Source organism: Thalassobellus sediminis, from assembly GCF_044386045.1.
GTDB classification, from domain to species: domain Bacteria; phylum Bacteroidota; class Bacteroidia; order Flavobacteriales; family Flavobacteriaceae; genus Thalassobellus; species Thalassobellus sediminis.
In genome coordinates this window covers 173015-230685 of sequence record NZ_JBISCD010000040.1, presented here as the reverse complement: position 1 = coordinate 230685, position 57671 = coordinate 173015, and the positions used below count along the sequence as shown (strand labels likewise).

At 30.7% G+C, this 57671-nt stretch carries 42 protein-coding genes and 1 tRNA gene (2 of these 43 running past the window's edge); 15 read left to right on the top strand and 28 right to left on the bottom strand.

Features of this window, described 5'->3' with window-relative positions; genetic code table 11:
* The 3 genes from ACH5TW_RS07820 to ACH5TW_RS07810 form a co-directional block, all read right to left on the bottom strand.
* Positions 1-857, bottom strand: the 5' end (the start) of a protein-coding gene (locus ACH5TW_RS07820) for a glycosyl hydrolase 115 family protein (protein WP_439335949.1). It extends 2050 nt beyond the left edge of the window; 857 of the gene's 2907 nt are visible here — the first part of the coding sequence; its start codon is at positions 855-857; its stop codon lies off the left edge, out of view.
* Positions 858-1025: 168 nt separating this feature from the next.
* Positions 1026-2702 carry a RagB/SusD family nutrient uptake outer membrane protein gene (locus ACH5TW_RS07815; RefSeq protein WP_439335948.1) on the bottom strand — a complete coding sequence of 559 codons (1677 nt, stop codon included), beginning with the start codon at positions 2700-2702 and terminating at the stop codon, positions 1026-1028.
* 7 nt (positions 2703-2709) lie between these two features.
* On the bottom strand, positions 2710-5754 hold the full coding sequence (locus ACH5TW_RS07810; protein WP_439335947.1) for a SusC/RagA family TonB-linked outer membrane protein: 3045 nt from the start codon (positions 5752-5754) through the stop codon (positions 2710-2712).
* A 386-nt stretch (positions 5755-6140) separates the two neighbouring features.
* Here ACH5TW_RS07810 and ACH5TW_RS07805 point away from each other — a divergent pair, with 386 nt between their 5' ends.
* Positions 6141-10286 carry a two-component regulator propeller domain-containing protein gene (locus ACH5TW_RS07805; protein ID WP_439335946.1) on the top strand — a complete coding sequence of 1382 codons (4146 nt, stop codon included), beginning with the start codon at positions 6141-6143 and terminating at the stop codon, positions 10284-10286.
* Positions 10287-10304: 18 nt separating this feature from the next.
* Here the strand turns inward: ACH5TW_RS07805 and ACH5TW_RS07800 are convergent, their stop codons facing one another.
* From ACH5TW_RS07800 to ACH5TW_RS07790, 3 genes are all read right to left on the bottom strand, one after another.
* Entirely contained in the window at positions 10305-11174 is an 870-nt protein-coding gene (locus ACH5TW_RS07800; protein ID WP_439335945.1) for an SMP-30/gluconolactonase/LRE family protein, read from the bottom strand.
* Between the two features lie 178 nt (positions 11175-11352).
* Positions 11353-11724, bottom strand: a complete 372-nt coding sequence (locus tag ACH5TW_RS07795) for a hypothetical protein (protein ID WP_439335944.1) — start codon at positions 11722-11724, stop codon at positions 11353-11355.
* Between the two features lie 103 nt (positions 11725-11827).
* Positions 11828-13057 (bottom strand): 3-deoxy-D-manno-octulosonic acid transferase, encoded by a 1230-nt coding sequence (locus ACH5TW_RS07790; RefSeq protein ID WP_439335943.1) that lies wholly within the window; start codon positions 13055-13057, stop codon positions 11828-11830.
* 189 nt (positions 13058-13246) lie between these two features.
* Between ACH5TW_RS07790 and ACH5TW_RS07785 the strand changes: the two genes are divergently transcribed.
* Together ACH5TW_RS07785 and galE are read left to right on the top strand one after the other, a co-directional pair.
* On the top strand, positions 13247-14401 hold the full coding sequence (locus tag ACH5TW_RS07785) for a DegT/DnrJ/EryC1/StrS family aminotransferase (RefSeq protein WP_439335942.1): 1155 nt from the start codon (positions 13247-13249) through the stop codon (positions 14399-14401).
* The gene (gene galE, locus ACH5TW_RS07780) at positions 14394-15416 is read left to right on the top strand and encodes a UDP-glucose 4-epimerase GalE (protein ID WP_439335941.1); all 1023 of its coding nucleotides are present in this window, start codon (positions 14394-14396) and stop codon (positions 15414-15416) included. The genes ACH5TW_RS07785 and galE overlap by 8 nt, the downstream gene beginning before the upstream one ends.
* Before the next feature lie 72 nt (positions 15417-15488).
* Here the strand turns inward: galE and lspA are convergent, their stop codons facing one another.
* The 5 genes from lspA to ACH5TW_RS07755 form a co-directional block, all read right to left on the bottom strand.
* On the bottom strand, positions 15489-15983 hold the full coding sequence (gene lspA, locus ACH5TW_RS07775) for a signal peptidase II (RefSeq protein ID WP_439335940.1): 495 nt from the start codon (positions 15981-15983) through the stop codon (positions 15489-15491).
* A gap of 1 nt (position 15984) precedes the next feature.
* Positions 15985-16872, bottom strand: coding sequence for an ACP S-malonyltransferase (fabD, locus tag ACH5TW_RS07770; protein ID WP_439335939.1), 888 nt, complete (start codon positions 16870-16872; stop codon positions 15985-15987).
* Between the two features lie 275 nt (positions 16873-17147).
* Positions 17148-18704, bottom strand: a complete 1557-nt coding sequence (locus ACH5TW_RS07765) for an NAD(P)/FAD-dependent oxidoreductase (protein ID WP_439335938.1) — start codon at positions 18702-18704, stop codon at positions 17148-17150.
* A 48-nt stretch (positions 18705-18752) separates the two neighbouring features.
* Positions 18753-20132 (bottom strand): alpha/beta hydrolase family protein, encoded by a 1380-nt coding sequence (locus tag ACH5TW_RS07760; protein WP_439335937.1) that lies wholly within the window; start codon positions 20130-20132, stop codon positions 18753-18755.
* 28 nt (positions 20133-20160) lie between these two features.
* Positions 20161-21078: a dihydrofolate reductase gene (locus ACH5TW_RS07755; RefSeq protein WP_439335936.1), complete on the bottom strand. Its 918-nt coding sequence runs from the start codon at positions 21076-21078 to the stop codon at positions 20161-20163.
* 302 nt (positions 21079-21380) lie between these two features.
* Here ACH5TW_RS07755 and ACH5TW_RS07750 point away from each other — a divergent pair, with 302 nt between their 5' ends.
* The gene (locus tag ACH5TW_RS07750; protein ID WP_439335935.1) at positions 21381-21677 is read left to right on the top strand and encodes an isoamylase early set domain-containing protein; all 297 of its coding nucleotides are present in this window, start codon (positions 21381-21383) and stop codon (positions 21675-21677) included.
* A gap of 53 nt (positions 21678-21730) precedes the next feature.
* Here the strand turns inward: ACH5TW_RS07750 and ACH5TW_RS07745 are convergent, their stop codons facing one another.
* The 7 genes from ACH5TW_RS07745 to ACH5TW_RS07715 all read right to left on the bottom strand — a co-directional run bounded on the left by ACH5TW_RS07745 (position 21731) and on the right by ACH5TW_RS07715 (position 28613).
* A complete protein-coding gene (locus ACH5TW_RS07745; RefSeq protein WP_439335934.1) occupies positions 21731-22219 on the bottom strand; it encodes an energy transducer TonB in 489 nt (162 codons plus the stop codon).
* A gap of 7 nt (positions 22220-22226) precedes the next feature.
* Positions 22227-23051 (bottom strand): thymidylate synthase, encoded by an 825-nt coding sequence (locus ACH5TW_RS07740; RefSeq protein ID WP_439335933.1) that lies wholly within the window; start codon positions 23049-23051, stop codon positions 22227-22229.
* A 231-nt stretch (positions 23052-23282) separates the two neighbouring features.
* The gene (locus tag ACH5TW_RS07735) at positions 23283-24299 is read right to left on the bottom strand and encodes a T9SS type A sorting domain-containing protein (protein WP_439335932.1); all 1017 of its coding nucleotides are present in this window, start codon (positions 24297-24299) and stop codon (positions 23283-23285) included.
* A gap of 215 nt (positions 24300-24514) precedes the next feature.
* A complete protein-coding gene (locus ACH5TW_RS07730; RefSeq protein ID WP_439335931.1) occupies positions 24515-26044 on the bottom strand; it encodes a NupC/NupG family nucleoside CNT transporter in 1530 nt (509 codons plus the stop codon).
* A gap of 12 nt (positions 26045-26056) precedes the next feature.
* On the bottom strand, positions 26057-26680 hold the full coding sequence (locus ACH5TW_RS07725) for a bifunctional nuclease family protein (RefSeq protein ID WP_439335930.1): 624 nt from the start codon (positions 26678-26680) through the stop codon (positions 26057-26059).
* 124 nt (positions 26681-26804) lie between these two features.
* Positions 26805-27764: an electron transfer flavoprotein subunit alpha/FixB family protein gene (locus tag ACH5TW_RS07720; RefSeq protein WP_439335929.1), complete on the bottom strand. Its 960-nt coding sequence runs from the start codon at positions 27762-27764 to the stop codon at positions 26805-26807.
* Positions 27765-27866: 102 nt separating this feature from the next.
* Entirely contained in the window at positions 27867-28613 is a 747-nt protein-coding gene (locus ACH5TW_RS07715; RefSeq protein WP_439335928.1) for an electron transfer flavoprotein subunit beta/FixA family protein, read from the bottom strand.
* Between the two features lie 335 nt (positions 28614-28948).
* Between ACH5TW_RS07715 and ACH5TW_RS07710 the strand changes: the two genes are divergently transcribed.
* The 8 genes from ACH5TW_RS07710 to ACH5TW_RS07675 all read left to right on the top strand — a co-directional run bounded on the left by ACH5TW_RS07710 (position 28949) and on the right by ACH5TW_RS07675 (position 42635).
* Positions 28949-29926 (top strand): pyruvate dehydrogenase complex E1 component subunit beta, encoded by a 978-nt coding sequence (locus ACH5TW_RS07710; RefSeq protein ID WP_439335927.1) that lies wholly within the window; start codon positions 28949-28951, stop codon positions 29924-29926.
* Positions 29927-30078: 152 nt separating this feature from the next.
* Positions 30079-32583 carry a DUF5686 and carboxypeptidase-like regulatory domain-containing protein gene (locus tag ACH5TW_RS07705; RefSeq protein ID WP_439335926.1) on the top strand — a complete coding sequence of 835 codons (2505 nt, stop codon included), beginning with the start codon at positions 30079-30081 and terminating at the stop codon, positions 32581-32583.
* 273 nt (positions 32584-32856) lie between these two features.
* Positions 32857-33384, top strand: coding sequence for an inorganic diphosphatase (locus ACH5TW_RS07700; RefSeq protein ID WP_439335925.1), 528 nt, complete (start codon positions 32857-32859; stop codon positions 33382-33384).
* Positions 33385-33514: 130 nt separating this feature from the next.
* Positions 33515-35905: a sodium-translocating pyrophosphatase gene (locus tag ACH5TW_RS07695; protein ID WP_439335924.1), complete on the top strand. Its 2391-nt coding sequence runs from the start codon at positions 33515-33517 to the stop codon at positions 35903-35905.
* Between the two features lie 269 nt (positions 35906-36174).
* Positions 36175-36927: a hypothetical protein gene (locus ACH5TW_RS07690; RefSeq protein WP_439335923.1), complete on the top strand. Its 753-nt coding sequence runs from the start codon at positions 36175-36177 to the stop codon at positions 36925-36927.
* Position 36928: 1 nt separating this feature from the next.
* Positions 36929-39697 carry a TonB-dependent receptor gene (locus ACH5TW_RS07685; RefSeq protein ID WP_439335922.1) on the top strand — a complete coding sequence of 923 codons (2769 nt, stop codon included), beginning with the start codon at positions 36929-36931 and terminating at the stop codon, positions 39695-39697.
* Entirely contained in the window at positions 39697-40920 is a 1224-nt protein-coding gene (locus ACH5TW_RS07680; protein WP_439335921.1) for a DUF4249 domain-containing protein, read from the top strand. Before ACH5TW_RS07685 ends, ACH5TW_RS07680 begins: the two co-directional genes overlap by 1 nt.
* A gap of 32 nt (positions 40921-40952) precedes the next feature.
* Entirely contained in the window at positions 40953-42635 is a 1683-nt protein-coding gene (locus tag ACH5TW_RS07675; RefSeq protein WP_439335920.1) for a hypothetical protein, read from the top strand.
* Between the two features lie 2 nt (positions 42636-42637).
* Here the strand turns inward: ACH5TW_RS07675 and ACH5TW_RS07670 are convergent, their stop codons facing one another.
* On the bottom strand, positions 42638-43252 hold the full coding sequence (locus ACH5TW_RS07670; protein WP_439335919.1) for a deoxynucleoside kinase: 615 nt from the start codon (positions 43250-43252) through the stop codon (positions 42638-42640).
* Between the two features lie 4 nt (positions 43253-43256).
* Positions 43257-44036 (bottom strand): hypothetical protein, encoded by a 780-nt coding sequence (locus tag ACH5TW_RS07665; protein ID WP_439335918.1) that lies wholly within the window; start codon positions 44034-44036, stop codon positions 43257-43259.
* 156 nt (positions 44037-44192) lie between these two features.
* Here ACH5TW_RS07665 and ACH5TW_RS07660 point away from each other — a divergent pair, with 156 nt between their 5' ends.
* From ACH5TW_RS07660 to ACH5TW_RS07650, 3 genes are all read left to right on the top strand, one after another.
* Positions 44193-45059, top strand: coding sequence for a GLPGLI family protein (locus tag ACH5TW_RS07660; RefSeq protein ID WP_439335917.1), 867 nt, complete (start codon positions 44193-44195; stop codon positions 45057-45059).
* Positions 45060-45086: 27 nt separating this feature from the next.
* The gene (locus ACH5TW_RS07655) at positions 45087-47798 is read left to right on the top strand and encodes a carboxypeptidase regulatory-like domain-containing protein (protein ID WP_439335916.1); all 2712 of its coding nucleotides are present in this window, start codon (positions 45087-45089) and stop codon (positions 47796-47798) included.
* Between the two features lie 59 nt (positions 47799-47857).
* Positions 47858-47939, top strand: a tRNA-Tyr gene (locus ACH5TW_RS07650).
* Positions 47940-48125: 186 nt separating this feature from the next.
* Here the strand turns inward: ACH5TW_RS07650 and ACH5TW_RS07645 are convergent.
* From ACH5TW_RS07645 to mreC, 8 genes are all read right to left on the bottom strand, one after another.
* Entirely contained in the window at positions 48126-49073 is a 948-nt protein-coding gene (locus ACH5TW_RS07645) for a S41 family peptidase (RefSeq protein ID WP_439335915.1), read from the bottom strand.
* A 208-nt stretch (positions 49074-49281) separates the two neighbouring features.
* Positions 49282-51483, bottom strand: a complete 2202-nt coding sequence (locus tag ACH5TW_RS07640; RefSeq protein WP_439335914.1) for a S41 family peptidase — start codon at positions 51481-51483, stop codon at positions 49282-49284.
* Between the two features lie 150 nt (positions 51484-51633).
* Entirely contained in the window at positions 51634-52590 is a 957-nt protein-coding gene (locus ACH5TW_RS07635; RefSeq protein WP_439335913.1) for a family 43 glycosylhydrolase, read from the bottom strand.
* A 28-nt stretch (positions 52591-52618) separates the two neighbouring features.
* Positions 52619-53254, bottom strand: coding sequence for a peptide deformylase (gene def / locus ACH5TW_RS07630; protein ID WP_439335912.1), 636 nt, complete (start codon positions 53252-53254; stop codon positions 52619-52621).
* A 31-nt stretch (positions 53255-53285) separates the two neighbouring features.
* Positions 53286-54563 (bottom strand): rod shape-determining protein RodA, encoded by a 1278-nt coding sequence (gene rodA / locus ACH5TW_RS07625; protein ID WP_439335911.1) that lies wholly within the window; start codon positions 54561-54563, stop codon positions 53286-53288.
* Positions 54563-56500, bottom strand: a complete 1938-nt coding sequence (gene mrdA, locus ACH5TW_RS07620) for a penicillin-binding protein 2 (RefSeq protein ID WP_439335910.1) — start codon at positions 56498-56500, stop codon at positions 54563-54565. Before mrdA ends, rodA begins: the two co-directional genes overlap by 1 nt.
* A complete protein-coding gene (locus tag ACH5TW_RS07615; RefSeq protein ID WP_439335909.1) occupies positions 56497-57003 on the bottom strand; it encodes a rod shape-determining protein MreD in 507 nt (168 codons plus the stop codon). Before ACH5TW_RS07615 ends, mrdA begins: the two co-directional genes overlap by 4 nt.
* Positions 57004-57671, bottom strand: the 3' portion of a protein-coding gene (gene mreC, locus ACH5TW_RS07610; RefSeq protein ID WP_439335908.1) for a rod shape-determining protein MreC. The gene runs 148 nt beyond the window's last position; only the last 668 of its 816 coding nucleotides appear in the window; the start codon falls outside the window, past its right edge; the stop codon is at positions 57004-57006.

The following is a 57671-nucleotide window of genomic DNA, read 5'->3' as shown; positions in this document are numbered from 1 at the left end:
TCTGTAGTGTTGTTGTATAGCAATGGTTCTGCATGACTACTTGTCATCATGATAGCAAATTTATCTGCTACTACTTTGTTTTCTGGGTATTTAAAAAAGGCACCAGTTACCTCGTGCATCGCAGGAGCAAGCATGTTTGCTTTTAAGCGTAAAAGTAATTCGCAAACTTTTTGGTAAGTATTTGGACCAATATCATTTATTTGTGGGTCCATTAGTTTTGAAGCCCAAGGTTTTAAACCCCAATCTTCATCATTTAAAAACACACCTCTATATTTAACTGAGGGTGTTTTAGATATAAAATCTATATCTGCAATATGAAGTGTTTTTCTTTTTATTGTTGGTACATCTGCCCACCAATACCATGGCGAAACACCTATGGTTTTAGAAAAATCAAAAACACCATAAGCAGTACCTCGTCTATCACTTCCTAATATAATTAAGGCTTCATCAACGTTAGGAAATGGGTTTTTAATAGTTTTATATATATAACTTTCCCAACTACCTTCTAATTTATCAACATCTATCTTGCCTTTTTTTATTAATTTATCTATTAATTTATTTGAGCCTAATGTTCCTATTATAATTGCTTTTTTTGCTTTAGGCTTATCTGTTGATACTTTAGGCTTTTTGCTAGTTACTCTTTCAATATCTTCAGCTAATAAATTTGAGACAATACTAACAACTTCAAAATCTGATTCATCAAAATAAATTACAGACGTATTGTTTTTATCGACAATTGTAAAATAATTTGAAGTGCTTTTAGTGTCTTCAATTAAAGTTAACTGAGCATATAAATTATTCTGGTTTAACAGAACAAAGAATAAAAAAATTAAAATTTTAAAAGGTATGTTTTTCATAAATATTTTTTTCAACTAAAATTTTAAAAAGTTTGTTTTTATAGTAATTTCGGTTATGAAAAATCTTACTTTATTATTTGTAAGTGTAATTTAGACAATTATTTTTTAAAAAATAAAAGTCCACTATATAATTTAAATAAAATTTAACTATATAGTGGACTTAAAATATTACTCAGCTCCTGGATATCCAGGGTTTTGTGTTAGCACAGTGCCACGATTACCTTCAATCTCATCTGCAGGTATTGGCCATAAATTAAAATGTGGTTTCATACCTTGTTCTACATAGAAAGGGTTATATCTCATAACTCGATCATATATCACATCAAGACGCATTAATGTAAGTCGTCTCTTTTCCTCAACTCCTAGCTCTCTTGCACGTTCATCTAAGATGTAATCAATATCGATTTCTGATGCTGTTGCTAAAGATGCATTAGATCTGCTACGTACCGTATTAATATCAATAACAGCTAAATCAGGTTGATTATTTGCTAAGTAAGCCTCAGCTCTTAATAAATAAGTTTCTGCTAATCTTAACATATACTGATCGGTATATGTCATTCCTGCGTTTGAAGTTAAAGCAAAAGGAATACTACTTGTTCTATAATTCCCTTCTGGGTGATTATAAGGCGTAGTTACTTTAGAAGGGTATGCATAAAACTCACGTCTTCTTGGTCGCTCTTCTGTAGAAAATTCTACAGTAATATTTCTTGCTTTTAAAGCCTCAGAGTTTGATTGATTATAAACTCTTACGAAGTTATGATTTGCATTTCGTATATCGTTATTCCAATCTGGATTACTAGCATCGTCACCCCATATAGTATTAGAGTAATAAGTTGTTGTAATACCCCAACCAATACCTCTACCACCAGTATAATCTCCTACAGGCCAAGAATTGAATGGGCTGAACCTTAGTAATGGTGCTATATGTCTTTCTAAGGCGTAACCGCCACCTCTCCGGCCAGTCTCTAAACCTCCACCTGGAACATCTATTTCAAACTGGATTACCCATAGAGCTTCAGTGTTATTTTGATGATTTTGATTTCCTTTTCTAAATAAATCCCAAAAAACATCTCCTGGTGTATCATTACTTCGGGTTCCAAAACGGGATGTCATTAAAGCTGTTTTAGGATCCTCAATTACTTTAGAAGTAGCAGCAATAGCATCTCCATTTCTACCTTGCATTAAATAAGCTTCTGCTAAATAGTGGTAAGCTATTAAATTAGTTACATGACCTTTTTCATTTTCCTCAATATCAGCAATACCAGGTAAATTTTCGCTAGCAAAACCTAAATCTTCAACTATTTGTTCAAGTACAGCTTCTTTTGTAGCACGTTGAAAATCTACTTTTGGTTCTCCAACTTCATTAAGAACTAATGGTACACCACCATAAAGTGTTACTAAAGTTTTGTAGCTAATCCCTCTAAAAAATCGAGCTTGAGAAACAATATCTTTTGTTTCTTCTTCAGTCATTTCTGAGTTTGCAGCACGGTCAATAATAGTATTAGCTTCTGCAATGGTTTTATATAATAAATTCCAATGAACTGTAGGAATAGACGAAGCTGGTCTATATGCTTGCTCCATGTTTCCATGTCTATTAGATCCTCCTGGTTCTCCATCAAAAATAAGATCGGTACCATATATAAAATCAAATGGTCGGTTCTCATCTCTACTAAAATGTTGTCTTCTAAATAAGAAATATAAATTGTTTACTGATGATCTGAAATCTATATACGTTGTATATGCGTTTGCAGACGTAAAAATGTCTGGTGTCTTCTCGTCTAAAAAGTCTTCATTACAAGAAAATAATAATGAGACTAAGGCTATAAATATAAATGTTTTTTTCATGTTTTTTTTAAAAGGTTAAGTTAATACCTAGTGAAAGTGCTTGTAAAACTGGTCTTCCGCCAGTAGACATACCTGATCCTGTTTCCGGATCCCAACCTCTCCATTTTGTCCATGTAGCAAGGTTTTTACCACTCACAAAAATGCTTAACTCATCTATAGATAAAGTTTCTAGAACAGATTGGTTAAAGTTGTAGCGTAAGTTTACATCTTGCAAACGTACAAAGCTTCTGTTTTCGTATCGTGTACCGCGAACTCCAGGACTATTACCTGAAACAGCATTTAAACCATCTGGGTTTTGTGGAGACCAATAATCAATACCTGAAATTTTATTTTGGTATAATGTATTTGCATTTCTGTAAACAGCATTGTTATTTGGTGCAATATAACTATCGTCGCCACCTTGTATAGAATTTAAAAAGACACTAAGAGATAAGTTTTTATATTTAAATGTATTTAATAATGAAGCTCTAAAATCTGGGTCTCTTGTACCCAAAAACACACGGTCATCTGCTTGAGTAATATCTCCAGAATCATCTTGGTCTATTACTCTATAGTTACCAGCTACATATCCAGGAAGTATATTTTCTTCTCCTATTTGGTATATGCCATCTACTTCATAATCTAAAATGGCATTAATAGATTTACCAATGAATAAATTACTTTGTGGCAAATCATCTTCTACGCCATCTCCATCTAAATCTTCTCCCGTAAGTTCAAGTATTTCGTTTACATTTCTTGAAAAATTAGCTATTGCTGTCCATGTAAAATCGTCTGTTCTTACAATGTCTCCTGTTAAAGAAACCTCTACCCCCGTGTTTTTAATTTTACCAACATTTGTTTGAATCTGATTAAAACCAGTTAAATAAGGAACTCGAACACGAAATAATAAATCATTAGTAATGTTTTCATACACATCTATCGATCCACTTAATCTACTACCAAACAATGAAAAATCGGCACCAACATTTAAACCAGCTGTTTTTTCCCAACGTAAATTCGGGTTTGGTAAGGTGTTCAATTCTTGCCCAAATGCAGTTGTAGAACCATCACCAAACACATAAGCAGCTCTAGTACCAATTTGAGCTAGAGATCTTCGGCTAGGGGTTTGGTTCCCACTTAAACCGTAGGTTACTCTAAGTTTAAAGTTATTTACCCAGTCGGCATTTTCCATGAATGATTCATTAGAAACAATCCAACCCAATGCACCTGAAGGGAAATAGGCTGTTTTTTCATTTTCAGCAAAACCAGAAAAACCATCTCTTCTTATGGTTCCTGTTAAAAGATATCGATTATCGAACTTATAGTTAACTCTTGCCATTTGGTAGTTTAAAGTTTCTATATAGGCAGAAGAACTAACTTCTGGTAAACTACCAGTGCCTAAATCATTATAACCTAACGATAATCTATCAAAACCACTGGCATAAGCATTTGTGGCTTCTCCTTGTCTTTTTAAAGCACCATAAAGTAATGTAGCACTAACATCATGCTTACCAAATACTTTAGCGTATTTTAAAATATTATCAAGTGTGTAATCTTTATAGAAACTTACATATTTTCCTGCATCACCAGTTTCACCAGCTCCATATATACTTGCTCCATAAGCTTTATCTATTCTGTAATTATTACCAAAGTTTAAACGGTATGATAACCCATCTAAAGGTAATTGTATTTCAGAATAAAGATTAGCAAAAAAGAAATCATGTCTTTCGTAATCTTGAGTGTTAGAACCTAAAAATGGATTAAGTTCTACGGTTCCAGATGGTGTTGGTATTAAGTCGCCATTTTCATCATAAGGCACTAAAAGGGGGGAAGAAATTCCAAGTCGGTTTAAACTAGGCTCATCACCATCTTGTTTCGTGAAAGAACCAAAAGATTGGATTCCAATTTTCCACCAATCAGTGACATCGGCATCTAAGTTTACACGTAAACTTTTACGAGAAAAGTTATCATTATTAATAATACCTTCTTGCTCTGTAAGACCTAAAGATACTAAGTAGCTTATTTTATCTGAAGCCCCAGCAGCACTAATTAAATTTTCTTGAATAAAGCTATTTTGTGTGCCTTCTTCCCACCAATCATAATCATTATCATTATAGTTTAAAGGATCATCTGGTGATGCTAAATTTGGGTTGAAATTTATGCCTGGGTTATTACCAAAATAACCTTCATAGGTAGGGTTAGGCGTTAGGTAACCTGATTCCTCTGTATATGCAAATTCATATAATTGCCTTTCTAAGTAATCAATGTATTCATCTCTTTTCATAGGTCTTAAATCAACAGTTGGTTGAAGTGTTGTATAAGATGAACTTACCGTAATTTTTGCTTTTTGATTCTTTTTACCGCCTTTTGTTGTTATTAATATAACCCCGTTTGCAGCTTGTGCACCATATACAGCAGTAGAACTAACATCTTTAAGTATATCAATAGATGCTATATCATTAGGGTTTATTGATGATAGTGAGCCATTGTACTGTATACCATCTAATATAATAAGCACACTCTGGCTACCACCTAATGAAACTTGTCCACGAATACTAATTGAGGGTGTAGCACCTGCGCTTGTAACTTGCCCAATATTTAAACCAGGAACGGTACCTTGTAAGCTTTGTACAATATTTGCATTAGGAGCTTCTTTAAAAGCTTCTAAATTTGCACTAGCTACAGCACCTGTTACATCACCTCTTTTTTGAGTACCATAACCTACAACAACAACCTCATTTAATACAGATACGTCTTCCTGTAATTGTGCATTAATTGTTTTTTGATTGTTAGCTTTAATTTCTAGTGTTTTGAAACCTATGTATGAAAATACGAGTACATCAGAACTAGATGCTGAAATAGTATATGCACCATCAAAATCTGTTGCAGCTCCATTTGTTGTACCTTTAACTATAACACTTGCTCCTGGAATTGGTTGACCGCTTTCGTCTTTTACTGTACCAGAAATTGTAATGTTTTGACCAAATACGGTAAAAACACTTAGTCCAAACAAAAGCATAAATAAGCTCCTTTTTTTGTTGGACATAGAAAAACATTGGAATAATTTTTTCATAAATTTTAATTTAATTTAATTAGTTTGATAGTTTTTGTAATTATAATGAGTTATTAAGAGCACAAGTGAAGATGTCTATATGAAACTTGTGGTGAAATGACTGGCTTCAATAACTTGAATAATTACAAATGTAAAAGTAAATGGTAGACAAGCTGCTTACAGTGTAATTTTTGACTAAAAAAAGGGTGTAAAATGACTCTTTTTATGAAAATTTTAAGAATTATTCGATTTTGAAGCGTAATTTATACGTTTATTAAAAATTATATGTTTAATTTTATGGAAAATATAATAAATATAAAGTCTAGGTTTTAGCTAAATAAAGTTTTGCTTTTATCAAGTTTTAAAAAAAACAAACGTTTGTTTTGATCTTAAAATTGTATATTGATATGATGAAAAATAGTGTTTTCAGTTTTCTTTTTTCTTTTTTATTCGTGGGTAGTTTGTTTTCACAAGATTTAAACTCCCAATTTAAACATGTTGAAGATGTTCTTACTTTTCATTTATTGGATGTAGAATCTGGCTTATCTCACAATGTTGTTAATAGTATTGAGCAAGATTCTCTTGGGTATATATGGATTGCCACTATTGAAGGGTTAAATCGTTATGATGGTACAAGTTTTAAAAAGTTTCAAAAGGATGATGAAAACCCAGGTTCAAGCCTTATTAATAATCATGTTACAAATATAAAAGTTGACTCCAAGGGCAATATAGTAATAGGTACTGATGAAGGCATAAATATTTACGACACTAAGCATGAGGTGTTCGAAGTGATTAAACACAATGGCGTACAAATAAATGAAGCAATTAGTGGTCTTGCTATTGGGCTAAATGACGAAATAATTTTTGGAACCACAACCAATAAATGGGGTTTATCATTTACTAATAAAGATAGACGTGTAAAAATACTTGAACATAAGGTTAATTCATCGGCATCTTTATCATCAAACTATATTTCAACTTTAAGCGTTCAAAGAGATTCTCTTTTATGGATTGGGACAAATGATGCTGGATTAAATAAGTATAACTTTAAAACAGAACAGGTTTCTAGAATATCGTTAGATGATGAAACAGAAAATATTTCATCTACAATTAAGGTTTTATATCCAGATTCTAACAACAATTTATGGATTGGCACATCTAGAGGGTTATTTGTGATAACTAAAAGTGGCGATACTTTAAATTTAAAAAAATCTTTATTACCAAATATTGGATTAAGCGATAATGACATCCTTTCGATGGAAGAAGATGATCAAAATCAAATGTGGATAGGCACAAGAAATGGAGGGCTTAATATACTTGATATTCCTTCTTTTCTATCAAATAAAAAACCAAGCATAAAGTGGTTTTTGCCAAAAAGTGATGGGTCTAGCGTTTATAATAGAACTATTTCAGCTATTAAAAAAGATAAAGAAGGGAATATGTGGCTGGGTACCAGCACTGGAATTAATTTTGTTAACCCAAAAGGTGAACCTATTAAACTTTTTCAAAAAAATATAGATAACCCAAATGGTTTAGCACATGATAGAATTGGATCTTTTTCTCAAACAAAAAATGGAAAAATTTGGATTGGAACTGATGGGGCAGGGTTAAATTTATTTAATCCAAAAACAGGAGAGTTTGAGTTATTATATCAACATAAACCTAATAATCCAAGTAGTTTAAGTAATAATTATATTATTTCATTGCATGAAGATAGAATGGGGCGTGTTTGGGCAGGAACTTATAAAGGAGGGTTAAATATGATTAACCCAAAATCGGGTGTATGTAAATATTATCTACAAGGAAGAATAGATAATGGCAGTGATGTCAGAAAAATTTATGAAGATAACACAGGGCAGTTATGGGTTGGTACTAACAGAGGAGGATTGTATAAGTATATTGAGAAGAACGATACATTCGAGTATGTAAAAAGTTTAAAAAAGATTGATATAAGAGATATTACTAAAGATGAATACGGGTATTTGTGGATAGCTACATATAAAGATGGGATTATTCAATATAATCCAGAAAATGATACAGCTATATTTTATAATACAGACAATACGGAAGGAATGACCAGTAATATTATTTTTTCTATTCTTACTCTCAAAGGTGGCGATATTCTTGCAGGAACTTTGTATGGAGGATTACTAAGGTTAAATACAAAAACGAAAACCGTTGTAAATTTTACTGAAAAAGATGGATTAAGTAATAATACCATAAGCAGTATTGTAAAAGAAAATGATTTATATATATGGCTAGGAACTTTTAATGGAATTAGTCAGTACAATACAAATACTAACGAAATTCAAAACTTAAATACACTTAATAATATTCAACGAAGTGAATTTAATGTAGGAGCTGTTCTAAAAGGTAGCGATGGATATCTTTATTTTGGAGGAAACAAAGGGTTTAATATGTTTCACCCTGAAAATTTGTTTAATAAAGAAGAAAAATCTGTAAAAATAGTTTTTGAGGATATTCAAATATCGAATAAAAAAGTTGCAGTTACTCCTAATAACAAGAATGCTATTTTAAATGAATCTATTTCCTATCAAAATCATATTGCATTAAATTATGAACAAACATCATTTTCTGTAGATTTTTCAGTATTAAAATTTCCAATTGCAAATAATATTAATTATTCATATTTGTTAGAAGGATATCATAAAGATTGGATTGATTCTAAAACTATTGGTAAAGCCAATTTAAGCAATATTCCTTATGGCAAATACATATTGAAAGTAAAAGCAAGGTTAGGCTCTGGAAAAGAAGTTTTTAATGAATTATTAGTTGCAGTATCTCCTCCGTTTTGGAAAACAGTGCCTGCTTATATATTATATTTAGTATTAATAATAGTATCTGTCTTTTTTGGTTTTAAATATTATTCTAATCATTTAAAATTAAAAAACTCTTTAATATTTGAAAAAAAGCAACGTCAATTAGAGTATGACTTTAATGAAGAAAGAATTCGATTTTTCACAAGTTTTTCGCATGAGTTAAGAACGCCTTTAACTTTAATCTTGGGGCCAGTTGAAGATATGATACCTGAGTTAAGTAATAAAGAGCATAAAGCGAGTATGCAATTAATTAAAAAGAATGCAAATTATTTATTTCAATCCATTAATAAACTTTTAGAATTTAGAAAATCAGAAATAGGTTTAAGCGATCTGGTATTAGGTAAATACAATGTGTCATTTATATTAAGCCAATTAGTAGATAATTATTCTTTAATGGCTAATAAAAAAGGAATTAATTTAACCCTTTCATTACCTGATGAAAATATAATAGCTTGGTTTGATTTAGAAAAAATTCAAATAATTATAAATAATCTACTTTCAAATGCTGTTAAGCACAGTGAAGAAAAAGGAAGTATAAAAATAGATTTAACCAAAGACGAAGTATATTTTAATATAAAAGTTAAAGATACTGGAGCTGGTATTAGTCCAAAAGATTTTGACCATATTTTTGAATGGTATTACCAATCTAAATCATTAAATAGAAAAAAAGGTTCAGGAATAGGACTTGCATTGTCTAAAAACTTTGCTGAATTACATAAAGGAAAAATTACTGTGGAGAGTAAAGTGGATGAAGGTACCGCATTTACGCTTAGTATTCCTATGGATGAATCGTTATTTTCAAAAGTACCAGTTGATGAAGCTTCAATTAAACCTTCAAATGTTGTTGATATATCACCTTCAAATGCTTGGGGACCATTATCAATAAAAGATTCAGAAGAAAAACTAAAAACAAAGGTTAGTCCATTTGAGGATAGGTTAGTGTTATTGTTAATTGATGACAACCCTGATATTCTTAAATATCTAGAAGGTTTACTAAAAAAGGATTATGATATAATTTTTGCCGAGAATGGAGAAGATGGTATAGCAAAAGCGATAGAGTATGTGCCAGATTTAATTATTTCAGATATAATGATGCCTGTAAAAAGTGGTATTGATTTGTGTTCTGTATTAAAAAAGGAAGTTACAACAACACACATCCCTATTATATTATTAACAGCTAAAAGCAATAATGAAAGTATTAAAGAAGGATATGAAACAGGAGCCGATGACTATATTGTTAAGCCCTTTAGTAGTGATGTCCTTTATGTAAGGATTAAAAACTTAATTGAAAGTAGAAATTTATTAAGAAAATATTATTTAGAAAAAGAAGAACAAATCGAGGTTTTCTCAACTGAAAAATTAAAAGCATTAGATAAAGAAAAGATGTTTTTAAGAAAATTAGAAGGTGTTATTTTAACCCATATGCAAAAAGGGAAAACTAATGTAAATGATATAGCTCATTCTATGGGAATGAGTAGAACGCCTCTATTTAGAAAAATAAAGGCTATAACCGGTAAAAATATTAATGAATATATAACAATGGTGAAATTAAAAAAAGCCGCAACTCTTATAAAAGACGAAGGATTTTCTATTTCTCAGGCAGCTTTTGAAGTAGGATACAATAGTCCAAAATATTTCAGACAATTATTTAAAAAACAATTTGGAGTTGTGCCTTCAGGTTATAAAAAACCAACTGTTAAAAAAAAGGTATAATATTATTTGTTTAAGCTTTTATTCATTTACTTTATAAGCAACCAATTTATTATTAAAAAAAGTTGGTATAAGCACTATGTTTTCTTCTTTTATGATGCCTATATCTGCTGTTTCAATATTCTTTTCTTTTGTTGAAAGTAATAATGTTAATGTTCCGTTTTTAACTAAAAATAATTCTCCTTTCCAGTTAGAAACTAAATAACTTCCAGAGTTCATTATTTCAATACCATCACCTCTAGATATACCATTACAAATAACCTTTGCTTCTTTTGAGGTTTTGTCGTATTCAGTAAACTTACTATCAGCCGAAGCAATTAAGATACGGTTTTCTTCAACAAATATACCGTTAGGTTTAACGATATTTGATTTCCATAAAGAAATAGTTTGATCCTTTAAAGTTAAAATTTCACCTGTATCCATATCTGTAATAAAAACAGTTCCGTCTCTATCAATAGAAATATCATTTAGCATACCAGCATCAGTAAAGGGGTATCTTTTAATAATAGAGTTAGTCTCTACGTTAATTGAAATAACTTCGTCAACATCGGTAACATATAAAGTATTGCCATAAAGCCCAAGACCTTTTGGAGAACTCATATCTTTAATCCACTCTAGTTCAATAATATTTCCATTTTTGTCTAGTTTGGAAATGAAACCATTTCCGTCTTTTTTTCTAGGATTTAAATTGACATTAGATACATAAATAACATTTCGCGCATTATCAAATAAAGCAGATTCAGGTGTTTTAAAAACGGAATCTGTTTCCCAAAGAAATTCTAAGTTAGGTGTTTTTTCGTTTTTAATTTCAACTAAAGGTTGGTTGATTTTTTTTTCTTCTTTATTTTTTTTACAAGAATAAAATAAAATAATACTTGATAAAATAGTCATTAAAAATTTCATTTTGTGTTTCATGTAAACTAAATTTAAAGATTGATTTTACATAAAAATATTAAAAATTAATTTTAATTTCTTAAAAAAAGGTGTTTTTATACAAAAGGTTAAATAAAAGATATAAAAAAAGAGAAGTTAAAAACTTCTCTTTTTAATTTGATTTAAACGAAATTATTTAGTGTTTAACTTCGTCAATTTTATTTTTTACAGCGTCTGAAGCTTTGTCGATAGCATTAGCAGCATCATCTGCTGCATTATTAACTGCATCGCCAGCAGCATCAACAGCACTGTCAACTGCGTCACCTGCAGCATCAACTGCATCACCAGCAGCGTCAACAGTTTTGTCAATAGCATTTCCAGCTGCGTCTACAGCATTTTCAACAGCATCCCCTGTAGCTTCTGCAGCATTTTCAATAGCGTCATTAGTCGCTTCTGCGCTGTTTTCAATAGCGTCTTCTATAGATTCAGCTTTTTTTGTATCTCTACATGATGTAAAAGAAATACTTAATACTAATAATAAAGCGGTACTTAATAATAATTTTTTCATTGGTTTTTGTTTAAGTGTTTTTATTGATTACTAATTTAATAACTATTGTTTGATTATTTAACAATTTATATGTTTATTATTAACAAATGTTAAGATAACTAGACTATATGCGTAAATAATTGAGTATTTGATTAACGGCTCCTATGTTATCTTTAATATAATCTGAATTGTTAGACCCACTTTCTAAACGAAAGTCACTGTTATTTATTAATTTGTTCATAATAGAGTTAAAATCTGCTTGATTAGAAATAGAAAACAAGCCATGATTCTCAATTAAAGCTTTAGCCTCAGGGAATTTAAAATGGTTATTTCCTATAATAATAGGAATTCCAAAAACAGCAGGTTCTAAGGTGTTATGTAAACCAGTTTTTCCCAAAGCGCCACCAACATAGGCGATATCTGCATAATTGTATATTTTAGTCAGAATGCCAATAGTATTTATTATAAATATGTTGGCATCAGCAACATTAGCAGTTTCTTTTTCTGAAAACAATATCGTTTTTACATTCAGCTTATTTTTTAAATTATTTATTTGAGAGCTTTTAATATTATGAGGAGCAATAATAAATTTTATATTATTATTTGTGTTTGAATTTATATAATTAATAAATAATTCTTCGCCTTCTGGCCAAGTACTACCTGCCACAACACAAAGTTTATCTTGCTTGAATTCTGAAATAAAATCTAGTGTATTGTCTTGTTCTAACTGGCTATAAACACGATCAAAACGAGTGTCTCCAGAAACGGTAACGTCTTTATAGTTTATAGATTCTAGTAGCTGCTTAGATACTTCATTTTGAGTAAAAATATGATTGAATGCAAAAAGAGCGTCTCTTAATTGTTTACCATAAAATTTAAAAAACGATTGATTCTTTCTAAAAGCTGCAGAAATTAATATAGCAGGTAATTTTCTTTCTTTTAATTCATTTAAAAAATTTGGCCAAATATCATATTTAATAAAAACAGTAAGTTCTGGGTTAACAATGTCTAAAAATTGTTTAGCATTTTTTTTAGTATCTAAAGGAAGGTAAACAACAACATCTGCAATAGGCGTGTTTTTTCTTATTTCATAACCAGAAGGCGAAAAAAAGCTAAGTATAATTTTATGGTTTGTATAGTGTTTTCTTAGTTCTTTAAAAACAGGAAGTCCTTGTTCATATTCTCCTAAAGAGGCACAATGAAACCAAAGAGTTTTATCGTTTTTATTTAAGTTGTTTTTTAGTATTTCAAAGGTGTTTGAGCGCCCAATTGCACCTTTTTTTATTTTCGCATTAAAGGGTGATACACATTTTAAACCAAAATGTGTTAAGTGTATGCCTATGTTGTATAACAAGCTCAATTTTTTTATTTGTTGCTAAAATACATTTCTTTAAAATAAATTCTTAGTTAAATTAATATTATTCATAAATGTTTCATTGCTTAACGTCATTGAATTTTGTAATTTCGTAAGCTACAAAACACCCATAAAGGGTTTTCATTAAAAGAGTCTTAATTACAAAATTTAGACTATAATTTTTTTTAGATGAAGAAAATTCAAATGGTTGATCTTAAAGGTCAATATGAAGGAATTAAAGACGTGGTAAACACATCTATTCAAGAAGTTTTAGAAACAACATCATATATAAACGGTCCTAAAGTTCATCAATTTCAAAAGAATTTAGAGCAATATTTAGGCGTAAAACATGTTATTCCATGTGCTAATGGTACAGATGCTTTACAAATAGCTATGATGGGATTAGGTTTAAAGCCAGGTGATGAGGTTATAACAGCTGATTTTACTTTTGCTGCTACTGTTGAGGTTATTGCTTTGCTTAATTTAACACCGGTTTTAGTTGATGTAAATGAAGATGATTTTAATATAAGTATTGAAGCCATTAAAAAAGCCATTACACCAAAAACTAAGGCGATAGTACCTGTGCATTTATTTGGACAATGTGCTAACATGGAAGCTATTATGGAAATAGCAAAAGCGCATAATTTATATGTAATAGAAGATAATGCACAAGCTATTGGAGCTAATTATACTTATAAAAATGGTTCTAAGGCTAAAGCAGGAACTATTGGACACGTAGCTTCTACGTCGTTTTTTCCATCAAAAAACTTAGGTTGTTATGGCGATGGTGGTGCTATATTTACAAATGATGACGATTTAGCTCATGTTATTAGAGGTATTGTAAATCATGGTATGTACGAGCGTTATCATCATGATGTTGTTGGTGTTAACTCTAGGTTAGATAGTATTCAAGCAGGTGTTTTAGACGCTAAACTACCACATTTAGATACTTATAATATAGCAAGACAAAATGCTGCTAGAAAATATAACAAAGCTTTTAAAAGTATTGAATCTATTGTAACGCCAAAAGTGTCAAATGGATGTGCAGGCATTTGTGATACTTGTGATTGCCATGTTTTTCATCAATATACATTAAAAATTAAAGGGATAGATAGAGATGCTTTAGTAAAGCATTTAAATGAAAAAGAGATTCCTTGTGGCGTTTATTACCCAATTCCGCTTCATAACCAAAAAGCGTATGCAGATGCACGTTATAATGAAGCCGATTTTACGGTAACCAATCAGTTAGTTAAAGAAGTTATTTCATTACCAATGCATACCGAATTGGATGATGAACAGATTGAATATATTATTTCAACAATTATAAGCTTTATAAATGGATAAAATATTAGTTACTGGCGGATTAGGTTTTATAGGATCGCATACCGTTGTAGAATTACAGAATGAAGGCTACGAAGTTGTTATTATTGACGACTTATCAAATTCTTCAGAAAAAGTATTAGATGGTATTATAGCCATTACTGGAAAAACACCCATTTTTGAAAAATTAGATCTTAAAGAAAAAAATAAGGTTGAAGCATTTTTCAAAAAGCACAATGATATTAAAGGTGTTATACATTTTGCAGCAAGTAAAGCTGTTGGTGAAAGCGTAAAAGAACCATTATTATATTATGAAAATAATATAAGCACGTTAGTTTATATTCTTAAAGAATTACAAAAGTTACCATCGGCAGGCTTTATATTTAGTTCGTCTTGTACGGTTTATGGGCAAGCAGATAAATTGCCAATAACAGAAAATGCGCCTGTAAAACAAGCCGAATCTCCTTATGGAAACACAAAACAAATAGGGGAAGAGATTATTAGCGATACTTGTAAAGTAACCCCATCATTAAAAGCGATTGCTTTAAGGTATTTTAATCCGGTAGGGGCTCATGAATCTGTTGAGATTGGAGAGTTGCCAATTGGAGTTCCTCAAAATTTAGTGCCGTTTATTACGCAAACAGGTATTGGATTACGCGAGCAATTATCTGTTTTTGGTGATGATTATCCAACACCAGATGGTACGTGTATTCGTGATTATATTCATGTTGTCGATTTAGCAAAAGCACATGTTATTGCATTAAAACGATTATTAGAAAACAAAAATAAAGCTAATTACGAAACTTTTAATTTAGGAACAGGAACAGGAAGTTCTGTTTTAGAAGTTGTTCAAGCTTTTGAAAAGGTTTCTGGTAAAAAACTGAATTATAAAATTGTAGATAGGAGAGAAGGCGATATTATTTCTGCTTATGCCGATACTACAAAGGCCAATGACGAATTAGGTTGGAAAACCGAATTGTCTTTAGATCAAGCTATGGATTCTGCCTGGAAATGGGAACAGAAAGTTAGAAGTAAGTAATTGATATTTATAAAATTAAAAAAGGCGCTCTAAAATATTTTAGAGCGCCTTTTTTAGTATAAAATTTTTGTTTTATGATTGTTCTTTCTTCTTCCTAAAACTTGCAATCACTAAAATTATCATACCAGTCGTTACCGATAAATCAGCCATATTAAAAATGCCAGTTCTTAAAAGATCTGTTATTCTTATATAAAAGAAATCTGTAACCGATCCAAAAACAACTCTATCAAAAACATTCGCAATACCTCCTCCAATAATACTAGCAAAAGCAAATACCGACCATTTATCTAAGGTTTTATCTTTTAATATATATCGTAAAATATAACCTAAAACTACAATAGGTAGAATAAGTAAAAGTATAATTCTTAACGTAGGATTTAAATCGCTTCCCATACCAAGAAATGCACCTTCATTTTCTACATTATGAAGAGAAAAGTAGTTGCTAATAAGGTGTATAACTTCTTTTGAACCAATATAAGTTCTAACTAATATTTTAGAAAATTGATCTACAACAATTGTTAAAACAATAACAGTAATGATGTAGATAGTACGCTTCGTTAATTTCATATTACTTTTCAAAAGTTGCAGAAGCTGTTTCAGAGGCTCTGTTAATTTTCTTTACTAAACCTTGTAATACTTTACCAGGGCCAACTTCAGTAAATAGTGTGGCACCATCTTCAATCATTTGTTGTACAGATTGTGTCCAACGTACAGGCGCTGTTAATTGAGAAATTAAATTTGCTTTAATAGCTGTTTCATCAGTTACGGCACTTGCAGTTACATTCTGATAAATAGGGCAGTTAGGTTTGCTAAACGTAGTGTTTTCAATAGCAGTTGCTAACTCTTCGCGAGCAGGTTCCATTAAAGGCGAATGAAAAGCACCACCAACAGGTAAAACTAAAGCACGACGTGCACCAGCTTCTTTCATACTTTCACAAGCTCTGTTAATAGCATCAACTTCACCAGAAATTACTAATTGACCAGGGCAGTTATAATTGGCAGCAACTACAATACCTTCGGTTTCTTTACAAATATTTTCAACAACAGCATCTTCTAAAGCTAAAACAGCAGCCATAGTACTTGGTTGTAATTCACAAGCTTTTTGCATAGCTAAAGCACGTTGCGAGACTAATTTTAAGCCGTCTTCAAAATTTAAAGCACCATTGGTAACTAAAGCCGAAAATTCGCCTAAAGAATGTCCAGCCACCATATCTGGCTTAAAGCTATCTCCTAAAGTTTTAGCTAGAATAACAGAATGTAAAAATATAGCAGGTTGCGTAACTTTCGTTTCTTTTAAAGCTTCTGCAGTACCTTCAAACATGATGTCTGTAATGTGGAAACCAAGAATTTCATTGGCTTTTTCAAATAATTCTTGTGCTAAAGGAGCGTTTTCATAAAGGTCTAAACCCATTCCTGAGAATTGTGCGCCTTGACCTGGAAATATATATGCATTCATAGTTGGTTTGTTTTTAGAGCTGCAAAAATAAGAATAAATCTTTTATTAAACTATGTATTTGGGCGTTACCCAAGGGTCGGGCTTTACGTTGCAATCTTTTGTTTTTTTGTCATTCTTACTAGGCAGGAAACTACAATTAGTGTATGCGTAAATTCTAAACGTTCTAGGATACTTTAAGAAAAACAAAAGGATTTACACTTCAATCCCTAACGCAAAACTAAGGTAGTAATCATCTTTTTTCTAAAAGGCAACTTTACAACTCAAACATGCAGAAATTACAAACCAATAATCGCCGCTTCGGCACATCGTTCTCCATCCATAGCTGCCGATACAATACCACCAGCATAACCACCACCTTCACCACAAGGGAATAAGCCTTCTATTTGTGGGTGTGCTAATTGTTCGTTTCTTGGAATACAAACGGGCGATGAGGTTCTCGATTCTACACCAATAATATTAGCTTCTTCGGTATAATAACCCTTCATTTTTTGTCCAAATGCAGCAAAGCCTTTTCGTAATCTGCTGCCTATTAGTTTTGGTAAAAGCGAATGTAATGGTGCCGAATTTAAACCAGGCTGATAAGAGGTCGGGTTTAAATCTGCCGATAATCTACCTTCAACAAAATCAGTTAATCGTTGTGCTGGAGCAACCTGACTTCTGCCACCTGCGGTAAATGCCATACGTTCTAAATTTTTCTGATATTCTAAACCTTTTAAAGGTCCAAATTGTTCGTATTTAGGCAAATCTCTATTCACATCTATTTCTACTACAATCCCAGAATTTGCAAATAAATTATTTCGTTTAGAAGGCGACATACCATTTACAACCACTTCGCCATTGGCAGTAGCTGCAGGTACAATAAATCCACCAGGGCACATACAAAAGGAGTACACACCACGTTCGTTTACTTGTTGTACCAAACTGTACGAAGCCGCTGGTAATAATTCATGACGATCGCCACTGCAATGGTATTGAATAGAATCAATAATATGTTGAGGATGCTCTACACGAACACCCATAGCAAACGATTTTGCTTTTAGAGCAATTTCTTTTTTATGAAGTAAATAAAAGATGTCTCTCGCCGAATGTCCGGTTGCTAAAATAACACGGTTGGCAATCATTTCTTCACCGTTCAAAAATTGAATAGCTTGTATTTTACCATTTTTTACGGTAAAATCTGTAACACGTGTTTCAAAATGAACTTCACCACCATATTTTAAAATGGTTTCACGAATATTTGTGACTACTTTAGGTAGTTTATTTGTTCCAATATGGGGATGTGCATCTACCAAAATCTGGTCGGTAGCACCATGATAAACTAAGTTTTCAAATATGCGTCTAACATCACCACGTTTTAAACTTCGGGTGTATAATTTACCATCGCTATAAGTTCCTGCACCACCTTCTCCAAAGCAATAATTAGAATCTTCGTTTACAAAATGATCTTGATTTATGGCTTTTAAATCACGACGACGGCCCTGAACATTTTTACCACGTTCTAAAACAATAGGTTTAAAACCAAGTTCTATACAACGCAAAGCAGCATACATGCCTGCAGGTCCAAAACCAATAATATGAATGGGTTTTGCTTTCGATACATCTTTATAATCAAATTTATATTCTGAAGTTTTCGGCAATACTTCTCTAATATAAACAGCGACTTTATAATTAAGAATGATTTTTGGTTTTCTAGCATCAATAGATTTTCGAAGCACTTTTACGCCTGTAATATCTTCTTTATCAATATCTAAAGTGCGTGCCGATTTTATTACTAAAATATCACTGCGTTCTTCTTCTTTAAGTGTAATACGAAGTTGAAGTTCTTTTACCATAATGCGAAATTAGTGAAAATACACATGGGTTTTTAAAAGAATAATTGACTAGTCAATTTTTAATATAGTAGGATTTAGATATTTTTTAAAAAAACTATAAAGTGTATTTAAATCTTTTGATGTTTGAGGCACTGAATGTCCCGTTCCGTAATTAATAAGTGTTGAGGTGGGTACTTTTAGCGAATCTAATTTTGCTTTTAAATGTATAAATTGATCTTGATAATAAGGCGCATCATTGGTATTATGAAAAAATAGAGTAGGAGCTGTAGCTGATGATTCAACTAAATAAGAAGCTCCCATAGTGTTCCATAGTTCAAAATTATCTTCAAGACTACCCCAAGCCCATTCGCATCGAGTTTCTAAGTTAGAATCGCCATCATCTGAAGCATTGTAAATTTGAGTATAATCAAAAACACCAGGGCCTAATGCAGCTGCTTGTATGTCATCAGAAACTCCAGTATTAAAACCAGCATTTTCAAATTCAGGAACAGATTTGTTTCCAATAGCTAAAGATCCAGCAGTAGAACCTCGAGAAAATCCGTAAACACCAATGTTTCCAGATAATCCTAATTCATTACTCATATTTCGCAAGGAGCGAATAGCAGATTTTACTTTTTGGACTGCATCAGGATTTGTTTGATATGATTTATAGGTGTCGTTTTTGCCATTTACAGGTTTACCGCTTCCCCAAGGACAATATTTTGGATGATCGGCAATAGCCCAAGCCATTCCATGTGCAGGTAAACCTTCTAAAAAAGAATCGTTAAAACCAGCAAAAGTATATGGTAAAAACATTCTTAAATCTTTGTGAGTATCAGTAAGTTTTTTTTTGTCATTATCATAGGTGGCGTAACTGTTACTGTATGAAAAAGATAAAATAGTAGGGGTTTTTACTTTTGGGTTTGCAGGATAGATAATATCCATACGTAATTCATCACCTTCTACATATTCTTTAGGTGTGTTATAAACTTTAGGATTGTCTATAAAATAAGGTACATCTCGAGAAATTCTATAGCCTTCAAATAATATATAAGATTTGTTAAGCGAACAGTTAGTGAAGTTGCAGAATAATTTATTTGAAATGGCCTTATTAATAGCAATAATGTCTTTGTTTATGTTTGTTGCTGAAGCTTTTTTATCGTGATTATAATCTAGTTCTATAACCCGATATCCTTGAGATAATAACCAAGCGACATCTTTTTCATTTGTGTTTTGACCTATTTTCTCAAACCCTAAATTTTTAAGATATACAATGGTTATATTATTGCCTGTAAAATCTTTTTTTGGTGATTTAGATTCTGTTGCTGAATAACTAATATTATTTCCAGTTGTTATACTCAACCATTTGCCTTTACTGGCGCATGAATTAAGTGATAAAAATAGAAGTATATAGCCAAGGCAAACTATTTGAAATCTTGAGGTTATCATTTATAAAATTTAGTAAAAGATAAATAAGCTATTTTCTTTCGTAAGTTAAAAACGAAAACTCATAGTCATGTTTTTCATCTTTTTTATGAAACTTGTTGGCTGTTTCTTTCCAAATAGTAGTATCTATTTTTGGAAAAAATGTATCAGCTTCAAAGTTTTCATGTACTCTTGTTAATTCTATTTTATTAGCAATATGCATAGCTTGTTTGTAAATTTCTCCACCACCTATAATAAAAGGTTGTGATTCGTTTTTTGTTACATCAATCGCAGCATTTAAGCTGTTAACAACAATAACGCCTTCTGGTACTTTGTAGTCAGTTTGTCTAGTAATAACTACGTGAGTTCTATTTGGTAGTGGTTTAGGAAAACTTTCAAAAGTTTTACGCCCCATAATAATATGATGTCCGTTTGTTAAGGCTTTAAAACGTTTTAAATCGTCACTTAAATGCCAAATTAATTTATTTCCTTTTCCAATGGCATCATTTTCTGCCGCAGCAACAATAATAGTAAGCTGAGATTGAGTGCGAGTTGCTTCAGGCTTAATTTCGTTGTAAACTTCGCTTTCTGCAATATATGTTTCTTCTTTTATTAATCCAGCCTTAATTTTTTCGATACGATTTTTTTGTTTAGCTACTAATTTTTCTAGTTGGTTTTGTTCCCAAGCCTTACCCATAAACTTATGGGTAATAAAGACATTAAATATGTGATAAATAAATAAGAATAACCAAATAAGAATAGCAAATAAGAACCATTCTTTACCAAGGATTTTAAAATCTTCTCCAATACCTAAGACGGTATTAGCTAATATTAAAAAAACAGCACCAATTAAGAATATTACAAAGTGGATGTATAAATTCTTTTTTTGTTTGATACGTTTCTGAGCATTTTGAATAAGCTCTAATTGGTCTTTATCTATTTGTGGAGTGTCTTTCTTTTTTCCGAACATAATACTAAAATAATGATTGTAAAGTTAAAGTTTTTTGATGACATGATTAAGATTAAATTATGGCTTAAAAAAATCTAAATAGCGAAAAGGTTTTCGGTTAAAAACCCTTGAAAATCAACGAAAAACAAGATTTGTGTACTAAGAATAATACAATATACTTCTTGATTTTTTTTGATACACAAAATTTACACAAGTCTATATTAACAAATTGATAATTCTTTATGCTAAAGGTGTTAAAATTAAACTCTTCAATAATTGTTTTTTAAATTTGTATCATAAACAACACACAAAATATTTGAATTATGGCTATTAAAAAACAATACTTAAAAAGCAAACCAGTTTGTAAAGTTACTTTTTCTATACTTGCTGAAGATGCAAAAAAAGCTTCTGTAATTGGAAGTTTTAATGAATGGAATGCTAAAGCAACTCCTCTTAAGAAATTAAAAAATGGAACTTTTAAAGCAACTGTAGATTTAGATGCTGAAAGTTCTTATGAATATAAATACCTTGTTGACGGTGCTTATATTAATGATGATGCAGCCGACGCTTATGCATGGAATGATTATGCTGCAGCAGAAAATAGTGTAGTAAACGTTTAGTTAAATCCTAAGAAATTAAACGAAAAAGGGCTTTCTGTATAGAGAGCCCTTTTTTAATTCTTCTTTTTTTTAATTTTTCGTTTTAATTTTTTTGAGCTATTATCAACCATAAAATTAATTGGTATAGAGTAAGGGACTGTTACAGGTTTACCCCTTTGTATTCCTGGTCTTTCCATGTCTGGAATTAGTTTTATAACCCGAATAGCTTCTTTTTCAAGTTCATAATGTGGTGCACTTGACCTAATTCCTGTAACTTTTCCATATTTGTCAATTTTAAAAATCACATTAATTTTTACTAATCCATCAGGTAAACCAATCTTATTTGCTATTTTGATATTGAAGTTTTTTGAGATAAGGTTTGAAATTTTATAACTCATGCATTTTTTTAATTCTGCATTAGAAAGCGTTTTGTCACAACCTTTATAAACAGGAACATTTTCAATTACCTCATAAACAGTATCTGGATTTTCTTTTGTTTCATTTTCTTGTGCTATAATAGAAGTGTTAATGAAAATTAATAGTAATGCGTATATGTTTTTCATTTTATTTTTATACTGCAACAGCACCTTTAATGTGTGGATGCGGATTATAATCTTCTAATTTGAAATCTTCAAAAGTGAAATCTAAAATATCTTTTATTTCAGGATTTATTTTCATTTTTGGTAACGGACGTATATCTCTAGATAATTGTAATTCCAATTGCTCAAAATGATTACTATATATATGAGCATCACCAAAAGTGTGGATAAATTCACCCGCTTCATAACCACATACTTGAGCCATCATCATGGTGAATAATGCGTAAGAGGCAATGTTAAAAGGAACTCCTAAAAAGATGTCGGCACTTCGTTGATAAAGTTGGCATGATAATTTACCATTAGCAACATAAAATTGAAAAAAGGCGTGACAAGGGGGAAGCGCAGCTTTTCCATTCGCTACATTTTCATCAAATGATTTAGATGTATCTGGTAATACAGAAGGGTTCCATGCAGATACTAACATTCTGCGGCTATTTGGGTTGTTTTTTAAAGTATTAATAACTTCTTTAATTTGGTCTACTTCATCACTATTCCAGTTACGCCATTGATGCCCATAAACAGGGCCAAGGTCTCCATTTTTATCTGCCCAATCATTCCAAATACGTACACCGTTATCAGTTAAGTACTTAATATTAGTATCGCCTTTTAAAAACCAAAGTAGTTCATATATAATAGATTTTAAGTGTAATTTTTTTGTAGTTACCATTGGGAAACCTTCACTTAAATTAAATCGCATTTGGTAGCCAAAAACGCTTTTAGTTCCCGTTCCTGTTCTATCTTCTTTTTCGTTTCCGTTTGTTAAAACGTGTTTTACTAAGTCGTGATATTGTTTCATATTTCTTTTTCCTGTAAAGGGAGTAAAATCTCTTAATTAATAATGATTAAGTTGCAAATTAGTAAGGAAATTGCAGATACGAATTTAAAGAAAAATGATTGTTAAGCGTTTCTTTTTAATAATGATAATATCAAAAAGTTATTAACGCTTTTGATATTGGTTTTATCGTAATATTTTGATACAAAAAAAGCCTCATACAAGATGAGGCTTTTTTATTATTTTTAAAAAGTATTATCTTTTGGTAATCTGTTTTACTACTGTTTCTCCTTTGTTGGAAACCTTAACAAAATAACTTCCAGAAGGTAAGCTGCTAAAATTAACTACATTAGAGCTACTTGATAATGTTTTATTTAATAAGATTCTACCTCTTACATCGTAAACGTTTAGTGTAGCACCAACAGTAAAACCGTTTTTAGCTTTAATAGTAATATTGCTTGATGTAGGGTTAGGATAAGCTTTAAAATCTACACTATTAGCAAAATCTTCTATGCCAGCAGTTGCAAAATATTTAGATTGTAAATATGCGGTAACACTCGCAACATCCACATCCGAAAGGCTAGTATTGTAAATAATTACTTCTGCAACTTCTCCAGGAAGAAAACCTTTAGGGTCTTCAGGAGCAACTTGAATAGCTCCTACTCTAATATTTGGAGAACTAAATTCAGATCCATTATTGTCACCAAATGTTACTAAGTCGTCTACCCAAGCATTACCGTTAGAGTTAATAACAAAAGTGTGTGGATTAGCGTCATAGGGTTGAGTAACGAAATCACCTGAAGAACCCATTCTGCATCCAAAATTGGCATTTCCATTGTAATTTGCAATTCTAAAACGGTTTCCTCCGTCAAATGCGCCACCATTTCCACCAGTATTATCATAACCAGAAAACAGGTATGCATCTCCTGCATTAGTAGAAACATTAGCTACAATAAATGCTGTAAAATTTGCTGAGTTAATAGGATCAGCTAAATCTATCCAATCATCTATACCGTCAAAACTAAGAGTTGCTTTGTTATTAAATGCTGAAGAACTTGCAACGTAAGTTGGTTGTCCAGTTCCTATTGCAGTAGCATCGTTTGATAAACCAGAAGCATCTGCCCATGTAGCAATAGCATCTCCGTCTGTAGCAGTAATTGTACTAGCATCTAAATGCATTACCAAACCAGATATTGATGGTAAAGTTTGGGCCCCTGCTGCACACATTGCAATTCCCATAGAAGTACTTAAAAGTAATTTTTTTAATTTCATAATTGTTTTGTTTTATTATTATTTAGTTACTATTACAAAACAAACGTTTGTTTTTAATTTTAAGAGGGTATAAAATAGCTTAAAATAGGGTGTAAAATGACTAGCGTAAAAAAAATAGTAGTTTAATATTGATAAGTAAATGAGTGGCTTGGTCTAATTGTTACGCATTGCTAAAAATTTCTAAGAAAAAAACAAGAAATTATTAGTTTAGTATTTTAACCAATAATCATACCTGCAATAGTTGCAGAAATTAGGGAAGCAATAGTACCACCAATTAAAGCTTTTATACCAAACTTTGATAAGGTTTTGCGTTGCCCAGGTGCTAACGAACCTATACCGCCTATTTGAATACCAATGGATGCAAAATTAGCAAAACCACATAGCATATAAGTTGCCATGATTATTGATTTTTCATAAGTTAAATGGATAGAACTACTAGCATTTTTTAAATCGGCTAATTGAATATACCCAATAAACTCACTAGCTGCTAATTTAATTCCTAGAAGTTGCCCCATAAGCGCCATGTCTTCACTTGCAACACCAATAAGCCACATTAGAGGCGCAAAGGCATATCCTAAAATAAGTTCTAGAGATAAACTTTCATAAGACGTATTGATTGCGATCCAATTATTAATAGAAGTAATATTTCCTATCCAACCTAAAATACCATTGAACATGGCAATAAAAGCAACAAAAACTAAAAGCATGGCACCAACATTTACGGCAAGCTTAAGTCCTTCTGTAGTTCCATTAGCAATAGCATCTAAAAAGTTTGAACCAATTTTATCTTGTGAAACTGAAACATCTGTATTTACTTCTTCAGTTTGTGGGTATAATATTTTTGAAATAACAATCGCTCCAGGTGCAGCCATGACAGAAGCAGCCAATAAATGCTTTGCATAAAACAATCTAAGCTCAGGGTCTTCGCCTCCTAAAAAGCCAATGTAAGCAGCAAGTACAGCCCCTGCAACGGTTGCCATGCCTCCAATCATTACTAAAAGCATTTCAGACTTATTCATTTTTTCTAAATAAGCCTTGATTAAAAGTGGTGCTTCGGTTTGTCCTAAAAAAATGTTTCCAGCTACACTTAAACTTTCTGCTCCTGATATTTTTAAAGTCTTAGAAAGCAACCAAGCCATCCCTTTAACTACTTTTTGAATGATTCCTAAATAGAATAACACTGAGGTTAATGCAGAAAAGAATATAATCGTTGGTAATACTTGAAATGCGAAAATGAAACCAAAAGTATCCATATCAACCACTAACCCTTCAAATAAAAATTTACTTCCAGCTCTAGTGAAATCTAAAACGCTAACAAATAATCCTCCAATAAATTCAAAAATGATTTTTACAAATTCAACTTTTAAAACACCTATGGCAATTAATAATTGAAAAGCCAGACCAATACCAACAATTTTCCAATTAATAGCTTTTCTATTACTAGAAAAAAGAAAGGCTACAAAAATAAGTGATAGCATGCCCAAAATACCACGCCATAAACTATTAATGCTAAAGCCTTGGCTAGGAATTATAGAAGAGGTATTTGTTTTAATATCAACTGATTCATTGGTGTTTTGAATAGTTGATTTTGTGTTGTTAATTTGAATTGAATCTGTTGCTGCAGTTTGAACTGTTGAAACATTTTCAATGGAATTTATCTGAACTGTTTTATCTATATCTTGTGCTATGATTGTTGAAGTTGAAACTAAAAAGATAACAGCAAAAAATAAAAACAGTTTTTTCATAAAAATAGGAGATTATTCTCGTTTAGATATTTCATCACGAATACTTGCTGCTTTTTCATAATCTTCATTCGCAACAGCTTCATTTAATAAGCTATGTAGTTCTTCTAAACTTTTGCCTTTAAAATTTCCGCGTGGTTCGTTTGGTTCTAATTCATTTGCAACTAACTCATCCATTAAAATACTATCTTGAGTTTCGTCCTCTTCATCTTCTTTTTTAGGATTCACTTTTAAGTAAATACCTGCTTTATCAAGAATGTTTTTATACGTAAAAATAGGTGCTTGAAAGCGAAGTGCTAAAGCAATAGCATCACTGGTTCTAGCATCAATTATTTCTTCAATTTTATCGCGTTCGCAAATTAAACTGGAATAAAAAACACCATCAACCAATTTGTGAATAATAACTTGTTTTACAACAATATCAAATCGATCTGCGAAATTTTTAAATAAGTCATGAGTTAAAGGTCTTGGAGGACTAATTTCTTTTTCTAAAGCTATAGCTATAGATTGTGCCTCAAAAGCTCCAATAACTATTGGTAGTTTACGATCACCATCTTCTTCATTTAAAATCAAGGCATAAGCGCCATTTTGAGTTTGGCTATACGATATGCCTTTTATATTTAATTTTACTAAGCTCATAATTTATGAAAACGCAAAGAACTGTTTAAATTAGGACTTTACCAAACTGCCTAAGGCAGATTTATGAATAAAAATGCTAATTTAAGCAGTTCAATACTAAACCAACTAATTTATGAAAAATAATTTATTGTTGGGCTTTAAATACTTTTAATTTTTCGATGAGTTGTGGTACAACTTCAAAAGCATCACCAACAACACCGTAGTCTGCAGCTTTAAAGAAAGGCGCTTCTGCATCAGTATTTATAACCACTTTTACTTTTGATGCGTTTATACCAGCTAAATGCTGAATAGCTCCAGAAATTCCAATGGCAATGTATAAATTAGAGGCTACAGGTTTTCCTGTTTGTCCTACGTGTTCGCTATGCGGTCTCCATCCTAAATCTGATACGGGTTTAGAGCATGCTGTTGCAGCACCTAAAGTATCGGCTAATTCTTCAATCATACCCCAGTTTTCAGGACCTTTTAATCCGCGACCTCCAGAAACTACAATATCAGCATCTGCAATAGTTACTTTGTCGGTTGCTCTGTCTACAGATTCAACACTAACTCCTAAATTTGAAATGGAAGGCGAAAAGTCTTCCGCGGAAGCGCTACCAGTATTTTCAACTAACCCAAATGAATTATTTGAAACACCTACTATTTTAACATCTGTGTTAATTTGTAAAGTTTCAAAAGCTTTATTAGTGAAAGCAGTACGTTTAACGGTAAAAGGAGAAACGCTTGTTGGAGCTTCAATAACATTTGAGGCATAACCCGCATTTAATCCAACTGCTAAAAGAGGTGCTAGGTATTTGCTGTTTGCACTAGAACTTACAACGACCACTTTTGTGTCTTCTTTTTCGGCAGCTTCTTTAATAGCTTCTGCGTAACCGCTAGCATTAAATGCTTCTAATGCTGTGTTTTTTATGTTTAAAACTTTATCAACTCCGTAGTTTCCTAATGCTGAAGCGTCATCAACATTAATAGTAACTGCCGTAACGGTTGTTTCTAATTGATTAGCAACTGCTTTAGCATAAGATGCTACTTCTAAAGCTGTTTTTTTTAATGTTCCTTGTTCTGATTCTGTATATACTAAAACTGACATGCTTTATTTTTTGTTTTTCATCCTGAACTTGATTCAGGATTTAATTTATCTTTCTGTTAATTTTAAAAAGATTCCGAAACGAGTTCGGAATGATTTAGCAACTTAAATTACTTTAGCTTCATTGTGAAGTAAGTTAATTAACTCGTCTAAATTATCTGGTGATACTAATTTTACAGCGCCTTTTGGTGCTGGTTTTTCAAAAGAAACAGAGTTTGTCTCTGTATTAGTTTCTATAGGTTCTGCAACGGTTAATGGTTTTTTTCGAGCCATCATAATACCTCGCATATTAGGTATACGTAAATCACTTTCTTCTACAAGTCCTTTTTGACCACCTATTACTAATGGTAAACTTGTAGATACGGTTTCTTTACCGCCATCAATTTCTCTAATAGCTTTTGCCTCTGTACCTTCTACTTCAAGGTTAATACAGTTATTTACAAAATTAGCTTGTAATAATCCAGCTATCATACCCGGAACCATGCCTCCATTATAATCTATAGATTCACGACCTGCAATAATTAAATCGTAAGCACCTTCTTTAGCAACATTGGCTAATTGTTTTGCAACAGAAAAAGCATCGCTTGCCTGTGTATTTACACGTATAGCTGCATCTGCTCCAATAGCTAAGGCTTTTCTTAGCGTAGGTTCTGTTTCTGGTCCTCCAACATTTATTACGGTAACACTTGCGTCTTGTTTTTCTTTAAACCACATAGCTCTAGTTAAACCAAATTCGTCATTTGGGTTAATAACAAATTGTACGCCATTGGTGTCAAATTTAGTGTCTCCTTCGGTGAAATTAATCTTAGATGTAGTATCTGGAACATGGCTAATGCACACTAATATTTTCATAATTTTTATATCTTAAAATGACTTATTTTTAATCAGTATGCGAAGTTAATTATTTTATTCTGATTATTTACTATGCGTGCATAGTAAATTTTGTTTTTATTCATTTTTTATTAGAAAAAAAGATGGTTTTGTATGTGTAAAAATTCTTTTTTGTTGATTACTATTAAAAAACAATGAGAATTTAGGTACTTATTAAGTAGGATATTATCATTATTTATATATCATTTCTGTAGAATTAATAAAAACTTTTTCATTAATAATTTTACTGTTTAATTTTATGGTATAATATTCTCAATAATTCCTATTTTTGCAATTCGAAATTAAAAACAATCTTAATGAAGACAATTCAATTTAGAGAGGCTATTTGTGAAGCCATGAGTGAAGAAATGCGCAGAGATGAAAGCGTTTATTTAATGGGTGAAGAAGTTGCTGAGTATAATGGTGCTTACAAAGCGTCAAAAGGCATGTTAGATGAGTTTGGTGCAAAGCGTGTAATTGATACACCAATTGCCGAACTTGGTTTTGCAGGTATAGCTGTTGGTTCTACAATGACTGGTAATAGGCCAATTGTAGAATACATGACCTTTAACTTCTCTTTGGTTGGAATTGATCAAATTATAAATAATGCAGCAAAAATTAGACAAATGTCTGGTGGGCAATTTAAATGTCCAATTGTATTTCGTGGGCCAACAGGTTCTGCAGGTCAATTAGGAGCTACACACTCACAAGCTTTTGAAAGTTGGTTTGCTAACACACCAGGTTTAAAAGTTATTGTGCCTTCTAATCCTTATGATGCAAAAGGTTTATTAAAAGCAGCTATTCGCGATGACGATCCGGTTATTTTTATGGAAAGTGAGCAAATGTATGGCGATAAAGGTGAAGTGCCAGAAGGCGAATACATTGTGCCAATAGGAGTTGCCGATATTAAAAGAGAAGGAACAGATGTAACTATTGTTTCTTTTGGTAAAATTATAAAAGAAGCTTATAAAGCTGCTGATGAATTAGAAAAAGAAGGCATTTCTTGTGAAATTATAGATTTACGTACTGTAAAGCCTATGGATAGAAAAGCTATTTTAGATTCAGTTAAGAAAACAAACCGATTAGTTATTTTAGAAGAAGCTTGGCCTTTTGGAAATGTTGCTACTGAAATTACTTATTTAGTGCAAAGTGAAGCATTTGATTATTTAGATGCTCCAATTATAAAAATTAATACAGCAGATACTCCTGCGCCTTATTCACCAGTTCTTTTAGAAGAATGGTTACCTAACAAAGACGAAGTTATTAAAGCAGTTAAAAAGGTATTATACAAATAAATTAATTTATTTTACGTTATATAAACTTCATTAGCACGATTGTTGATGAAGTTTTTTGTTTTATGTAATTAGATAAAAACTACATTTTTTCAACTTTATGCAACCTAAGGCATGTTTTATTTGTCTTTTAAGAAAATAATTAAAATATTTTGATGAGAATTAAACTTCTTTTTGCCCTTTTTCTACTAAATAGTTTTTTTGCGATAGCGCAAACTAAAGTTAGTGGGTATGTTTTTGATGAATATAATGAACCTGTTTCTTTTGCAAACGTAATATTCAAGGGGTCTACACAAGGAACTATAACCGATGAAAACGGAAAGTTTTATCTGGAGTCTGATGAAACTTGGAATACATTAAGCATAACATTTATTGGTTACGAAACTTTAAATATTTCATTAACTAAAAAAGTAAATTACGATTTAAAGTTTACGCTAAAAGAAGAAGCCGGACAGTTAGATACAGTTGTTGTAGTTTCTGGTAAGCAATCTAAAAAAAATAATCCTGCCATAGATTTACTTCGAAAAATATGGGAACACAAACGTAGAAACGGATTGAGTTTATATAAACAATACGAATACGATAAGTATGAAAAAGTAGAGTTTGATATAAATACCATTGATAGCGCCCTAATAAAAAGTAAGCTATTTAAAGGTATGGAATTTGTTTTTGAACAGGTTGATACATCAAGTGTAACGGGTAAAACATATTTGCCTATGTTTATTAACGAAGCGGTTTCAAAAGTATATGGCGATAATATTATTAATAAAGAAAAGGTCGTTTTAAAAGGAAATAAAAACTCTGGGTTTAGCGATAATCAAACTATTATTGATTTTGTAGACGATTTGTATTCAGATTATAATGTGTATGATAATTACTTAAAATTCTTCGATAAAAGTTTTGTAAGTCCGTTGTCAAAAACAGGAATAAGTACTTATAATTATGTGTTAAGCGATAGTGCGTTTATTGATAATAAGTGGTGTTATAATATAATCTATTATCCAAGACGTAAAAACGAATTGACTTTTAAAGGTGATTTTTGGGTAGCAGATTCAACTTATGCTATTAAAGAAATTAATCTACAAGCATCAAAAAGTGCTAATATAAACTGGGTAAAAGATATTTATATAGAGCAAGAGTTTGAAGTTTTAAATGATTCCCTATTTCTTGTAAAGCGCGATTATATGATGTCTGATTTTGCGTTTAGCAAAAAGGAAAAATCTCGTGGTATTTATGGAAAGCGAACCACGCTTTTTAATAATTATAAGTTTGATATTGAGAAGGATAAAAAATTCTATGACGAAGAAGTTTATAATTATGATAAAGATGTTTATGATAGAGATGATGCTTTTTGGGCAGATAATAGATTAGAAGATTTAAATAAAGATGAGCAAGGTGTCTATAAAATGTTAGATACTTTAAAAACCGTTAAAAAGTTTAAACGTCTTTATAACTTAGGAAGTATTTTATCTTCAGGCTACATAGAATTTAATTCGTTGCCACTAGATTATGGTCCTATTTTTTCAACTTTTGGGTTTAACGAAGTTGAAGGGTTGCGTTTGCGTATAGGTGGACGTACTTATTTTGGTAGAAACGACCTCTGGAGATTGCAAGGGTTTTTAGCTTATGGTTTTGACGATGATAAATTTAAATATGGTATTTCAGGTAAATGGTTATTAGATAAAAAAAGTCGATTGATAATTTCTGGAGGTAATAGGCGCGATGTAGAACAAATAGGAGCTAGTTTAACAACCAGTACCGATGTTTTGGGACGTAGTTTGGCCTCTTCATCTGTTGTTGGAACGAGTGCTAATGATAAGTTAACTTCTATTAATTTAACAAGTTTAGCGATAGAGTTAGAACCATGGCGTAATCTTATTTTTAGATTAAGTGGAAATTACAGAACTTTAGAGTCAGCATCACCAACTTTTAGTTTAGATTATAATACACTAACTGGTGTGGAGTCTGAAATAAAACAATTTGAAACCGTTTTGTCATTATCGTATTTTCCAAAACGAAAAATGACTGGTTTTGGCGTTGAGCGTCGTACTGCTAATGATGATTTTGCTCGTATTTTTGCACAGGTAAGTCGTGGTGATAAAAGTATGTTTAATAGCGATTTCGATTATACAAAATTACAGTTCTCATATACGCAACCAATACAATTAGGTGGTTTTGGTAGGTTAACATCTACAGTTGAAGCGGGAAAAACTATTGGAGAAGTACCTTTAGGCTTGTTAAGTGTTATTCCTGGAAATCAATCTTATTTTTCAATTTATAATACATTTTCTCAGTTAGATTTTTATGAGTTTGTGTCTGATACTTATACGTCTGTGCATTTAGAACATAATTTTAACGGACGCTTATTTTCTAGAATTCCTTTTTTAAGAAAACTTAATTTACGTGAAATTATTAGTGTTCGTGGTGTTTGGGGAGAAATTTCAGATAAAAATATAGCTCTAAATACAACAGGCAACCCTAACGAGACGCCTTTAATAGCGCCAAGTGATGAAATGTATTATGAATACAGTTTAGGAATTGGAAACATTTTTAAAGTATTTAGAATAGACTTTAATTTTAGAGGAAACTATTTAGATGAAATTAAAAATCCCGATGCTCGTAAATTTGGAGTAACAGGTACTTTTGGGTTTTATTTTTAGAAGAGGTTTTTTGCGACTTGATATGAAATTGTTTTAATGTTTTGTGCCAAATTTTAAACGATGGTAGTTGAATTTTTTTATTAAATCAAATACCTAAAGTTGCTCTAAAACTAGTTTTTCATTTTTTTGTTTTAATAACAATATTAATTTTAAACTAAAAGAATAGCTTAAAGCCATTCTTATGTTATTTATGAACCTTAAAAATCTATGTAATTATAGTTGCTTTAAGTTTTGCTGTTCAGTACATTTGCAACCCAAAATAGTAAGAAAAAAATGAGCAAAGAAGAAATATTAACCTTTGATGTATTAATAGAAATACCAAAAGGAAGTAGAAATAAATATGAATATGATTTTACATTGCATAAAATTCGTTTTGATCGTATGTTGTTTTCATCAATGATGTATCCTGGTGATTATGGTTTTATTCCAGAAACTTTAGCATTAGACCAAGATCCTTTAGATGTATTAGTTATGGGTACAGAACCAACGTATCCTATGGTAGTTATGGAAGTAAGACCTATTGGTGTTTTTCATATGACAGATGAAAAGGGGCCTGATGAAAAAATTATTTGTGTACCAGTGTCAGATCCTATTTGGAGTAACAATAAAGATATTAGTGATTTAAATCCGCATAGATTAAAAGAAATTGAGCACTTTTTTCAAGTATATAAAGATTTAGAGAAGAAAAAAGTAGATACAGGAGGATGGGGAAATGCAGAAGAAGCTATTAAAATTTATCATGAGTGTGTAGAGCGTTATGAGAATAGTGAGCATAAGAAAAAGCGCACTTTTACTATATAATTATTATATTCTTAAAATATAGAAAAATAAATGAACCATCTTTAATTAAAGGTGGTTTTTTTTATCACTTATATTTTCCTATTTTTAGTCCCATTAAAAAAATATTAACCTTTTAAACTAACTAACTAATATGGATTTGATAGTAAAATTTTTACCACTTTTTGGTGTGGTCGCTTTAATTTTCGTTTTTCTAAAAAGCGGATGGGTATCAAAGCAAGAAGTAGGTGATGAAAAAATGTCACGTATAGCTAAGAATATTGCAGAGGGAGCGATGGCATTTTTAAAAGCCGAATACAAAGTTTTAGCAATTTTTGTAGCTGCAGTAGCAGTCTTATTATATTTCAAAGGAACTTCAGAATCAGGCTCTAGTGGTATGGTAGCTGTATCATTCATTGTAGGAGCTATTTGTTCTGCTTTAGCAGGATTCATCGGGATGAAAGTAGCAACTAAAGCAAATGTAAGAACTACACAAGCTGCGAGAACATCTTTAGGACGGGCATTAGAAGTGGCATTTGCAGGAGGAGCTGTAATGGGTTTAGGTGTTGTAGGTTTAGGTATTTTAGGCTTAAGTGGTTTATTTATAGTTTATCAATTTATTTGGCCTGGAGCTGAAAATTTAGGAATGGTATTAAATGTACTTTCAGGCTTTTCTTTAGGAGCATCGTCTATAGCATTATTTGCACGTGTTGGCGGAGGTATTTATACTAAAGCGGCCGATGTTGGAGCCGATTTAGTAGGTAAAGTTGAAGCTGGTATTCCTGAAGATCACCCGTTAAACCCTGCTACTATTGCCGATAATGTAGGTGATAATGTAGGTGATGTTGCTGGCATGGGAGCCGATTTATTTGAGTCTTACGTAGGTTCTATTATAGGTACAATGGTATTAGGAGCGTTTATTATAACACCTGATTTTGATGGTTTAGGAGCAGTGTATTTACCTTTGGTTCTTGGTGCCGTAGGTATTATAATGTCTATATTAGGAACTTTTTTTGTGAAAGTAAAAGATGGTGGAAACCCACAAACAGCATTAAATATTGGAGAATTTGGTTCTGCAATATTAATGGTAATAGTTTCTTATTTTATAATAAATGCGTTAATTCCTGAATCTGTTACAGGTTTACCTTTCGGAGCAATGGGAGTGTTTTGGGCAACAATAGCTGGTTTAATTGCCGGTTTGGGTGTTGGTAAAATAACTGAATATTATACTGCTACTGGTAAAAAGCCTGTAATGTCTATTGTAGAACAATCTGAAACTGGGGCGGCTACAAATATTATTGCCGGTTTAGGTGTTGGAATGATGTCAACAATGATTCCTATTCTTTTAATTGCTGCTGCTATTATGGTATCTCATCATTTTGCAGGTTTATATGGTATCGCTATTGCTGCGGTAGGAATGTTGGCAAATACAGGAATTCAATTAGCTGTTGATGCTTACGGACCAATATGTGATAACGCTGGTGGTATTGCAGAAATGGCAGAATTACCAAGTGAAGTTCGTGAACGTACTGATAAATTAGATGCTGTTGGTAATACTACTGCGGCTGTTGGTAAAGGTTTTGCAATTGCTTCTGCTGCTTTAACAGCTTTAGCCTTATTTGCAGCGTTTATGAAAACTGCTGGTGTTGTTGCAATTGATGTGTCTCAGCCTAAAATTATGGCAGGATTATTAATAGGAGGTATGTTGCCATTTGTGTTTTCAGCATTATCTATGAATGCTGTTGGGCGTGCTGCTATGGCAATGATTGAAGAAGTACGTCGTCAGTTTAGAGATATTCCAGAATTAAAAGCAGCCTTAGGAGTTATGCGTAAGTATGATTCTGATATGACTAAAGCTTCTGAAGCAGATAGAGCTATTTTTGATGCTGCTGATGGTGTGGCTGATTATGGAAAATGTATAGATATTTCAACAAAAGCATCTATTAGAGAAATGGTATTACCAGGTTTATTAGCAATTGCTGTTCCTGTTGCTGTTGGTTTTATTGGAGGTGCTGAAATGTTAGGAGGCCTTCTAGCAGGTGTAACTACTTGTGGTGTACTTATGGCAATCTTTCAATCTAATGCTGGTGGTGCTTGGGATAATGCTAAGAAAACTATTGAAGAACAAGGTAAAAAAGGAACAGATGCTCATAAAGCTGCCGTTGTAGGTGATACGGTTGGAGATCCTTTTAAAGATACATCAGGGCCTTCTTTAAATATTTTATTAAAATTAATGTCGGTGGTAGCATTAGTTATCGCGCCTAGTATTGCTATGAATTCTGAAGTAGTTACAGCTTATGTTTCTGAAGGAAATGATACTGAATTAGTAGCGATTTCTAAAGAGGTTAAAGTTGATATGACTAATAATGAAGATGGCACTGTAAAAGCTGTAGTAACAACAGTAACTACAGAGAATGGTGAAAAATCGACTAGTTATGAAACGTTTGAAGGTGCTGAAGACGAAGTAAAATCTAGTATTGATTTATTAAAAGGACTTACGCTAAACTATAATACAACTGTCGTTAAAAAGAATGACGATTGCTAATAATTAGTTTAAACTATATAACAAAAAAACCACGCTATTAGCGTGGTTTTTTTGTTATATAGTTTTGTGTTAGGTATTCTGTTTTATAATTTCAGGATAGTGTTTGCAGTAATTATATAACTTTGTTTTTCTCTATGAAATCTTGATATTTAAAAGAATATTAAGTTATAAAAATATATTATTTTTTTCTTTTATTTTTCTTTGTTTTATTTTTTAGTAAGAATTATTTTATATATTCGTTGTTATATATTTCTGATTATCATTTGTTTATGGGTGATTTTTTTAAAATGCAATTAAATGTTTACTATTCTAATTCAATAGTGTTGAGTCTTTTTTTATTTTCCTATTTTGTTTATTCTCAAAATGAATTTTCAAATAGTCAATATTACAAAATTTATGATTCTTTTAATTTAAATCAAAACCTTGATGTCATTAATGGACAAGAATATATTGATGTCTATAAAAGTTTAAAGAGAGACAATCATAAATTTTATTCTTCCGATGATTTTTTTGAAGGTACTGTTATTTATAATAGTCAGCCTTATTATGGTTTAAAAATTAAATATGATTTATTGAACGACTTAATTATTCTTGAATCAATAAATCAAAAAGTTAATTATTTAAGTTTGAATTCTCAATTTGTTACTGAATTTATAATAGACAACAATAAATTTGTCAGGTTACCTATAAGTCCTGTTATTACAGAGTTTTATAAAAATGGATTTTTTAAAGAAAGTTTTAAAGGAAAAGAATTTTCATTATTTATTAAAAATATAAAGTATAAAAATGAAGTTATTAGTAGAAGAAAAGTATTATATACTTTTAGAGACAAAGAGATTTATATTTTATCAAGTAAAAATCAGTATTATTTAATTGATAAGATAAAAGATGTTACAGATGTTCTTAGTTTAAATAAAAAACAAATTCAATTATTTTATAAAGAGAATAAAAAGCTTTTTAAGAAAGATAAAGAGCAATTTTTAAATAAGCTTTTCAAACTTTTAGAGTTTAATAATGTATAAAATGATTAGAAGAAAAATATTATTGACATTGTTGTGTTTTTTGTTTGTACAATTTGTTTTTAGTCAAGCTAATCAGAATATTTCAATAAGTTTTAATAATGTAACTCGTATTGATGCTCTTTTGAAATTAGAGAAGGAATTAGATTTGTTTTTTTATTTCAATAAAGATTGGTTTGAAGAAACATTAATATCAAAGTCTTTTACAAATACAACAATAGATGATATTATAATTGGAGTTTTAGAGGATACTCCATTTAATTATATTCTTATAGATAATAAAGTTATTCTAACAAAAAATAACGCTATTATAGATAAGCTTCCTGAGAATTTTTTTGGAGAAGATGGTATTAAAATTGAAGATGGTATTAAAATTAATGAAGAAATAATTTTGGCGCCAGTGCTTAAAAAGCAATATATAAAGAGTTCTAATAGTGTAGTATATACTATAGGGAAAGAAAATAAGACTGATGTTAAATCGAAATATATCCTGTCAGGTTATGCAAAGGATTTTAAAACGGGAAAACCAATTGAAAATTTATCTATTTATGTTAAGGATGCAAATGTAAGTACAGTAACAGATAATAATGGTTTTTATAAATTAAAGCTATCATCAGGGTTTCATCTTATAGAAACAGCTCTTTTGTCTTATGGGAAAAATCAAAAGCAAATTATTATTTATGGAGATGGTATTTTAGATTTTAATCTTGATGAAAATATAGAACAACTTGATGAAGTTTTAATTGAATCAAATAGAGATGATAACATTAAAAGTGTTATTAGTGGTGTTTCTAAAATAGATGTTAAAGGCATTAAAAATATGCCATTAGTTTTAGGGGAGCGAGATATTTTAAAAGTAGCTACAACAATGCCAGGTATTAAAACTGCAGGTGAAGGTGCACTGGGTTATAATGTTAGAGGTGGAAAAGTTGATCAAAATTTAATACTCTTTGATGATGCAGTAATATACAATCCGTCACATTTTTTCGGAATATTCTCAGCAATTAATCCCTTTGTTTCAGGTAGTGCAGATATTTATAAAGGAAATATACCTGCAGAGTTTGGAGGAAGATTGTCGTCTGTTATAGATATTTCTACTAAAGAAGGTAACATGGATAAGTTTTCTGGAGAAGGCAGTATTGGTCCTGTTACAGGTAATTTAACAATAGAAACGCCTATAGTTAAAGGAAAGAGCTCATTAATGGTTGGAGCAAGAGCAACTTATTCTGATTGGATTCTTAAAAGAATATCAGAAGAATCTATAAAAAACAGCAGGGCTTCTTTTTATGATGCTGTTATAAAATATGACCATAATATTAATGAGAATAATGATTTGGAAGCTACAGCATACATTAGTAAAGATGAATTTAGTATATCATCAGATTCTATTTTTAGTTACGGTAATTTTTTAGCATCAATTAAATGGAGTCATAAATTTAACAACAAAAATAGTTTAGAAACTCAATTAGCTACAAGTCAATATAATTACAATATATTATATGAAGGTGCTTTTGATAGAAATTTTGATTATGGATATAAGATTAATGAAAGTCAGTTAAAATTAAAAGCAAAATATAATCTGAGTAAAAGGCATAAGTTAAATTATGGGCTAAGTAGTAAACTTTATAAAATCCAACCTGGTTATATAAACCCTTTAGGATCAGAATCTATAATAACGAGTAAAAAAACAGTAAATGAAAAAGCTTTAGAGTCAGCTTTTTTTGTATCGGATTTGTTTGAAATTAATGATAAATTATCATTAGATCTAGGTTTAAGGTTTTCTACTTTTTTAATTCTAGGAGAGAAAAATCAAAACATATATGACCTCACTTTGCCAATAAGTAATGAGAGTATTGTAGATACTAAGTTTTATGATAAAAATGAAGTTATAAAAACTTATGGAGGACCAGAGTTTCGATTTTCTGGACGCTATTTTCTTTCACCTAATGTGTCATTAAAAGCGGGATATAATAATACTATTCAATATACACATTTGCTTTCTACAAATACGACAGCATCTCCTGTTGATTCATGGAAATTATCAGATTTATATGTAAAACCACAAAAGGCACAACAGATTTCAGTTGGTTTGTTTAAGAATTTTCAAGATAGTTCATATGAAATTAGTCTTGAGGGATATTATAAAAAAATGAAGAATTTACTTGATTTTAAAATTGGAGCCGATTTAATTTTAAATGAAAATATTGAAACAGAATTGTTATCAGGAATTGGAAAAGCATACGGTGTTGAGTTTATGCTCAAAAAAAGTAAAGGTAAATTAAATGGATGGCTAGGTTATTCGTATTCTAAAACATTAATAAAGCTTGATAGTAATTTTTTAACAAATAAAGTTAACAATGGGACATATTTTGATGCCAATCAAGATAGACCACATGATCTTAATTTGGTGTCTAATTACAGAATTACAAAACGATATAGTGTATCTTTTAATTTTAATTATCAATCAGGAAGACCTATAACTTATCCTGTGGGAAAATATAATTATGCAGGTACAGAGCATGTATTATATAGTGACAGAAATAAATTTAGAGTGCCAGATTATTATAGACTAGATCTTGGTGTAAATATAGAAGGGAATCATAAAAATGAAAAATTAGCCCATAGTTTTTTTAATATATCAGTTTATAATCTTTTGGGTAGAAATAATCCGTATTCAGTTTTTTTTGTTAACGAAAATGGCAAAATAGAAGGATATAAGTCTTCTATTTTTGCAGTGCCAGTTCCAACAATAACATATAATTTTAAGTTTTAATGAAGTATAAATTTTTTATAGTGTATTTAATTATCTTAGGTTCAATTGGATTTAGCATATTTAATTGTACAGAAAAGTTTGAATTAGAAACCGAAGACTTTGAAGACGTTTTAGTTGTTGAAGCTACTATAACAGATGAACTAAAAAGACATGAAATTAAAATATCAAGAACGCACTTGTTAGAAAAAGATACTATTGTTTTAGAGCGAAATGCTACTGTTAAAATCGAAACAAGTAATCAAGATATTTATAATTTTCAAGATACAGGCAATGGATTATATGTTTCTGATACAGAATTCCAGGTAGTTAAAGATGTTTTATATAAGTTAGTTATTGAAACTGTTAGTGGTAAAAAATATGTTTCTAATGAAGAAGTTTTGCCGGCAAAAGCAAGTATAACTAATTTGTATTCAGAGTTGGTGGATATAGGAAATGACAGTGGTGTACAAATATTTGTTGATACTAATGAAAATTTAGGTGAAGCTCAATTTTTTAGATATGAGTATGAAGAAACATATAAAATTATTGCACCATTTTATACTGGTAAAGACACAGAAATATTTAATCTTAGGGATGATGCCTATTGGGATTTAACTTATGGATTAAGAGTTTATAATAACCCAAAGCTGCAAGAGGTTTGTTATACAACAAATTATTCTAATATTATATTAACTAATACGGAAGCTATTTCACGAAATAGAATTTTAAGATTTCCTATTAGGTTTACAAGTCAAGATAATCTTAGTGTTTTTAGAGAGAGATATAGTATTTTGGTTAGGCAGTATGTTCAATCTGCAAACGCATATAACTTTTATAGAATTCTTAAGGAATTAGGTGGTGATGTTAGCTTGTTATTAGATAATCAACCTGGTTATATTAAAGGAAATATTAACTCTCAGCAAAGTAAGCAAGAAAAAGTTATTGGCTATTTTGATGTCTCATCTGTAGATTCAAAAAGAATTTATTTTGACTATCAAGATTTAGGAATAGATTTTCCTTATTATTTTTATGATTGTGACTATCAAATATTAGATTATGCTTTAATAGATCCAAATTTAAATATTAACGAAAGGGTGAAATTGTTTTTCGCTTTACAAGAAGGAGGAGCGTATCTATATAATGAAAAAATGCCATTCTCAGATAAGTATGCCATAACAAAAAGACAATGTGCAGACTGTTCAACATTTTCATCGAGTATAAAACCAGAATTTTGGGAGGATTAATAAAATATAAAATACTTAAAGTTATAATTATTTTGTGCTTAATCAATATGGTTGCTATTGCTCAGCAAAAAAATATTGGTGTAAATCAAATTCCAAGAGAAACAGTATTTTTAAGTTCTAACTCAAATGTTTTTGTGGTTGGTGAAACATTATACTATAATTTCTTTTGCTTAGCAGCTAATAAGAGTTTAAGTAGTATAAGTAAGTTAGGTTATGTAGCGTTGTTAGGCGAAAACGGACAAACACTTTTTAAGCATAAACTACTATTAAATAAAGGGTTGGGGAACGGAGATTATTTTATTTCAACTGAAATTAAAACTGGCCAATACAAATTAGTTGCTTATACTAAATGGATGAAAAACGCCAATCCGCTTTTTCTCAAAGATATATATATTATTAATCCATTCTTGATAAATAAAAATACTAATAAAAAAGAATCAGTTATTATTCAAATAGATACAACTGAAATAGAAGCGCCCAAAGTAAATTCTCAAAATATTCAAGTTGAAACTAAATTTAATAATGTACAACTTAGAAGTCTAGTTTCAGTTGATTTAAAGAATAGTTTAGGGGATTTATATAATGGTAATTACTCTATATCTGTTCGAAAAGTTAATCCAATTGAAATAATAAGCAATGCGGTTGTTAATGATAATGTCGTTATAAATAAAAAAAATAATTTTAACCTTTTACCTGAAATAAGAGGTGAAATTGTTTCCGGGCTAGTTAAATTTAAAACTAATGATTCGTTAGTTGCTAATATTAATGTGGGCTTGTCCATTCCAGGAAAAAATTTTATTTTAAAAAATGCTAAAACGAATTCTTCTGGTAGATTTTATTTTAGCTTATATGAAAATTATAATAGTTCAGATGTTTTAGTTCAGGTTTTAAATGAAAATAATAACAATTATAAGATTGTATTAGATGATCCAGATTTTTATGATTATTCTAATCTAAGTTTCTCAAAAATACACTTAAATAAAAATTTATATGATTGGCTGGTAAGTCAAAGTGTTTATAATCAAATTGAAAGTACATATTATGATTCTAAAAAAGATAGTGTAATAATACGAGAGCCAAATGCTCCGTTTTATATGAAACCTGATGTTGAATATTTATTAGATGATTACAAAAGGTTTTCAACATTAAGAGAAACCTTTGTTGAAATAATTCAATCTTGTGCTATTAGAAAACAAAATGGGGTGTATAAATTTAAAGTTAATGATCTTGTAGAAGATAGAGTGAGTTCTTATTCTAACCTAGACCCTTTAGTGCTTTTTGATGGAGTTTTAATAGAGAACAATCAAGATATTATAGATTATGATGCTTTTAATATAAAGCGTATAGATGTGGTTAGAGGGACTTATTTTTACGGTCCCAGTATATTTTACGGTATTGTAGATATAAAAACTAAGAATGGCGATTTTACTTTGCCAGAAAATGCGAATGATAAATTATATTTTAAACTAGATGCACCTTTAAATTCTAAATCTTTTTACAAGCCCAATTATAAATCTGAAAAGGATGATTTAAAGCGAATACCCGATTATAGAAGGCAGTTATTATGGCTACCAAGCATACAAATAGATTCTGGTATTAAAACTATAGAATTCTATACCTCTGATGTAGAAGGTACTTTTGAAATTGTATTAGACGGATTTACTAATGATGGTAAGTATATTGTTTCAAAGAAACATTTTAAGGTTAAAAAATAATACTAAAACAGTCCGTTGATTTCTGCATCAATAGTGTTTATGACACTTCCTAAGTCTTCTGGGTTGTCTACAAAATCTAAATCGTCAACATCTATTATTAATAGTTTGCCTTTGGTGTAGCCATGTATCCAAGCTTCGTAGCGCTCGTTTAATCGACTTAAGTAATCAATACTTATAGAGTTTTCATAATCACGTCCGCGTTTATGTATTTGTTTTACTAAATTTGGTATTGTACTACGTAAATAAATTAATACATCGGGACCTTGAACTAAAGATTCCATTAAATCGAAAAGCGATTTGTAGTTTTCATAATCACGATTCGTCATTAAACCCATAGCATGCAAATTGGGTGCAAAAATATGCGCGTCTTCATAGATAGTTCTATCTTGGATAATATCTTTTCCGCTTTTGTGAATTTCTAATACTTGACGAAATCTACTATTTAAAAAATACACTTGCAAGTTGAAACTCCAACGCTCCATTTGATTGTAAAAATCGTCTAGATAGGGGTTGTCTACAACATCTTCAAGTTGGGCTTCCCATTTATAATGTTTTGCTAGTAATTTAGTGAGGGTTGTTTTTCCAGCGCCAATATTTCCGGCAATAGCAATATGCATAATCTTAATCGATTTTTATTTGGTATTTGTAAATGCTTTCGTTGTTGTAAATATACAAGGTTTCGTTGGTTACAAAAAACTGTTTAATTAATAAATTTGGAGTTGCTATTGGAATAGGCTTTTCAGTATTTCTTTTTAAATAAAATAGAGTATTGTCTTTTCTTAAAATAATATTGTTATTACTTTCAGCTAAAGCCGTAAAGCCATCATTTTTAATTTTCTGTAATAAGCTTCCAAAATAATTATATACATACAAATATTTTTTAGTTAGTAGCCAGCAGGTATTGTAATTACTTTTTAAATCTAAAATTTCGGTTTGTATAGGTAAGGCTTCGGCTCTTGTTGTATTTTGTTTATAATCAAAAAGTTCTAGTTGTTGCGTATCTTGATTAAATATCCAGATGGTGTTATCATGTCCTGTAGAAATATGTGAAATGTTTTTGTAGCTAGAATTGGTGTTAAAATCAATTTTGAATATTTCAGCTAATCTGTTGTCTAGAATAATAACGGTATTAAAATCTTTGTAAAAAAGATTGATTTTTAAAGGGTTGAAAGTATTAGCGCTTTCTAGATTTCCTAATTGTAAATTGTTATAAGTGATTGTTATGGTAGCATTCTTTTTGTTGAAAACATTATTATTGATGTAGAATTGGGTGTTAAAATTGTCTATTGAAACAAGTGTTTCCATATTAAATTTGTAACTTTTTGTTAATGAAGCTTCAATACGTTCTTGAGAGAACATTGTAGAAGTTAGTAAAAGAAAAAAGTATATAGTATGTTTCATGGCGACATGAAAAATACAAAAATCAAACCACTTTTTAGCAAATTAGTTTTTAGAGAATTAATAAATTTTTTAAGAATACTTTAACACTTTTCAATTAAACTAAATAATGTAGTTTAGGTCTAAGTTTAATTAATGCCTAACAAAACATTATTAATTATGATCTTCAATTATTTTAAAACTGTAATAACATGTTTATTGCTATTGGTTTCCTTTATTTCTTTTGCTCAAAAAGATTTCCAAGGAATAGCTATTTATGAATCAAAAACAACTATGGATATGAGCAATTTTGGTGGCGGACAATTAAGTGAAGAGCGTAAAAAGCAAATCGCAGACCGTATGAAAAGTGCTTTAGAAAAAACATTTATTCTAACGTTTAATCAATCTGAATCTTTATATAAAGAAGAAGAAAAATTAGAAGCACCTGGACAAGGTGGTGGTATGCGTTTTAGAATGATGATGGGAACAGGAGGTGCTCAGTATAAAAATGTAAAAGATCAAAAAGTTTTAAAAGAAGAAGAGTTTTTTGGAAAACAATTTTTGGTTAATGATAGTTTACAAAAGTTAGAATGGGAATTAGGCGCAGAAACCAAAACCATTGGAAAATATACCTGTTTTAAGGCAACAGCAATTAAGAAAGTAGAGGGGTTTGATATTGCTAGTTTTAGACGAAGAAATGATAATGAAAAACCAAAAGATTCTACAAGTGCTAAAAAAGAAGAAACTAAAGAAGTTGATGAGCCAAGAGAGATAGAGGTTACTGCTTGGTATACACCACAAATACCAATTAACCAAGGTCCTGATGTATACTGGGGCTTACCTGGATTAATTTTAGAAATTAGTGCCGATAGAACAACCATTTTGTGTTCTAAAATAATATTAAACCCTTCAGAAAAGGAAACTATTAAAGTGCCGTCAAAAGGAAAAGATGTTACTCAAAAAGAGTATGATGCCATTGTTAAAAAAAAAACAGAGGAAATGAGAGAGATGTACAGAGGCCGTGGAGGCCGAGGAGGGCGTAGATAATTTTTAATTCAATCAATCAAATAAATAATGAAAAAAATAATTTTATTAATGCTGCTTTTAGTAGCTGGAGTAAATTTTGCCCAAATAAAAGTAGAAGGTGTTGTTAAAGATAGTATTGGAGAGCCACTTGAGTTAGCAAATGTAATTGCTATAAATCAAGAAACACAAAAATTAGATTCATATGGCATAACCAATGATGCTGGTCGTTATAAGTTATCTTTAGAAAAAAATAGCACATACAAATTACAGGTAAGTTATATTGGTATGAAAACAGGGCAAGAAGATATAAAAACCTTAGATTCCGATATAACTCAGAATTTTACATTACAAAACGATAATACTTTAGATGAAATTGAATTGGTGTATGAAATGCCAGTAACCATAAAAGGAGATACTATTGTTTATAATGCCGATTCCTTCAATAAAGGAACAGAGAGAAAATTGGGAGATGTTCTTAAAAATTTACCAGGTGTTGAAATTAATGATGACGGACAAATAGAGGTTGAAGGAAAAACAGTAGGTAAAGTGATGGTTGATGGTAAAGATTTTTTTGATGGAGATTCTAAATTAGCTGTAGAAAATATTCCTGCCAATGCCGTTGATAAAGTGCAGGTGCTTAAAAATTACGCTGAAGTTGGTCAGTTAAGTGGCGTAAAAAATAATCAAGATAATATTGCCATTAATATTAAATTAAAAGAAGGTAAAAAGAATTTTTGGTTTGGAAATATAACTGCAGGTGGTGGTGCTTCAGATAAAAATGAGCTGTATTTATTGCAACCTAAATTGTTTTATTACAGTCCAGAATACAGCATTAATATTATTACCGACTTAAATAACTTAGGTGAAGTTGCATTTTCACGTCGTGATTATTTTAATTTCACTGGCGGATTTAGAAGACCAAGTAGTGGTAGTGGGACAAATATTAATTTAGGAAGTAATAATTTAGGGTTTCTAACGGCACAAAATAATCGAGCAAAAGATATTAATACTAAGTTTGGAGCTGCTAATTTTAGCTGGTCGCCTAATAAAGCTTTAGATTTAAGTGGGTTTGCTATTTTTTCTAACAGTAAAACCGAATTACAGGAAAATAGAGATGTTCAATATACTGATGAAGGTTTAGGGATTCCAAACGAAAGTACCAGAAGTAATACGATGCAACGTAGTGACTTAGGAATGGTAAAACTATCGGCTAAATATAAACCAAATGCGAGTAATCAATTAGATTATGATATTTTAGGACGTGTCTCAAAAGAATCTCAAGACCAAGATTTTTTCTCTACGGTTAATGGTAGTATAGCTGAGTTGGAAAATTCAAGTCCATATAGTATCAATCAAAATTTAAATTATTATTATACGCTAAATGAAACGAATATTTTTGCGTTGGAAGTTCAGCATTTACTACAAGATGAAGATCCGTTTTATAATGCTATTTTAGAAGATAAAGACAACTATGAAGGAACCGCAAATGATTTAGGTTTAGATGGTGCTCAAATAGGCTATAACATTGGTCAAGAGAAGCGAGTGAAATCTAATCAAGTGGATGCTAAGTTAGATTATTGGAATATATTAAATAATAAAAGTGATATTAATTTCACTGTTGGGACCATACTTAGTAGCCAACAATTTGATTCTGATATTTTTCAATTTTTAGATAATGATTCTAGATTTAATCCAACACCAACAATTAATGAAGGATTAGATGCTAATGATATTAAATATAATTTTAGCGATATCTATTTAGCGGCGCATTATAGGTTGAAATCGGGAATTTTTACTTTTACTCCAGGATTTTCAGCGCATGCTTATAGCACAAATAATAAACAGCAAAGTACTAAGACTACCGATAATTTTTTCAGGGTATTACCCGATTTCAATATGCGTATGCAGTTAAAAAAGAGTGAGCAAGTTACTTTAAATTACCGTATGCAAACGCAATTTACCGATGTGTCTAAGTTTGCTAGTGGATTGGTGTTAAATAGCTATAGTTCTTTGTTTTCAGGAAGTCCAGAGTTAGAAAATGCTTTATCACATAATATAAACTTATCTTATTTTAGTTTTAATATGTTTAATTACACGAATGTTTTTGCAAGATTGAGTTATAACAAAAGCATCGATAATATTAGAAATACATCTATTTTTGAACCTGGAAGTGTTGTGCGAGTTAGTTCGCCTTTTAATTCTGCTTTTGCCGATGAAAGTGCGAGTGCTAATGCAAGATTTCAGCGTACATTTGGTAAAATAAGAGCTTCAGTAAGAGGGAATTTAAATTACTCAAAGTTTAATCAATTTGTTCAAAATGTACAATCTGTTAGCGAGAGTTTCTCTCAAACCTACAGAACAGAGTTACGAACTAATTTTAAAACGGCACCTAATATTGAATTAGGGTATCGTTACAGCATTCAAGATAATAATCAAGGAAATAGTAATACTAAGTTTTATACAAAGTCACCATCGGTAGAATTTGATGCGCTTATTTTTAAATCTTTCACATTAAAATCTGATTATTCGTATAATAATTTTAGTGATGAAGATAAAACCATTAATAGTTACGAATTTTTAAATGCATCTTTAGCATACAAAAAAGATAAGGATTCCAAGTTAGAATATGAAATTAAAGCCACTAACTTATTCAATACCAAGGCGCAAAATAATACAAGTACAAGTGCTCTTTCTGTTAGTGCAACCGAGTATTTTATACAGCCTTTATTTGTCTCGTTTAGATTGCGATACGAATTGTAAAAATTGCATGATTTTATTTTGCATACTTAATAAACTATAATATATTTGCCCACGGTTTTGGGGAGATACTCAAGCGGCCAACGAGGGCAGACTGTAAATCTGCTGACTACGTCTTCGCAGGTTCGAATCCTGCTCTCCCCACTTTAACTTGAAAAGTCTGCATTTATGCAGACTTTTTTGTTATATGAATTTTAATGCTTCGTTTAACGGTTACGTATAAGAATAGTGCGGTTTTGTGTTCGAAGATTTTCCGAAGGAAAATCAGAAGCTAGCAAACGAGCAACTAACTTTGGTTTAGCTAAAACTAGCAATTTTTTTTATACTTTGTTATATGGCGTTTTTTATCCATTCAATTGCTTTTTCAATTGCTTCTTCATCCAAGCATTCAACATCTGGTTTTAACGGACCTATTATTGCTCTTTTATTTTTATCACACATAAATTCATGGCTAAAAAACAAATCTGCTCCACTAGGACTAAATGAAACATTCATTAAGGATGTTGTTAACCCCATAGATTTTGATCCAAACAATTTTGTCTTTTCTTGAAATTTAAATGCCAATGCTACACTCTCTCCACAACTTGCTGTGTAACCATTAATTAGGATAGCAATTTTTTTATTCTTATTATTTAAGGTGTTATCGAAATCTATTTTAATATTAAACCCATCGGAAGTTTTGTAATGGTTATTTGCACAAATTATCGTTTTAATGTTACCCTTATTATCTTTATTGTATCCAATAATAGAATCTTTAAAAAGAGGAGACAGCCCCAATGGTTGACTAAAAGACTTACCACCAATGTCATCTTTTAAATCGATAATCCATCCTTTCAATTCCGTTGAGTTATCTATTTCTTTTAATGCTTTACGAATTTTTAAAGCAAACAAAGTAGATATGCTATCGTTTGCCCCAAATCCAGGAATTTTAATGTAACCTATGTCCTTTTCAAGAATTCGATATTCAATTTTAGGAATTTTAACGGAATCATTTAGTGTCCAATTTTCATTTGGCTTCAAAAAGAAACCGTGGTCGTCGTTTATTAAATCCAATGTATATTTTACTGCGTTATGAACATCATCATTATTTCGAAAAACCTTTATTGAATCTCTAACATTTTTCTTTACATAAATCCAATTTATCTCATTATTCTTTATATAATTTTTACTTATAATTTTGAATGCATTCTCAAACAAACGGTCGAATTGAGATTCTTGTTTCTTTGCACAAGAGAAAATAAAAAAAACTAATGTAAAGAGTAATGTTATTTTTTTCATTAATTGTTGTTTTTCAATTGGTAGCGTTTCTAAGTGTTTTGTTACATGAATTTTGAGTCAAATGCCATATAACGTTGATGTATATGGAAAGTTGCGTGTTTGTGTGCGAGGATTTTCCGAAGGAAAATCAGATGCAAGCAAACGAGCAACTAACATTGGTTAAGCTAAAAATAGCAATTTTTTATATACGGTGTTCTCTACAGGTTTTTTATTCATTTATTATCTCAATAGCTTTTTCCAATAATTCATCCCTTCCTTTCTTTAATCCTTCTATGGTTGGTTTAATTTCGACATCTGGAATAATACCAACTCTTTGGGTTTCGGTGCCATCAGGATAATAAACACCAATGCCAGAAATATTAGTCGATAACCCACCGGGTAAATATATTGAAGAAACATTTCCATCTGCTCCCGCAGTTGTACTACCAACAATAGTTGTATTATCACCTGCTCTAAATGCCATACTAGTATATTCTCCTTGACTTTGTGTAATTTCGTTAACCAATAATACTAATTTGCCTTTATAGGTTTCTTCTCCTTTTGGAATCTCTAATGCCTCTGTAAAATTAAACTCTCCTGAATTATCTAAATTAAAATTGGTGAATTTTACGAATGGTGTAGATGATGAAACAAAATATGGGCCTAATAAAAAAGGTACAAATGTTGAAGGATAGTTACGGATGTCTATAATAATTCCTTTTGTATTTTTAAAAGTATCTTTTATCATCGGAACGTCAGCTGCGGTTATGGTTTTTAAAGTTACATAACCTATGTTGCCATCAAGCATTTTATAGCATTTTCCCTCTGTAAAATTATACCATCTCATATTTAGATCTTCTTTTTTATAAAGGAGTAAACTGTGTTTGTGTTCTTGATTATTTGAAATGTAATCAATGCCAATTTCTTTTTTATTTGAACGTAGGATATCTCTAGAAATATCTCTCAATTTGACAGCCTTATTTGAGGCTGGGTAAAAAGGACTAATACTGTCAACAATAGTTTGTACGGGTTTATTGTTTATATGTGTAATGATATCTCCAACAGTTAGCTTGGAAATATCTTTTAACTCAGGATTATAATAATCAGAAACTACAAGTTTGTCTTTTATAAATTCTAAATTGAAAGGTGGATAAAACTGTCCCCTAATTTTGTTTACTAAAGTGAATCCAACGATGAATCCATGCGTATCATTTATCTCTCCGATTAGTTCAATACAAGCTAATTCATATTCTAATTTGTTTTTTGAATTTATAAACTTTGGAATATATTCTTTTAAAACATCGTTCCAATTTTTATCCGTTAAGTACTTGTTTGGATAAAAATAATTAATCATATTCCAATATCTATAAAGCGCCAATAGCTTAAATCCGTCATCGTCATAAGACATATCATAGTAACCATTTTCATTTAAAAAAATAGGATTACCAACAGAACCTCTTTCAATGTAAAATTGCTTTCCTTGAAACCTATTTTGATAAATATATTTCAATTTGTTCTTTAATTCAGAATTAAGTTCATACTCATTAAACCAAGATAGGTCTGGTTTCAAAAATGCATCAGAAGAAGTCGCTTTACAATCGAGACATTGATCTATTTTCCCATATTTAGAAATCCATTGAAGGAGGATTTGGTCTCTTTCTAGATTACTCTTTGTTTTTAGATATTTTGGAAGCATTCTAAAAAGTTCATAATCCCAATTATAATTTCCTTTGCAAATTTCTGGATGGTTATATTTTAAAAAGCCCCAAATCTTACCTAGCAATTCTAAATTATTTGTTAGCTCTTCATTAAGTTTTGGAAAGTCAATTTTTGAGCCTAAATCAAATTCTTTATCTAAATTAGCCTTGTAAATTGGTTTTTCTATTTCTTTAAGAGTTTGAACATCATTACCGTCAACGGTCAAAACAAAATCGTCAAACCATGCTTCACCTGTACCTGTAATTATTCCTGCTACATAAATATTTTCTGCATTTTCAGGGTATGATAAAGTAATGGAATATTTTTGCCAATCTTTTGTACCATTAATCTTTTGGTTTTTCATATTATCAAAGGCTAACACCTTACGATTGCCGTCAACCCTCAGTAATAGGCCGCCAAACCCATTCTCAACATTTTTAATTTTCATGTAGCCTTCAAGCTGAAGAGATTTTCCTTTATAGTTGGCTGGAATTTTATAGGCTATAGAACCAAAAGAGCCACCTTTCTTAGTCGATTTAATTTTTCCTGAAAATTTTCCAGAATGGGCATAAATAGTATCTGCACTTAAATTATAATCTCCCCATTGAAACCAGTCTTTTGGGAATTTGTAAGTTGAATTGTACGTTTCAAAATCTAAATTGAATTTCTTTTCTGTTTGAGATGAGCAACTAAAACAAAAAATAGATAGAATAATTAAAATTGTTTGTTTCATGGTTCTTTTAACTTGTAGAGAACTACGTTGATATGAAATCGTTTTAATCTTTTATATCAAACGTTAAACGAATTTAGTTATTTTTTCTGACAAATTCAAGTTGAAAAACACAAAAAGACAGTCACAATCTAGCTGTCTTTTTATGAGATATTAAAGTTTTTTAGAAAGACCAGTTTCTGTACGTTCAATTGTTTTAATGGTGCCATCTTCATTAAAAAATAAATATTCAGCACAAATTTTACGTTGTTTTTTGTTACAATCAAATTCGGTATCTACCCATCGGTGGTAAAATAAAATCCACTGTCCGTTAAATTCAACAATAGAATGGTGGTTATTGCTGGCATTTTCTTCATTCATAATCTCCCCTTGGTATTTCCAGGGACCTAAAGGTGAGTTAGAAGTGTAATAGGTTAATACTCTGTTGTCTTCTGGCATGGTATAATAGTAAACGTCATTTTTTTTAAAAACCCAAGGACCTTCTCTTTTAGGTTTATAGCCACCCATATCCATTTTATAAAGTTCTCCTTTTACGCTTAGTAAATCATCAGCCATTTCAGCAACTAAATAATCACCACCACCATTAAAATATATATAGCCTTTATCGTCATCATCAATAAATAAACAAGGATCGTTAGCATAAGGTTCCGTCCAAAGTGGTTTTCCAATAGCATCTTTAAAAGGACCAGTTGGTGAGTCACTAACAGCCATACCTAATCCCATCCATTTGGTGCTGTTTTTAGGGTTTATACGATCTTTAAAACCTGTTCCTACTGGAAAGCAGAAATAATATTTTCCATTTTTATAGGCAGCATCTGGAGCCCAAGCATAATTATCTGCCCATGATAAATCATCAACAGTTAAACAAGCACCATGATCGGTCCAATTTATTAAATCACTAGACGAAAATACATGCCAATCTTTCATCCAGAAATCTTCTTGACATGGCTCGTCATGTGAAGCGTATACATACATTTTACCATCTTTCCAAACGTGTGCTGATGGATCAGCAGTTAAAATATCACTGCCAAAATTTAATGGGTTTTGTGAAAAACATGTTGTGGTTAGTAACATGTAAATCAGGAATGTTTTAATATTAAATAGCTTCATTTTAAATGGTTTTAGTTGGTTTCGAGATTTATTTAGATATATTTTTAGAATCACTAATTTCTTTTTGCAAATGGTCTAAATATAGAATGCCATTTAGATGATCTATTTCATGCTGAAAAATAACCGAAGTGAATTCTTCAATCATTTCTGTTTTATGTTCACCTTGCATAGTATCATACTCAATTAAAATGGCATAAGCTCTATTTTTTAAAGTGTCAGATCTATTAGGTATAGATAAACAGCCTTCTTTACAAGTTTGTTTCTTTTTAGAATATTGTACAATTTTAGGGTTTAAATAGACTTCAAAAGGAAAGTTTTCTTTATCAAATCGTTGTACCCAGATAATGTTTTTTAAAACACCTACTTGTGGTGCTGCTATACCTACACCCATAGACATGCTATCTCTAACGGTAGCGTACAAACGTTTTACAAATGTTTGTAATACCATATTATTTGAATTAGCTTTAATATAAGTGCTTTTTGTTCTAAGTAATAACGAGTCTTTTGTGTTATTAATCTTGTAAATGCGCATAGGTGTTAAACTATCAGCATTCATAATCATTACAATTTCTTCACTAGAAAAAGAGTGTTCAGTTATCTTTTTAGTACTAGAACATCCAAAAATTAAAAGGACTAAGAGTATTAAAAAGATTAGTTTTTTCATTTAGTGAAATAATTAAATGTTTATTAGCGACTTACCATTCATTAATTCTATTGGAGTCTAATTTAATAAAAATAAAGATTAAAATAGTAAATGCAAATAATCCAGATCCTCCGTAGCTAAAAAGAGGTAGTGGAATACCAATAGTTGGTATTAAGCCCATAACCATGCCTATATTTATAAGAAAGTGTATAAATACAACAGAGGCAACACCATAACCGTAAATTCTGCTGAATTGAGATTTTTGTAATTCTGCTAAATGGAGAATACGTAATAAAAGTAAAACAAAAACAACGACTACAAAGGCACTTCCTAGAAAGCCCCATTCTTCGCCAACAGTACTAAAAATATAATCGGTATGTTGTTCTGGTACAAATTTACCTGTGGTACGAGTGCCTTCCATAAAACCTTTGCCTGAGAACCCGCCGGAGCTTATGGCTTTTTCAGATTCATTTAAATTATAGGCAAATGTTTTTTTCATTTGTTGCAGTTTAGCAGGGTCTTTTTCTAAACGTAACCACAGACTTATTCTGTCTTGTTGATGGGGTTGTAATACACTTTGATAAAAGAATTTTACACCAAATGAAATGGCTATTGAGACTAGTAAAATAAATATTGATTGGAGAAACGGTGGTTTTTTCTTTTGAAAAATATGAAACCCTAAAATTAATGCAAAGGCAATAATAGATGTTATTAATGCGCCAAATTTTAAAGATAAAAGAGATAAAAACATAACCAAAATTCCAATAATTAAATAGTGCTTTGGTAAGCCCTCTCTGTATAAAACAAAAAAGAAAGCGCCATAAACAACAGTACTCCCAGTGTCATTTTGTAACAATACTAAAAAAGCAGGAATTATGATGATAAGAAAGACTTGAATTTGATCTTTTAGGGACTTAATATTGGTGTTTAAATCACTAATATATTTCGCGACTGCTAGTGCTGTAGCTGTTTTTGCAAATTCACTGGGTTGTAAAGTCATGCCGCCTATATCATACCATGAAGTTGCTCCATTCACGTTTTTACCAAATATAAATAACCCTATTAACGAAAGCATGGATATGATGTATATAATACTAGAAAAACGCTCGTAAAATTTAGAGTCTATAGTTAGTAAAATAATTATTAATGCAAATGTTAAAAATATAAATATAAGTTGCTTTCCATAAGATTGTGAGAAGTCTAGATAATCTATAGTTTCTCCTGTATGAGATGCCGATAAAATATTTAACCAGCCAAAACCAACTAAAAGGAAGAAAAGGAGAATAGTTATCCAATCAAATTTAAAATGTCTATTAGTAGTCCTAACCATTAACTTTCGGGTTTATTCATTTTGCTTAAAAGCCCTTTTAATCTATAATACTCTTGATCATCAACAATTTGTAATGTTGTTTTATCATTAATATAAAAAGGTTTTCCAGAATAGGGTTTAGCATATTCTTTTTCTAAGCTATGTTTTATAAGCCATTCTTCTAAATCTTTTCTTGTAATGTCCCCTTTTATATGTTTTTCAATAAGTAGACTTGCCATTTTTCCGGCAAATCTACTTCCCCAATAACCATTCTCAACAAAAACAGCAATCGCTATTTTAGGATTGTCTTTTGGAGCAAAGGCTACAAAAATAGAGTGGTCGGTTAGTTGAGTTCTAACACTATCAATAATAGCGAAATTTTCAACAGTTCCTGTTTTTCCACAGATGTCAATATCCTTTACTTGTAAAGAGGCAGCTGTTCCTTTTTTATAAACTTGTAACATGCCTTCTATAACAGGTTCAAAATTTTCTTTATCAATGGTTGTATATTTAGGTTTTGTATATTGATCTGGTAGTGTTTCTCCTTTTATATTTTTTATAATGTGTGGGGTGTAATAATAACCTCTGTTTGCTATTGCTGCTGTCATATTTGCTAGTTGTATTGGAGTTGTAGCTACTTCTCCTTGACCAATAGCGTTAGATATAGTATAAGTTGAATAAAATGTTTTAGGGTAAGCATATTTATAGTATTCTCTGTCTGGAATTCTTCCTTTTTGTCCAACAAATAAATCGTTATTTAAAAACTGCCCTAAGCCAAAGCTTTTGGCGTGTTTACTCCAGTTATCAATACCATGTGATGCGTTCCCATCTTTATCTAAAATTTTACGGTAAGTTGTTGCGAAGTAGGCATTGCATGACCTTTGAATTCCAGTAATCATATTGTTTCTTGTACCGTAATTACAATGGCATTTCATAAACCTATTACCATATTTATAGCCTTTGTAGCAAGTTACTGTTTCGTTTGGAGAAATAACGTCTTCTTGTAGTCCAATAAGAGCATTCATTAGTTTAAAAGGTGACCCTGGTTCATATACACCTTGTAAACTTCTGTTGAAAAGAGGTTTTGCTTTAGTATCGTTATAAAGTTTTGTAAAGTTTTTAGAACGGTCTCTTCCTACTAATATATTAGGGTCGTAAGTTGGGGCTGCAACCATAGTAAGGATTTCACCAGTACTTGGTTCTATAGCAATAATGCCTCCACGTTTATTTTGCATGAGTAATTCTCCGTAGGCTTGTAATTCTGCATCAATGGTTATAGTAATATCTTTACCTTGTTCAGGAATCGTATCAAATTGACCATTTTTATATGGACCAATGTTTCTATTAAATCGGTCTTTTTGAATAAATTTAATGCCTTTAACACCACGTAAAGTTTTTTCGTAGGAAGCCTCAATGCCTTGTCTGCCAATTAAATCGCCCATTTTGTAATAGGCGTCTTTGTTTATGTCTTTGTTGTTTACTTCGCCGATATCTCCTAATACATTGGCTCCAATTGTAGTTTCGTAATGTCTTAAGGAACGTTTTTGAATATAAAAACCAATATACTTGCGCATTTTTTCTTGTAAAACAGCATAATCTTCTTTAGAAAGTTGAGGTACAAAAACAGAGGGTAATCTTGGAGAATAATTCCTTGCTTTGTCGTAGTATTTTATAAATTGTTCTTTATCTATTTTTAATAGATTGCAAAATTCAAGCGTATCTAAAGGCTCAACTTCTCTGGGAATAACCATGACATCATACGACGGTTCATTGGCTACTAAAAGATTTCCGTTTCTGTCGTAAACAAAACCTCTTTTAGGGTAGTCATAAACTTTTCTAATAGCATTGTCATCATATAAACTATGTTCGTCATACGAGTAAATTTGTAAATAAAAGAGCCTTGATATAAATAAAAGCCCAACAAAAATTATAGAAAAGAAAAGTAAAAATTGTCTCATTTAGTTTTTCTACTAAAAATAATAGTTATTAACATGCATAATAAAATAGTAAATATACTTGAGAATAACGTTTTTTGAAAGACTAAAAGTATTTTAGAGAAGCTAAATATTTCTAAAGAAAATAAAAGAATATGGTGTAATAGTGTTATTAGTGTTATGTAAGTTAGTTTTGATCCAAATTCTATGTTATCAAACTTAATAGCATAGTTTTCATATTGTACGCCAAAAGAAAATCTTAGCAATACAGGTCTAATATAAGCTATTAATACAGATGCCGCTGCATGAATACCACCAGAATCTGAGAACAAATCAATAGATAAGCCTATTAAAAAACTTAGGAAAATAAATAATATGCGATTGTCTTTAGTTGGATATAAAATAATGAATAGGATATATATGTAAGGATTTAAATAGCCTAAAAAGTTGACATGATTACATATTAAAACTTGAATAAGAGCTAAAACAAAAAAACGGATAATATTTTTTGAAATGACACTGTTCATTTAGTTTGAGTTTAACAAATTAGTTATTTCTTCAGTGTCCAAGTTTTCTATAATATAAACATGCTCAATATTAGTCATGTCGTTAAATAGTGCTACATTAATTTCATAATAATTTTCGGCAGCATCTAATTTAAAACCCTTAACAGTGCCAATAGGTATTCCTTTAGGGAAAATAGAAGAACGTCCAGAGGTAATTATGGTATCTCCTTCAATTATAGGAGCTATTTTTTCAACATCCGTTAATTGAATATTATTAGGCGATTTTCCATCCCAAACTAAAGATCCAAAATGATTCGTTTTTTTTAGCTGTGCACTTATTCGAATAGTCGTATTTAAAATAGATATTACAGTTGCGTATTTGCTATTTGTTTTGTTTACAATACCTAATATTCCATTGCTGGTAATTACACCAAGATCTTGCTTAATACTATCTTTTACTCCTTTGTTTATTAGTATAATGTTATCTGTAGCTGAGTAACTATTCTTTAAAATGTTTGCAGCCGTAAATTTGTATCTGTTTTTAAAAGATACACTATCAATATAAGTAGAGTCTTTATTGTTTTCAGAATTGTATAAAAGTGCTTTTAATTGTTTGTTTTCTTCTGCTAATAATTCATTTTGAGACTTTAAATTAAAGTAGTCTGAAATATTATTTACAGAATTATAGA

Bases quoted from the DNA above. Each gene is read 5' to 3' on its own strand.
- ACH5TW_RS07695 (WP_439335924.1), top strand. From the start codon at position 33,515: ATGGATTTGATAGTAAAATTTTTACCACTTTTTGGTGTGGTCGCTTTA.
- ACH5TW_RS07700 (WP_439335925.1), top strand. From the start codon at position 32,857: ATGAGCAAAGAAGAAATATTAACCTTTGATGTATTAATAGAAATACCA.
- ACH5TW_RS07735 (WP_439335932.1), bottom strand. From the start codon at position 24,299: ATGAAATTAAAAAAATTACTTTTAAGTACTTCTATGGGAATTGCAATG.
- ACH5TW_RS07645 (WP_439335915.1), bottom strand. From the start codon at position 49,073: ATGAAAAAAATAACATTACTCTTTACATTAGTTTTTTTTATTTTCTCT.
- ACH5TW_RS07720 (WP_439335929.1), bottom strand. From the start codon at position 27,764: ATGTCAGTTTTAGTATATACAGAATCAGAACAAGGAACATTAAAAAAA.
- fabD (WP_439335939.1), bottom strand. From the start codon at position 16,872: ATGAATGCATATATATTTCCAGGTCAAGGCGCACAATTCTCAGGAATG.
- ACH5TW_RS07745 (WP_439335934.1), bottom strand. From the start codon at position 22,219: ATGAAAAACATATACGCATTACTATTAATTTTCATTAACACTTCTATT.
- ACH5TW_RS07615 (WP_439335909.1), bottom strand. From the start codon at position 57,003: ATGAACAGTGTCATTTCAAAAAATATTATCCGTTTTTTTGTTTTAGCT.
- ACH5TW_RS07725 (WP_439335930.1), bottom strand. From the start codon at position 26,680: ATGAGCTTAGTAAAATTAAATATAAAAGGCATATCGTATAGCCAAACT.
- ACH5TW_RS07705 (WP_439335926.1), top strand. From the start codon at position 30,079: ATGAGAATTAAACTTCTTTTTGCCCTTTTTCTACTAAATAGTTTTTTT.
- galE (WP_439335941.1), top strand. From the start codon at position 14,394: ATGGATAAAATATTAGTTACTGGCGGATTAGGTTTTATAGGATCGCAT.
- ACH5TW_RS07785 (WP_439335942.1), top strand. From the start codon at position 13,247: ATGAAGAAAATTCAAATGGTTGATCTTAAAGGTCAATATGAAGGAATT.
- ACH5TW_RS07635 (WP_439335913.1), bottom strand. From the start codon at position 52,590: ATGAAGCTATTTAATATTAAAACATTCCTGATTTACATGTTACTAACC.
- ACH5TW_RS07795 (WP_439335944.1), bottom strand. From the start codon at position 11,724: ATGAAAAAATTATTATTAAGTACCGCTTTATTATTAGTATTAAGTATT.
- ACH5TW_RS07760 (WP_439335937.1), bottom strand. From the start codon at position 20,132: ATGATAACCTCAAGATTTCAAATAGTTTGCCTTGGCTATATACTTCTA.
- ACH5TW_RS07690 (WP_439335923.1), top strand. From the start codon at position 36,175: ATGGGTGATTTTTTTAAAATGCAATTAAATGTTTACTATTCTAATTCA.
- ACH5TW_RS07680 (WP_439335921.1), top strand. From the start codon at position 39,697: ATGAAGTATAAATTTTTTATAGTGTATTTAATTATCTTAGGTTCAATT.
- ACH5TW_RS07730 (WP_439335931.1), bottom strand. From the start codon at position 26,044: ATGAAAAAACTGTTTTTATTTTTTGCTGTTATCTTTTTAGTTTCAACT.
- ACH5TW_RS07670 (WP_439335919.1), bottom strand. From the start codon at position 43,252: ATGCATATTGCTATTGCCGGAAATATTGGCGCTGGAAAAACAACCCTC.
- ACH5TW_RS07640 (WP_439335914.1), bottom strand. From the start codon at position 51,483: ATGAAACAAACAATTTTAATTATTCTATCTATTTTTTGTTTTAGTTGC.
- ACH5TW_RS07750 (WP_439335935.1), top strand. From the start codon at position 21,381: ATGGCTATTAAAAAACAATACTTAAAAAGCAAACCAGTTTGTAAAGTT.
- ACH5TW_RS07765 (WP_439335938.1), bottom strand. From the start codon at position 18,704: ATGGTAAAAGAACTTCAACTTCGTATTACACTTAAAGAAGAAGAACGC.
- ACH5TW_RS07800 (WP_439335945.1), bottom strand. From the start codon at position 11,174: ATGACTATTTTATCAAGTATTATTTTATTTTATTCTTGTAAAAAAAAT.
- ACH5TW_RS07815 (WP_439335948.1), bottom strand. From the start codon at position 2,702: ATGAAAAAAACATTTATATTTATAGCCTTAGTCTCATTATTATTTTCT.
- ACH5TW_RS07685 (WP_439335922.1), top strand. From the start codon at position 36,929: ATGATTAGAAGAAAAATATTATTGACATTGTTGTGTTTTTTGTTTGTA.
- ACH5TW_RS07710 (WP_439335927.1), top strand. From the start codon at position 28,949: ATGAAGACAATTCAATTTAGAGAGGCTATTTGTGAAGCCATGAGTGAA.
- rodA (WP_439335911.1), bottom strand. From the start codon at position 54,563: ATGGTTAGGACTACTAATAGACATTTTAAATTTGATTGGATAACTATT.
- ACH5TW_RS07805 (WP_439335946.1), top strand. From the start codon at position 6,141: ATGATGAAAAATAGTGTTTTCAGTTTTCTTTTTTCTTTTTTATTCGTG.
- ACH5TW_RS07755 (WP_439335936.1), bottom strand. From the start codon at position 21,078: ATGTTCGGAAAAAAGAAAGACACTCCACAAATAGATAAAGACCAATTA.
- lspA (WP_439335940.1), bottom strand. From the start codon at position 15,983: ATGAAATTAACGAAGCGTACTATCTACATCATTACTGTTATTGTTTTA.
- ACH5TW_RS07660 (WP_439335917.1), top strand. From the start codon at position 44,193: ATGATCTTCAATTATTTTAAAACTGTAATAACATGTTTATTGCTATTG.
- ACH5TW_RS07715 (WP_439335928.1), bottom strand. From the start codon at position 28,613: ATGAAAATATTAGTGTGCATTAGCCATGTTCCAGATACTACATCTAAG.
- mrdA (WP_439335910.1), bottom strand. From the start codon at position 56,500: ATGAGACAATTTTTACTTTTCTTTTCTATAATTTTTGTTGGGCTTTTA.
- ACH5TW_RS07740 (WP_439335933.1), bottom strand. From the start codon at position 23,051: ATGAAACAATATCACGACTTAGTAAAACACGTTTTAACAAACGGAAAC.
- ACH5TW_RS07810 (WP_439335947.1), bottom strand. From the start codon at position 5,754: ATGAAAAAATTATTCCAATGTTTTTCTATGTCCAACAAAAAAAGGAGC.
- ACH5TW_RS07665 (WP_439335918.1), bottom strand. From the start codon at position 44,036: ATGAAACATACTATATACTTTTTTCTTTTACTAACTTCTACAATGTTC.
- def (WP_439335912.1), bottom strand. From the start codon at position 53,254: ATGAAAAAACTAATCTTTTTAATACTCTTAGTCCTTTTAATTTTTGGA.
- ACH5TW_RS07655 (WP_439335916.1), top strand. From the start codon at position 45,087: ATGAAAAAAATAATTTTATTAATGCTGCTTTTAGTAGCTGGAGTAAAT.